Origin of the sequence: Mangrovimonas sp. DI 80 (genome assembly GCF_001975575.1) — a bacterium.
Lineage (GTDB): Bacteria > Bacteroidota > Bacteroidia > Flavobacteriales > Flavobacteriaceae > Mangrovimonas_A > Mangrovimonas_A xylaniphaga.
On the sequence record NZ_MSDT01000006.1, the window covers coordinates 403,699 to 459,402 of the forward strand.

Consider the following 55,704-nt stretch of genomic DNA (forward strand, 5'->3'; position numbering starts at 1 on the left):
TTGTTCATCATTACGGTGAGCACTATGTTGGTGATGAGTATCATTATTGCTTTTGGACCCTTCGGAAGAATCCGTTTGGGTGGTCCTAAGGCAGTCCCTGATTATTCCGATTTTTCTTGGTATTCCATGTTGTTTTCAGCAGGTATGGGCATCGGTTTGATTTTTTATGGAGTGGCCGAGCCCATTCAGCATTTGGTCAATCCTCCCATCCCAGTGGCAACAGAGGCCAAGGCTGCTGAGCAGGCCTTTAAATTTACCTTCCTGCACTATGGTTTCCATCCTTGGGCGGTCTATGCAATGGTGTCTTTAGGTTTTGCCTTTTTTACTTTCAACAGAAAATTACCGTTAAGTGTCCGTTCCTTGTTTTTTCCTGTTTTAAAACATCGCATCAATGGTTGGTTTGGACATGTTGTAGATGTACTGGCTGTTATTGCTTGTTTGTTTGGTTTGGCTACAACCTTAGGGTTCGGGGCTTCCCAAATTGGTTCTGGACTCAATTATTTATGGGGCATTCCCAATACAACATATACGCATGTGATATTCATTATTGTAGCTACTGTAATAGCATCATTTTCTATTGCTTCTGGTTTGGACAAAGGGGTAAAAGCTTTAAGTGTCTTCAATATTAGGCTTACCCTTGTTTTTATGGTAGTGATGCTCTTCATTGGGCCTTCGGTATTTATCATCGACTCCTTGATTGAAAATATTGGGAATTATTTACAGAATGCGATCCAATTAGGGACCTATACCGAGGTGTACAGTAATACCAAATGGCAAAATAATTGGACCATTTTCTATTGGGCCTGGTGGATTGCCTGGAGTCCTTTTGTGGGGATTTTTATTGCGCGTGTGTCTAAAGGAAGGACTATTAGAGAGTTTCTTACCGGAGTGATATTGATTCCCAGTGCTTTTTCATTTCTTTGGTTTACTGTTTTTGGGTCTTCAGCGGTGTATTTGGAACTAAACGGGTTGGCTCCTATAGGGGCTGAGGTCGATGCCAATATTTCAACGGCCTTGTTTGCCATGCTGGGGGCGTTCCCATTGTCAAAAATCATGAGCTTTGTAGGCGTGCTGCTATTGGTAAGTTTCTTTGTAACATCATCCGATAGTGGTTCTTTGGTTGTAGATTTTATTACGTCGGGAGGAAAAATGGATTCCCCTGTTTTGCAACGCCTGTTTTGGGCTGCCCTTTTGGGATTGTTGGCAGCGACACTTTTAATTGGAGGTGGTTTAGTTACGCTACAAACAGCTGTTATGCTGGCCGCGTTGCCGTTTTCATTGATCCTCTTGGCGATGTGCTATAATTTGGTAATTGCCCTAAATAGAGAACGGCTTAAAAATTTGAGGTTAAGTGTAAAACGTCGTCAAAAAATGCGAGCATCTTTAATTGAAAAGCATTTGGAAGACTTGGATATTTTAGAGGATGAAGACGATGATGAAGACGATGATGATTAACCTCGGACTAAAATCACGCTTAGTTTTGATTTAAATTGTTGACCCGTTGCAAGAGTGTAGGATGCGAATAGTGTACCCAAACATAGGCAGGGTGTGGCGTAAGATTGCTCAAACTGTTTTTGGAAAGCTTTTTTAGTCCACTCATCAATGGCGCTGCTTTATAGGTGTTTTTGGCATAGTCGTCTGCCTGATATTCAAAAGCACGTGAAAAATGGTTCATCACCAAACTAGTCAATTCCGAAATTGGTGCATATAGCAGCCCAAAAGCCACCAAGCCCACATGGAAACTCGGAACACTCACACCCAAGGCATGCGATAATAGTGGATTGGAAATAAAAATAGATAGAATAAACAAGGTGGCTCCAGTTAGTAATAGCGAGGCTATTAAATTAAAAATGATATGGTGTTTTTTGTAGTGTCCTACCTCATGGGCCAATACGGCTACAATTTCATCTTCTTCCAAATCTTTGATAAGCGTATCGTATAAAGTCACGCGTTTTTGACTTCCAAATCCAGAAAAATAAGCATTGGCTTTGGTGGAACGTTTGGAACCATCAATCACAAAAATATTGTCCAGTTGAAATCCAACCGATTGAGCGTATTCCGAAATTTTTTCACGCAAGGGACCATCTTCCAAAGGACTTTGTTTGTTGAACAGGGGCACAATAAGTTTGGAGTAAAACATATTCATAACGATGGAGAACAGTGCAATGACGCCCCATGCATATAGCCAAAAGCGCTCTTGGGTGAGTTGGTAGATCCAAATAATCAAGGCCAGCAAACCTCCTCCCACAATAGCGCCCATGAGTAGTCCTTTAAGCTTATCCAAAATAAAAGTACCTTTACTGGTTTTATTGAATCCAAAACGCTCTTCAATTACAAAAGTTCGGTAGTATGAAAACGGTAGACTCACTAACTGACTTGCCAACATGATAATTCCAAAGAATATCAAGGCAATCACAATAGGATGGTCGCTAAAATTTCGAGCCCATTGGTCTACATACTCAAAACCGCTAAAGATTAAAAAGGCAAGTGTAGTTAGTATTGAAAAACTGGAACTCCATAAACCAAATCGGTAATTGGTGGCTTTATAAGCCTGTGATTTTTTATAAGCTTCTTCATCATATACATCATGCAATTCTTGAGGAATAGGATCTTTAAAATGTTTGGCATTTAGGGCGTCCAACACTTTGTCGACGATAAAATCCAGAATAATAATCGCAATGATGATATAGAATAAGGTTTGGGAGTTCATAAGAGTTTAGAGGAAATAAATGGATTTTTGATTATAAAAACTGACGCTGTCTTTTGGCTTCAAATATCAAGATACCAGCAGCCACCGAAACATTCATGGAATCAATAGCGCCTTGCATAGGAATGATAATGTTTTGTGTTGAATTGGTACGCCATTCGTCACTAAGACCAGTGTCTTCAGTCCCCACTACCAAGGCCGTAGGACCTGTGTAGTCTTGGGTGTGATATCCCACCGAAGCCTGTAGCGCAGCACAATACATGGCAATGTTGTGCTCTTTTAAAAAGGTAATGATATCGGAAGTGCTGCCCACTGCAATCGTATTGGTAAAGACACATCCCACGCTAGAGCGAATGATATTAGGGTTGTATAAATCGGTTTTTGGGTTGGCGATAATCACGGCATCCACGTTGGCGGCATCGGCCGTGCGGAGCAAAGCGCCTATGTTTCCTGGTTTTTCAGGGGCTTCGGCAACCATGATTAATGGTGCCTTCGAGTTTAATTTTAGTTGACCTAATTCATGTTGTTTACATTTTGCTACAGCAATAATACCTTCCGTACTGTCTCTATGAGCTAATTTTTGGAACACATCTTTAGATATTTCAATAATTTCGGCTGATTTAGGAAGCAAATTGCGCAATGTTTCTTCACTGCAAAGTTCAGGAAGGAATAATACTTGCTCAATGGTATAACCACCATTAATGGCTAATGACAGTTCACGTTGCCCTTCAATAATAAATTCTCCTGATTTTTTCCTCGCTCTCGATTTGTCCTTCAACTGTTGAAGGTGTTTTATGAGAGGGTTTTGTATACTTATAATTACTTTGCCCATACTGTTCACAAAAGTAGGAATTAATTGGTTATCCTAAAGAGCGATTAAATATTGAATTAATGCTCTGGATTGGCCTCAAAATAATTAACCAATAGTGCCACCACATAGCTGTAACTTTCCATACCATCGGTTTGGTTATTGGCCTTTAAAAAATTGTCATAAGTAGTTTTGAATACCGGTTCCAATGGGTTTTGGTAGCGCATCCAAAAGTCACGGGATTCCTGGTAGTTTTTTAAAACCCCTTTATTCACTTTGGTTAGCATTGCATCGTATGTTTCGGGATTCCTGCGGTAGATTTCCAAAAGACAGTGGCGTAGGGCAAAAGCATATCCTGAATATTGAAAATACCTATCAGGATGGTGGATAGCGGCCATACAGCCAATAAAATTGGCTTCATTTTCTGCGGCATATCCCAATTGGTGCGCCACTTCATGACTGGCAGTTGTGGGGTACTTCCAAATAGGAATCATACCGTCTATTTGAGCTTCATTGGTAAACGGATTCAAATAGCCGCTAAATCCCATATAGGTGAGTGGCAAACTATAAATGGAACATTTGATACTTTTTGGAGTATATTCCAAATGGGGGTATTCTTTAGAAAGTACTTCATAGCCTTTTGGAACGGCTTGAAGTAATTCTTTTTGATCATAAGGCATCACTACTTCAAGCGTGTCGTTGCGGGTAATGGAAGTATGCAAGCTGTTGACCTTTTCAGTAAGGCGTTCAGCAGTTACTAAAAGGGCTTCGGTGGTATAATCCTTTTCCAAGCCTAAAGATTGGTGTAGTGGCAAACGGTAGTAATTAAAGGCCCATAATATATGAAAGGCCAAATAGCCCATCGACAAGGCCATAAGAACATCTATAGCCCAAGACTTAAAATTCTTGAACATACGTTTTCTATTGGTATAAAGCCATCTTAAAATGTAAATGCCTACTAGTGTATAGAAAATATCCCCAATCGAAAAAGGAAGCCATCCAAAGGCAAAGCGCATCGCTTTGGAAATCCAAACATACAGTCCATGACTGTACCAGCGTTCTACAAATTCAGGGAACTTCGCAATAAGCTTGATGAAGGCGATTTGGGGGAGAATGGAAAAGGCAATAAAAAGGCGGCCAAAGTTCTGCATACTTCAAATGTAATAAAAAGAAGCAGATCTGTGACTCTTAATTGTGGACTTCAATTTGTACCTTTGTGCAACTTTAAGCTAATACATATGAATTCAGAAATAAGACAGTTGGAACCAAAGGCGTTATGGAATAAATTCGCCGATTTGAATGCCGTTCCAAGACCGTCAAAAAAGGAAGAACGTGTCATTGCGTTCATGAAAGCATTTGGTGAAAACCTAGGATTGGAAACCATTGTGGACAAGGTTGGCAATGTCATCATTAAAAAGCCTGCAACCTCTGGAATGGAGGATAGGAAAACCATTGTGATGCAATCGCATTTGGATATGGTGCACCAAAAAAATAACGATACCAATTTCGATTTTGATACCCAGGGTATCGACATGTATGTGGAGGGTGATTGGGTACGTGCCAAAGGAACGACCCTTGGTGCCGATAACGGTTTGGGCGTGGCTACCATTATGGCCATTTTGGAAAGCAGCGATATTGAGCACCCAGCCATTGAGGCTTTGTTTACCATAGATGAAGAAACGGGAATGACCGGTGCCATGGGACTGGAAGGCGGTTTGTTGGAAGGTGAGATTTTATTGAATCTTGATACCGAAGAAGACGATGAAATCGGTGTTGGATGTGCTGGTGGAGTAGACGTTACGGCTACGCGCAGTTATGAAGAGGAAGAAACTCCTGAATTTAAAATGGGTTTCAGCATTGAGGTGAAAGGACTTCAAGGTGGACATTCCGGAATGCAGATCCACGAAGGTTTGGGCAATGCCAATAAAATCATGAACCGTATGTTGTTTGATGGGTTTGAAAACTTTGGTTTGCGAATCTCTGAAATCAACGGAGGTGGTTTGCGTAATGCTATTCCAAGGGAAAGCAAAGCCATTGTGGCCATAGATAGCATGCACGAAGAAGTGTTTATTGCTGAAACCAATGATTTGGCAGATGAAATCAAGGCTGAATTAAAAACCATGGAACCGGATTTGGAAATTATCGTGACCAAAACTGAAACTCCAGAGCGTATTATGGATCTTGGCGTTCAGGAAGGGTTTACAAGAGCCTTGTATGCGGCTTGGAATGGGGTGTATCGTATGAGTGCCGATATTCCTGGTTTGGTGGAAACGTCCAACAACATTGCCAATGTGGTAATCAAGGATGGTGAAATAAAAGTTGGATGTTTGACGCGTTCTTCTGTAGAAAGTTCTAAATGGGATTTGGCGAATACGCTAAGGGCAGCTTTTGAACTGACAGGTTGCGAAGTAGAGTTCAGTGGGGATTACCCGGGATGGACTCCAAATATGGATTCTGATATTTTAAAGGTGATGGTGCCTTTGTATAAAGAATTGAACCAAGGAGAAGAGCCGCACGTAGCCGCTTGCCATGCTGGTTTGGAATGTGGTATTTTAGGGACCAATTATCCTGAGATGGACATGATTAGTTTTGGGCCAAATATTAAGGGGGCACACTCTCCAGATGAACGTGCACAGATTTCTTCAACTCAAAAATATTGGAAGTTTGTATTGGAAATCCTTAAAGCGATTCCAAAGAAATAAGAACATATTTACCTAAAATAAAAAAAGCCGCTTAATAGCGGCTTTTTAAGTTATATCTGTTAAGAGAATTATTTAGTAATCTCAACCATTTCAATGATGAAAATCAAATCTGATTTTGCTGGAATTGGTCCCATAGCACGCTCTCCGTACGCCAAGTGGTATGGCAAGTAGAAATACGCACGGTCACCAACTTTTAAAGCAGCAACACCTTCTTTAAATCCAGGAATCATGTTGGCGTCTGGACTAACCTTCATTGGCATAGGCTCGTAACCACCTTGTTGGTCTCTCATTTCGTTGAACATTCCGTGTCTTTCAGAAACTTCCTTAACGTTACTGTCAAACAAACGACCATCTGCAAAGTAACCTTCATAGTTTACTTTTGCCATGTCTCCAGTGTTTGGTTTTTCACCGGTTCCTTCAGTAATCACATACATTTTCAATCCAGAAGGAAGGGTAGTGGCTTTAGTGTTGTATTCGTCTAAAGTCGCTTTAAAAGCAGTGCCAGCTTCAGCATTTTTAGCTTCTTTGGCCAAACGCTCTTCTTCAGCTTTTTTCTTAGCTTCTTCTCTTAAGGCTTTTTGCTTGTCCTTGATTTTAGGAAGTTCTTCCATATACACTTTAGGTGCATCGAACTTTTTAGCAGCCGATCCTTTTCTGATAATGTTCAATTCTTGAATTACAACGTCTTCTTTTGGCTTGTCTCCAGGCTTAGAAGTTTCCACATTGGAAATGCTGTCTTGAATTTCAAGACCTAAAACCAACTCACCAAAAACAGCGTGACGGTTGTTTAGGTTTGGCGTAGGAACTTCGGTAATGAAAAATTGGCTTCCGTTCGTAGCAGGACCAGAATTTGCCATAGATAAAATACCTGGCTTGTCATGCTTTAAGTCTGGGTTGAATTCATCTTCAAATTTATACCCTGGATCTCCAGTACCTGTAGCAGTTGGGTCTCCTCCTTGGATCATAAATTGATCGATAACACGGTGGAAAGTCGTTCCGTTGTAATATTTCTTTCCTTTATATTCTTCCTTTACCATTGGGTGGGTCCCTTCGGCAAGGGCAACAAAATTTGCAACGGTTACTGGAACTTTGTCGTAATATAGTTTAGCGACCATGGTTCCTTTGTTGGTAACAAATTCAGCATATAAACCATCCTCTAGGTCAGGATACTTGTCATTACATGCCGTGGTTGTCATTAAGGCAACAAGAAAAAATAATTGCAATACTTTGTTTTTCATGTTTCTCATATTAATCATTTTGGGTTTGGGTTATAGTATTAACTGTGACTTTACAAATAAGTGGGGTATTGGTGCCAATTCTGTTGGAATCGCCGTAATACCCGTAGGCTTTTTGGGACGGAAAGAAAAAGGTTACCGTTTCGCCCGGTTTCATTAATTTAAGACCTTCACGAAGGCCTGTGAACAACTCTTCCTTGTCCATGGCATAATCCATTGGGACAATTTCTTCTTCGGAATAGATCTGGTTGCCGCTTAAATCGGTGACACTATAATCGAAGTTGACAATGTCACCAAAATTAGCGGTGATGGTATCCTGTTCAACCTTGGTATTATAGTAGTACCAAAATCCGCTTTCTGAAGCTATGTAAGCGTTGCTGGTATCTTTTTTTATGATGCCTTCAATAAATTCGTGTTCCTTTTGGTTGAGCTTGATATTGCGCTCTACCGAGAGATTGATGAAGGACCCTTTGTTGACCGTAACCGGTTTACGGGCTTCGGGAGATTTACAGGCCATGGCACAACTTGCCAAGAGCCCTATTAGTATATATTTATTCATGACTTAGGACATGTTTATAGCTTGGTAATATACTAATAAATTTTTCAATAGTGGCCTCTAAAGACAAATCGCTTTTACCCCCAGCAGCATTGGTGTGGCCGCCACCTTCAAAATGGGCGCGGGATAATTCGTTCACCGAGAAATCTCCCTTGCTGCGCAATGAGATTTTTACAATGCCTTCCTGTTGGTTTTCAATAAAGATAACCGCCAGGACAACCCCTTCTACGGAAAGCCCGTAATTTACAAAACCTTCGGTATCTCCTTTTTTAAAGTTGAAGGTGTTCAGGTCTTCTTGAGTCAGGGAAATATAGGCTGTTTTATATTTTGGCAAAACCGTAAGATTGCTCAGAGCACGTCCCAACAACTGTAAACGTTCAAAGGAATTGGTGTCGTAAATATTGTTGTGGATCTGGGCGTTTTGCGCGCCTTGGTCTATTAAATGCGCAATTACCTTATGCGTGGTGCTCGTGGTGGAGGCAAAACGAAAGGATCCCGTATCGGTCATGATGCCTGTATAAAGACAGGTAGCAATATCTTGATCGATAACCTCCAAATCACCTAACTTATCAATGAAATGATAAATCATTTCGCAGGTAGAAGACATGCCCACTTCAGAATAGGTGTAAAGGGCATAATCGTCTGGCTGTTGATGGTGGTCGATCATGATTTTAATGGCTTCGGAAGTCTTAACAGGCGTTTCCATATCACCGATACGATTCAGGGCATTAAAATCTAATGTAAAAATCAAATCGGCATTTTTAAGAAGCTCATCACTTTCTTTACGACTGAACTCATATTTTAGGACAAGTTCATCGGCAGGCATCCATTTTAAAAAGTCAGGATAATCGTTGGGAGCAATGACCCTTACCTCGTGATCCAGTTTTTTAAGGTAGTGGTACAGGGCCAAAGAGGCGCCCATGGCATCGCCATCTGGATTCTTGTGAGGAATGATTACAATATGTTTTGGTCTGCTTAAAAGCGTTTGGATGTTCTTGATATCTTGCTTTGTCATAGAGGGCGAAGATACAATTTTTTAATAATGGTTTATGTGGTTTTTATGAAGAAATGCATTACTTTTGCACCCAAATTACGGGGAGCCTATAGGTTAGCGCCTAAACCCTTTACCGTGATGGGAACAAACGTAAAATCTGAATAATTTAATATAATAAAATGGCAACAAATAGAACATTTACAATGCTTAAGCCAGATTCTGTTGAAAAAGGGAATATTGGTGCGATTTTGGAGAAAATTACAGCTTCTGGATTTAGAATTGTAGCAATGAAATTAACTCAAATGACTGCTGCAGATGCTGAGGCTTTCTACGCAATCCACAAAGAAAGACCTTTCTTTGGAGAGTTGGTAGAATATATGACCCGTGGTCCTATTGTAGCGGCTATCTTGGAAAAAGAAAATGCTGTTGAGGATTTTAGAACTTTGATTGGGGCTACTAATCCTGCTGAAGCTGCTGAGGGAACTATCCGTCAAATGTATGCTGAGTCTATTGGAGAGAATGCTGTTCACGGAAGTGATAGCGATGAAAATGCTGCCATTGAAGGTGCATTCCACTTTGCAGGAAGAGAAATGTTTTAAGGTACATTTACCATAAACAGAAAAACGCAACGATACCGTTGCGTTTTTTGTTTTTATAGGGTTTTGCTTTTAACGAAGTACAAGGGTTTTGATGACTTCCTTGCCCAAGGATTCGTTGAGCATGCTGATAATTTTTTCCTTGCCGTAACTCAATTCTTCCCGAAGTACACTAGAGCTCAGTTGCACATACAAGGTGTCTCGCTCCAATTGAATGGCCGTGGTATAGTTGTTCACGCCATTTCCCATCATTTTTGCCCAGGCATCCCTTACATCTATTTTGTCCAGACCGCCTTGCAGATTATTGGTATCTACAAATTCCTTGAGTACCTCACTGATGCTTAAATATTCACTGTGCCGTTTTGCCATTAATCGATGCGTTCTAAAGGTTCATAACGACTGTAAAGGTACAAATCTTTCTGCGCATTGACGATTAAAAGTTTGTCCTCGGTAGCCTTTAGGACGGTTTCCTTCCAGTTGGAAAAAGGAGTGGTATACTCCAAAATCAAACTGTCATGCTGTATGATAGCCTTGATATTTTCAGCATCACCAGAAGTTTTAAATGTGCCTTCTAAAGTAGGTGTCAATTTTTTTCTGAACCCAACCAAACTATCATTAAGTTCTATAAAATCTATGGTATTGCTGAAGGTGTATTCCCGTTTGGAGCCATCGGCCAAAGTGACTTCCTTGATTTCCCAGTAACCATTAAGATATTGCAGGGATGTTTCTGGATTTTTTCCACAATGAAATAGTGTGAAACAAGCTAAAACTGTAAAGAAAAGTTTGAATTTCATCTGTTATAAACTTTGAATTCCAAAGGTCTGCCATCCTATGGGAAAATACAAGGATTGTCTTTTCTTTTTAAGGTGAAGGAAGATTTACAGTTTAAAAATCTTGTAAGATTGGTGAATTTGCTTGATGATGTTTTCGGTACGGTCGGCATGGGTATCGCTTAAAAACAATTGCCCAAAATGTTCGTGGTCCACCAAACTGATAATCTGGGCTACGCGATGTTCGTCCAGTTTGTCAAAAATGTCATCAAGAAGTAGGATGGGAGTAACGCCACTTTGCTGTTTTATAAAGTCGAATTGTGCCAATTTCAAGGCGATTAAAAAGGACTTTTGCTGACCTTGACTTCCAAATTTCTTGATGGGATAATCCTCTATTTCAAAGTTAAGGTCGTCCTTATGGATGCCTCTACTGGTGTATTGCAACGCCTTGTCCTTGTTCAGATTTTGGGCAAAAAGCTCTAATAGGTCGTGCTCGAAAAGGTCGCTTTTATAGCTGAGGTTTACGGTTTCCATGCTATTGCTTATGGCTTCATAGCGCGATTTAAAAATAGGGATGAAAGTTTTTAAAAATTCATCACGGGTTTTAAAAATAGCGGTGCCGTACTGGTGCAATTGTTCGTTGTACACTTCCAAGGTTTGGGCATTGAACGTGTTGTTCAGAGCAAAAAACTTCAATAGGGCATTTCGTTGCGAAAGCACCTTGTTGTAATTGATAAGGTTGTTTAAATATACCTTGTCACTTTGCGAAATGACGCTGTCTATGAACTTGCGTCGTGTTTCACTTCCTTCCAAAATCAAGTCCCTATCGGCGGGAGAAATGATCACCAATGGAATAAAGCCAATGTGGTCACTAAATTTATCGTAAACCTTGGCATTGCGTTTAATGACTTTTTTCTGGCCTTTTTTAAGGGATACAATGATTTTTTCGGAGCGCTCTTCACGATCAAAAACACCATCTATTACAAAAAAGTCTTCACCATGTTTAATGTTCTGTGATGCAATAGGGTTGAAGTAGCTTTTTCCAAAGGATAAATGGTAAATAGCATCCAATACATTGGTTTTTCCAATGCCATTGGCCCCAACAAAACAATTGATTTTGGTATCAAACGTAAAGGATTGGCTTTCAAAATTCTTGTAGTTGATTAATGAAAGAGACTTTAAAATCATAAAATGAGAATGTAAGATGTGTTTTTGCTCCAGTTCTGCAAAAGGCGGTGCAAATTATTAAAAATAACAAAAAAATTGCCTTTTATTTATCAATAAAAATTTTATTTTTGCGGCGCATTAATACAGAATATATGGCAACTTACAAGAAAAGAGGATATAAACCAAAGACTAAAGTAGAACCACAGGAAGAAGAGATTGTAGACGAGCACTCAACTACAGCAGAGGTGTTTAACACCTTGGATGAGTCCGCATCAAAAACTGAAGAATGGGCCGAAAAGAACCAAAAGACCATTTTGGTTGCCGTAGGAGCCGTAGCGGTTTTTATTTTGGGATATTTGGGGTATAACAAATTTATTGCCGAGCCAAAAGCTGAAGAGGCTATGAACGACATGTTCACTGCGCAACAGTATTTTGATCAAGCGGTAAACGGTACTGAAAAAGATTCTCTTTACACCTTGGCCTTGGAAGGTTCTGGAGGAAAGTTTGGAATGGTGGATATCGCAGACAAGTACAGCGGGACTCCAGCAGGAAACTTAGCCAATTATTATGCAGGTATGGCGTATTTAAATCTTAAGGATTACAAAAATGCCATTGAATATCTACAAAACTTTTCAAGTAGTGATATCATGTTGGCTCCTTTGGCAAAAGGAGGTATTGGAGATGCCTTTGTACAATTGGATCAATTGGATGATGCTCTAGGGTACTATGAGCAGGCTATTAATGCTTCAGCCAACGAATTTACTACACCATTGTATTTGTTTAAGGCGGCAACTCTTGCTAACAAGTTGGGAGATGCCAACAAAGCCTTGACTTACTTTAAACGTATCAAAAATGAATTTCCAGACTCTACGGAAGCTACAAATATTGATGTTTTCATAGGTAGAGCGGAAGCAGCTCTATAATATGGCAACAACAAATTTATCTCAATACGATAAAAACACAATCCCAAACGCGAAGAACTTTCGGTTTGGGATTGTTGTTTCAGAATGGAATGATAACATCACCGAAGGTCTGGCCCAAGGGGCTTATGACACTTTGGTAGAACACGGGACACTTCCCGAAAATATACTGCAATGGCATGTGCCGGGAAGCTACGAGCTTATCTACGGCAGCAAAAAAATGCAGGAACAACAAGTAGATGCCGTAATTGCTATAGGTAGTGTGATCCAAGGAGAAACCAAGCATTTTGATTTTGTATGCGAAGCCGTTTCCCAAGGCATCAAGGATTTGAATGTGCAGCATGATATCCCAGTGATCTTTTGTGTGTTGACAGACAATACCATGCAGCAGGCCATAGACCGTTCCGGTGGGAAACATGGTAACAAGGGGGTAGAAGCAGCGGTAGCGGCCATAAAAATGGCGGTATTGCGCCAAAACGCTTAATACCAATCCAATTCCAACGTCCATTTTTTTAAGTTGGGTGTGTTAACATTTTTTAGCACACCAAGCGTGATATTTCCTTGTATTTTAAGTACATTTGAGGTGTAATAGTGACGAAATTTTATAGTGAATTTATTTGGCCAACGTAAAAATAAGCGGTACAGCTATACTCCCAAACATTTAAAAAACGAGGAGAAGGAAGCCAGAGACACTATGGAGTCGCAATGGAAGGAAGTTAGGAATGCCAACCACCGAAAAAAATCTTTTTTGATCTCGCTTCCTTTTTTGGTCTTATTTTTGATTACTGTTCTAGTACTACTATACATTTTAAGTCGTTACGAATAACAGATACATTATGGGAATATTTAGCTTAAAAAAGAACAAAAAATTCGGGTATACACCACGGTATTATAAAGGTGAAGGAAGTCCTTATGAGCTGAAGCATAAATTTGATGACTACAGACAGACCGTAGGCAACAACAGAGGTCTGAAAACCAAGGTCAACAATGCTTTGGAAGATTATAAGAACAATCCAGATACCATGGGCGCCAACAAGCGTGTCCTGATTATTGTGGGAATCTTGATTCTGATATTCCTAATTATCATCGATTTCGATTTATCTATATTCTTTTCAAAACCCTAATGGCAGACATCATTCAACTCTTACCTGATCACGTTGCCAATCAAATAGCTGCCGGTGAAGTGGTGCAAAGGCCTGCTTCCGTGGTAAAGGAACTCATGGAAAATGCTATTGATGCCGACGCCAATCAGGTAAAACTTATTATAAAAGAAGCGGGAAAAACGCTCATTCAGGTTATCGACAACGGGAAGGGGATGAGCCCTACCGATGCACGGTTGAGCTTTGAGCGCCATGCCACCTCCAAAATCAGGGCTGCTGAAGATTTGTTCAGTTTGCATACCAAAGGTTTTAGGGGAGAGGCTTTGGCCAGTATTGCAGCCATTGCCCATGTAGAGCTTAAAACCCGTCAACGCGAAGAGGAATTAGGGACTCAAATTACCATTGAAGGCAGTGAGATCACGGCTCAGGAAGTGGTGGTAACTCCTGAGGGAACTTCGGTAGCTGTGAAGCATTTGTTTTTTAATATTCCGGCACGACGTAACTTTTTAAAGTCCAATACGGTTGAGCTTCGTCATATCATCGATGAGTTTCAACGTGTAGCTTTGGCGCATCCGGATATCGCCTTTATGATGTATCATAACGGTAGCGAAACCTTTAATTTACCTGCTAGTAATTATAGGCAGCGTGTGGTGAATATTTTTGGGGGCAAGACCAACGAAAAATTGGTGCCCGTAAATGAAGTTACCGAAGTTCTAAAGATTTCGGGCTTTGTTGGAAAACCTGAATTTGCCAAGAAGAACCGTAACGAACAGTTCTTTTTTGTGAACGATCGTTTTATCAAGAGTGCCTATCTCAACCATGCCATCAATTCAGCCTTTGAAGGCTTGATAAAAGATGGGGCGCATCCAAGTTATTTCTTGAATTTGGAGGTAGACCCAAAAACCATCGATATCAATATTCATCCAACCAAAACCGAAATTAAATTTGATGACGAGCATACTTTGTATGCCATTATCCGTTCTTCGGTAAAGCACAGTTTGGGGCAGTTCAATATTGCTCCGGTTTTGGATTTCGATTTGGATACTAATTTGGATACGCCTTATGATTATAAAGATAAGAAGGCATCCACACCAACGATAGAAGTGGATAGAAACTTTAATCCGTTTGCGGAGGAGATGAGTACTTCGCGTCAATCTTCTTCTTCTTCTTCTTCTTCTTCTTCTTCTTCTTTTGGAGGAGGAAGCTTTGCAACTTCAACGTATAAAAAAGATACAGGAGCTAGTTGGGAGAGTCTTTATGTTGGTTTGGAATCCAAAGGGACTAGGGATGAAGAGGATTTTAGTGAAGTAGAATTTGAAAGTGAGGAAACCACCGAACCATTGTTCCAAGATCATGAAGTAGGGGCGACACAAAATACGTATCAGGTTCATAACAAATACATCGTAAGCACGATTAAGTCGGGGATGTTGGTAATTGACCAGCACCGTGCCCACCAACGTATTCTTTATGAAAACTTGCTAAAAAGTATGACCGTAAGGGAAGCAGTAAGCCAACAGCTACTTTTTCCTTTGGAATTACACTTTTCATCAAATGAAATTCCTATTTTAGAGAGTCTTAAGGAAGATTTGGAATTTACAGGCTTTGTGTTTTCCCAATTCAGTGAGGATCTTGTTGAGATTACTGGTGTTCCCGTAAATGTGCCCGAGAGTGAAGTGTCCATTATTTTGGAGCAGCTCATCAGCGATGTGGAACAGGAAGTGCCTGATAGTAGCTTTAGTGCCACCGACCTATTGGCCAAATCCATTGCCAAAAGTTTGGCCATCAAAACAGGACAATCGCTTACTAAGTTAGAACAAGAACATATGGTTAACAGTCTGTTTGCTTGTAAAGAACCTTCTGTGTCACCAACCAATAGACCAACCTTCATTACGATGAGTGTGGACGATTTGGATAAAAAATTTATGTAGACTATGATTAGGATTACCGATACCGTAAAACATCTAATTATTATTAATGTGATCATGTTTATTGGTACAATTGCAATAGGTCATGGCGAATTGTTTTACAAATGGTTCGCTTTGTATTTCCCAAAGAATGACTTGTTCCAGCCTTGGCAGATCATCACCCATATGTTTATGCATGGCAATGTGGCCCATATTGCGTTCAATATGTTAGCATTATGGATGTTTGGAAGTGCCGTGGAGCAGCAGTTGGGAAGTCAAAAGTTTTTGTTTATTTATATTTCGGCAGGTCTAGGTGCGGTGTTTTTTCAGTTGGCATTTTATTATTTTCACTATTTTTCATTACAATCTTCTTTGGTGGAATCGGGGATAGGCGTGTCTGAGCTACAGGAAATTTTGACGACTAATAAAAGTGCACGACAGTTTTCTGCTGAACAAATGAAAAATGTCCAGGGATTGTTTGATGTATATTACGCCTCTATGGTAGGTGCCTCTGGCTGTATTATGGGGATTTTGGCGGCCTTTGGAATGATGAATCCCGAAGCAAAACTTATGTTGATCTTTCTGCCAATTCCTATAAAAGCTAAATATTTTATTCCTGGAATCATCCTTTTGGATATTATTTCGGCGCTTACGGGACAATCGTTCTTTAGTCCAAGCAATACGGCCTATATGGCTCACGTTGGGGGAGCTTTAACGGGCTTTATTATCATGTGGTATTGGAAGAAAACCCAGTTCAATAAAAACAGATGGTATTGATATGACTTCCTTGAGTCAGGACATACAGTATAAGCTCAAGCGATTGAATGCCTTTGAAAAAATCATTGGTATTAATATCGTGGTATTTCTTGCAGGCTTTCTGCTTTTTAAGGCCTACGGAACAAGCTTGCATTGGTTTGAATTGCCTAAGCGCTTTGAGGATTTTATCCATCAGCCTTGGTCTTTGTTTACTTATGGTTTTGTGCACTATGGGTTTTGGCATGTGGCACTCAACATGCTTATTCTGTACTTTATTTCCCAAATGATGCTCAATTTGTTCCGTACCAAAACGGCTTTGAACATCTACTTTTTGGGGATTGTTTCCGGTGGATTGGCCTTTTTGTTGATCTATAATCTGTTTCCTCAATCCCAGTTAAAAAATGTAGGAACCCTTGTTGGAGCATCTGCAGGAGTGCGTGCCTTGATTATATTTTTAAGTGCCTATATGCCGCACAAAGAAGCCCGTTTAATGACTTTTAATATCAAGCTTTGGTATATTGGTGTGGCTATGGTAGTGATCGATGTTTTGGGATTGTTCAGTTTGAATCAAGGAGGCTATGTGGCGCATTTGGGAGGCAGTCTATTGGGGTATATTTATGCGCAACAGCTCACAAAAGGCAAAGATATTGGCAAGTGGTTTGAAAATTTTATGGGATGGATTGAGAGTTTCTTTAAGCCTAAGTCGCCTTTAAAAACAGTGCATAGAAGTAAAGCCAAATCTTTTGTGGGCCATAACAAAGAAGAATTCAACGCATTCACTAAACAAAAGCGTATCGATCTTATTTTGGATAAAATTGGCAAAAGTGGCTATGAAAGTTTGACGCAGGAAGAAAAATCATTTTTGTTTAAAGCAGGAAAGGATTAAGACTGTATGAAGCGACCAAAAATCATTGAAAAATTAGTATTCTTCATTAACTCCATTGTAGCAACTATGTTGTTGCTGTCTTATATTTTACCTCACGTATCGCCTGGTAAATTTGCTTTTTTATCGGTGCTTAGTTTAGCGGTTCCGGTACTCATCCTCCTCAATATTCTGTTTGTCATTTATTGGTTGCTCAAAGTCAAGAAGCAACTATTGTTGTCGCTGTTGGTCCTAAGTATTGGTTATACCTATCTGTTTTCACTTTATAAATTTTCGTCTTCCAAAGATGTCGAAGATGAGGCCAACCTTTCGGTGATTACTTATAATGTACGTTTGTTCAATTTGTTTGAATGGATCAAAGACAAAGACGTTAAGAAAGAAATGTTGGGCTTTATCAAAGCCCAGGAACCAGATATTATAAGTCTTCAGGAATACCGTCCAGATGAAAGTATTCAACTCAAAAATTATCATAAGTTTGAAAAGGTGTCGGGAAATAAGGTAAAGAGTGGGCAGGCCATTTTTTCGAAATACCCTATTGTGAATTCCGGTTCTATTGAGTTTCCAAATTCTTCCAACAATGCCATTTTTGTAGATATTGTAAAATTGAAAGATACCATCAGAATCTACAATGTACATTTACAATCGCTGAGGATTGATCCTAATGTGGAAAAGTTGGCCGAGGAATCCTCTGAGAACCTGTTTAAGCGTGTTGGAGGCACTTTTAAGATGCAACAAAGTCAGACAGAACTCTTTTTACGAAACAAGGCGAAATGTCCCTATAAAATGATTATTTGTGGCGATTTCAACAATACGGCCTATTCCTATGTGTACAAGGAAATCAAAGGAGAACTTCAGGATACTTTTGTAGAGGCTGGAAATGGTTTTGGACGAACGTTTAACTTCAAGTTTTTCCCAGTAAGGATTGATTTTATTTTAGCGGATAAGGATTTTGAGGTGAACAGTTTTAAAACCTTCGATACCGAACTTTCCGATCATTATCCCATCATGACCAAATTAAAGCTGCATCAATAGGCAGTCTACCGAGTCTGCCAAAATGTGAATGAGCAGGCCTATTCCCAAAATTCTACTAGGTTTCCAAAATGAAAGTGCGGCATAAACTGCAATGGCATAATAGGAGTGAAGTGGGTGGAAATTGATGCTACAGCGTGTGGGATCAAACATAGGGGTTGCCAGTAAGTGATCTAAATCGATGGCAAAACAGGCCCACATGATGAGCGTTGCCCATAGCCATTTTGGTTTGAAAAAAATAATTGCAACCAACACGGGAAGCACAAAGTGAATCCCGTAATGTATAAAGGTTTGTAGCATTACTTTTGTAGTTTCTGAGCTTCCAGATAGGTAATGGCATTAGGGCCTTCGCAAAATAACAAATCCAAGATGCTCAGGTTGGAAATAAAACCATGTTTGTCGCCAAACACTTGTGTGTAGGCTTCAAATTCTCTTTGGGGTTCTCCTTTGCTATTCACCAAGCTTCTAAAATCTTCTAGCGGAGTCGGGTCTTTGTGATACTCGTTAGTGGTTTCAAAGTTGATGTCCAATTGCAGACATTCACAAATAGTTTCAAAACATTTCAAATTGAAGTCTAAAAGATATTCAAAAGGTGTTTTGAACAGAGGCTCCAAATCGGCTTCGTAAAACTCAAAATATGGGGAGGTACGATAGGCCGATTCCAAAGATTTCCAATGCAGCAACTGCCAATCGGTGTCGTTGGCAATTTTTACATCCTTGTAAAGCTGTCGGTTTTTTTGGGTATGCTTGATAGGAATATTCAAAAGCAACTTACCATTGGCCGCATATATATAGGCGCGGTTACGGTAGGTCTGTTTTTGGTAGTTGTCACACATTTCCAAGGTGACAGTTTTTGCCTGCAATAGTGCTGCAAAATGTGCCACATTGGGAAAATAGGTAGGGTGTATGACAATATCCATAACTACTAAAAATCTATTAAAAACTAGAGAATGTTTATTCTGCTTTTCGTTTTCTCCATTTGCTGAAGCCAAACCAACCTGCCAATAACACCAAGAACGGAATTAAGTAGGAAGTAGGCTTGCCACTACCTTCAACAGTGGTGAACCAACGCTCCCAACGCGGTTTGCCATTGCCCCAGCTCATCCAGATAAATACAGGTTTCCCAACCACGTGATCAAACGGTACAAAGCCCCAAACACGTGAATCTTGTGAATTATGACGGTTGTCTCCCATCATCCAGTAATAATCCTTTACAAAGGTGTAACTAGTAGTAGGTTGTCCATCTACAAGAATTTGGTTTCCATTTACAGACAATTTATGCCCTTCGTAATGGGTAATTAAGTGTTTGTAAAGTGGTAATGTTTCAAGATTCAAATCGATAGTTGCACCTTCTTTAGGGATATACAATGGGCCAAAATTATCGTTGTTCCAGTTGTAGGCTACATTACTTGGGAAAATTCCAGAAGATCTTTCTCCTTTAGGACTTTTTAAAGAAACGATGTCTGCCACATCTGGGTGGTTTTTTAAACGAGCAATGGCTTCATCAGAAGCAGCAGGAATTAAATAAGACCCTTGACTTCTTCCATAAGCCAAACCGTCTGTAATGTCGTAACGATTCAACATCGCTACAATTTCTTGTGGATGGATATTTCTTTTAAAAGAGATTTCATAAGAGAATTGCAACTTGGCACGATCTGGAAGGTCATTTTGCTCTCCGTTGATGTAAACATAGCCATCTCTTAATTCCAAAGAATCCCCTGGAATACCCACACACCGCTTTACATAGTTGGTTTTTTTGTCGATAGGTTTGTAGTAATACTTGTCTGTGTGATACATGTCCAACATGGTATCAACAGGCCAATTGAACACCACAATGTCATTGCGCTCGATATCTTCAAAACCAGGGAGTCTTAAATAAGGCAATTCAAATTTTGGGATATACGATTTTATTTTGGCACCGGGAATGGTATCGTGTACCATAGGCGCGGCAATAGTTGTCATTGGGATTCTGGCTCCATAGTTAACCTTACTTACAAACAGGAAATCCCCTACTAAAAGGGTCTTTTCCAAAGAGGAGGTAGGAATGGTAAACGGTTGAATAAAATAGGTGTGCACAATGGTTGCGGCCACAATGGCGAACAGAATCGAACTCACCCAATCCCCAAAAGCAGTACGGGGATGTAAATCACGATTTTCAACATATTCAACATCCGCTACATAGTTTAGATAACAATTGTAAAATCCTAAAGTAGCAACTGCCAAAAGGGTATCAGTGGTAGAATTCTTTTTAAAACTTCTTGCTGTCTCCACCCAAACCACCGGAAACATGATTAGGTTCACAATAGGAACAAATAACAAAATGGTCCACCACCAAGGTCTGTTAATGATTTTCATGAGGATGACCGCATTGTAAACGGGAACAAATGCTTCCCATGCCTGACGTCCTGCTTTAACATAAAGTTTCCAGGTTCCCAAGCCGTGGATTACTTGTACGGCAAGGAAAAAGATAAACCATTGTGATAATGTCATGTTTTAGAGTTTAGTGGGTTGAAATGTATTGAAAATGGTAAGAAGAAAGCGCTCCTTAACCAATGTTTAACACATTTTTCATCGAAAATACACCTTTTTTCCCAACAATCCATTCCGCAGCAATCACGGCACCCAAAGCAAACCCTTGACGGTTGTGTGCGGTGTGCGAAATTTGAATGGAATCAATTTCAGAATCGTAGTTGATAATGTGGGTTCCTGGAACGTCAGCAATACGTTTTGCTTCAATTTGGATTTGGTCCTCTTGAGGCGCTTCCAAAGTCCAATTGTTGTAGGTGGCATTGTTGTCGATAATTCCTTCGGCTAGTGTAATGGCCGTTCCGCTAGGGGCATCCAATTTTTGAGTGTGGTGGATTTCCTCCATGCTCACTTGGTATTGCGGTTGTCCTTTCATCAAGTTGGCCAACACACGGTTCAACTCAAAAAAGAGGTTGACACCAAGACTGAAATTAGACGCATAAATAAAGGCACCTTCATTCGCATTACAAAGTTCAACAGCCTTATCGTAATCCTGCAACCATCCAGTGGTTCCTGAAATGACAGGCACCCCGTTGCTAAGGCATTTGGAAATATTTTTAAATGCCGAAGAGGGCACACTAAAATCTATGGCTACATCAGCTTCGGTAATGTCATAATCATCGGTATCGGCATTGGCTTTAATTACAATAGAGTGTCCACGGTCGATGGCAATGGCTTCGATGGCCTTTCCCATTTTTCCGTATCCCAATAAGGCTATTTTCATAATCTAAAATTTAAAATTGAGGGTAAGTCCCAAATCGGAACTATTATCTTGTTCGTTATATTTAAAGTGAGGTTTCAATGCCAAGTTCTCGTCGATGTTGTATTGCAGTAAATGCGCGTCGACATTGGCATCTATAATGTTAAGGGCATATAGTCCTAAGGTCACCAAGAGTGACACTTCTTTGTTGCTTCGCAAGGTTTTTTGGGCTCTGATCAAACCATCCCTGGAAAGGCGCGGATTCTCCAAAGGATTTCCTTCAGAATCTTCACCCCAAAACTCATCATCCTTAAAACCTGCCAAACGGCGTTTGTAGGCATCACGGTAGCGGTCGTACTGCTTACTATTGTCTACATAAAAGTAAATACCGGTTCCCAATGCTGCATAAACAATCGGGATTTTCCAGTATTTCTTGTTGTAGGCCTGTCCCAAACCAGGTAACACAGCAGAATAGAAAGCAGCCTTTGAAGGAGCCAATATATTCAATGGACGACGTTTTACGCTGTCTTGTACCACCATTAGGTCGGTGTTTACAGCTGTGCTGTCCGTTTGAGTTTGAGCGTTACCTGAAAGATGACATAGGATGAAAAAAAGCGTACTATAAAAAAGCTTATTTGACACCTTTAACTAATTTTTGCATACGGTTAAAATCTTCTTCGGAATGGAAGGGAATGGAAATGGTTCCTTTACCATTCTTGGAAACTTTAACCTTAATTTTGTGTCCAAAGTATTCCGAGAACTCCTTAATTCCATCTTTGATGAACACAGGTAGTTCTTGTTCGCCTGATTTGCTTTTCGGTACTTTAACTGTCTTTTCTTCTTGGTAGGTTTTTACCAAGGCTTCGGTATCACGTACGGATAATTTATTGGAAATGATTTTTTCGTAAATCTCCAATTGGGCGTTTTGATCCTCAATATTGATAATCGCACGACCATGCCCCATGGAAATAAAGCCATCACGCATGCCTGTTTGGATGATTGGATCCAATTTTAACAAACGGAGGTAGTTGGCAATGGTAGAGCGCTTTTTTCCCACACGATCGCTCATTTGTTCCTGAGTAAGGTTGATTTCATCAATCAAACGTTGGTAGGACAAAGCGATTTCTATAGGATCCAGATCTTGACGTTGGATGTTCTCCACCAAGGCCATTTCCAAAGACTCTTGGTCGTTGGCAATACGGATGTAGGCCGGAATGGTTTCCAAGCCCAATAATTTGGAGGCTCTAAAACGACGCTCTCCAGATACCAATTGGTATTTGTTGAAATCTAATTTTCTAACCGTAATAGGTTGGATGACCCCAAGTTCCTTAATGGAAGTGGCCAATTCACGAAGGGCTTCTTCGTTAAAATTGGTACGGGGCTGGAATGGATTGATTTCAATGGAAGTGATATCCAAATCGACAATATTTCCAATAACCTTATCGGCATTTTTATCTTGAACAGAACTTATATCATTAGTTGGGTCCTTAAGAAGTGCGGAAAGTCCTCTTCCTAAGGCCTGCTTTTTTACTACCTTCGCCATTACTCATTCTTTTTAATGATTTCTTTCGCCAAATTTAAATAATTTACGGCGCCTTTACTGGTCACGTCATAGTTGATGATGCTTTCACCATAACTAGGCGCTTCCCCCAAACGTACATTACGTTGGATGATGGTTTCAAACACCATATCGCTAAAGTGTTTTTGAACCTCCTCAACCACTTGGTTGGACAAGCGTAAACGGGCGTCGTACATGGTTAACAACATGCCCTCGATATCCAAATCCTGGTTGTGGATTTTTTGAACACTCTTGATGGTGTTCAACAGTTTGCCCAATCCTTCCAAAGCAAAATATTCACACTGGATAGGAATTACTACGGAGTCCGAAGCGGTTAGGGCGTTCAAGGTCAAAAGGCCCAAAGATGGGGCACAGTCGATCAAGATATAGTCATAAGTTGACTTTAAGTGGCCTATGGCCTTTTTCATCATGTATTCACGTTGGTCCTTATCAACCAATTCAATTTCGATAGCCACCAAGTCGATGTGCGCAGGAATGATGTCTACGTTAGGGGACTCGGTTGGCATAATGCATTCCTCTACGGGCAATGTATGCTCCAATAATTGATAGGTTCCAATTTCAATGCTTTCAACATCAATACCAAGGCCTGAGGTTGCATTGGCCTGAGGATCGGCATCGATAAGCAATACTTTTTTTTCTAAAGCACCTAAAGAAGCGGCTAAGTTTACCGAGGTCGTTGTCTTTCCAACGCCTCCTTTTTGATTTGCAATTGCAATGATTTTACCCATTAATTGATTTGGTTTTTGTCTTGGTAAAAATACGATTATTTGCGAGTTTAAAAAACGTTAATTGTTAACAAACGTTAAACGTTTATTTTCAAAGCAGTCTTGGTCTCGCAAGGGTTTATTGGGGCTATATGTGGTGGTGATACTCTTTATTCGTCAATCAAAATTTCTAAAATTTGAATGGCTGCATCGCTAATCTTGGTTCCAGGACCAAATACAGCTACTGCGCCGGCATCAAATAAATATTGGTAATCCTGTTTTGGGATTACCCCGCCAACAATTACTAAAATGTCTTCACGGCCATAGGCTTTGAGGGCTTCTACTACCTGTGGTACCAGGGTTTTATGACCGGCGGCCAAAGAGGATACTCCCAACACGTGGACGTCGTTTTCAACAGCCTGTTTGGCAGCTTCCTGAGGGGTCTGGAACAATGGACCAATATCCACGTCAAAACCGATGTCGGCATATCCTGTGGCGACCACTTTGGCGCCACGATCGTGACCGTCCTGGCCCATTTTGGCAATCATGATACGCGGTCTGCGACCATCTTGATTGGCGAATGTATCGGCTAATTCCCTTGCTTTTTTAAAGGAATCGTCTTCTTTTATTTCTTTACTGTACACACCTGAAACTGATTTTATTTGCGCTTTGTAACGTCCGAAGACTGTTTCCAAAGCATCACTGATTTCTCCTAAAGTAGCACGTTCGCGGGCCGCTTCTACGGCTAGGGCCAATAAATTTTCGGCACTGCTGTGGGCGGCTTCGGTTAATTTTGAAAGGGCCTGTTGTACGGCTTCGTTGTTACGCTTGGCCTTTAGGCTATTTAAGCGTTCTATCTGTTGGTTTCGTACGGTTTGGTTGTCTACTTCCAAGGTTTGGATGGGCGCTTCGTGCTCCAATCTGTAGTTATTCACCCCAACAATGATATCCTGTCCAGAATCGATGCGGGCCTGTTTACGGGCCGCCGCTTCCTCGATTCTCATTTTTGGGATACCGGCCTCGATAGCTTTGGTCATTCCTCCATGTGCTTCTACTTCTTCAATGAGCGCCCAAGCCTTTTCTGCAATGTCATGGGTAAGTTTTTCTACGTAATAACTGCCTCCCCAAGGATCCACAGTTTTGGTAATCTGGGTTTCTTCCTGAAGGTAGATTTGTGTATTTCTTGCAATACGTGCCGAAAAATCCGTTGGGAGTGCAATGGCCTCATCCAAGGCATTGGTATGCAAGGATTGGGTGCCTCCAAACGCTGCTGCAGCAGCTTCTATACAGGTTCGAGCCACATTGTTGAAGGGATCTTGTTCCGTCAAGCTCCATCCCGAAGTTTGACAGTGGGTACGCAATGCCAGTGATTTTTCATTTTTAGGATTGAATTGCTTCAGGAGTTTTGCCCAGAGCATTCTGGCCGCCCTCATTTTGGCAATTTCCATAAAGTGGTTCATCCCAATGGCCCAAAAGAAGGATAGGCGAGGCGCAAAAGTGTCGATGTCCATACCTGCATCCAATCCTTTACGGATGTATTCCAATCCGTCGGCCAAGGTGTATGCCAATTCAATATCGCAGGTAGCGCCGGCTTCCTGCATATGGTAGCCCGAAATACTGATACTGTTGAATTTTGGCATGTGTTGGCTGGTGTATTCAAAAATATCCGAAATGATCTTCATAGAAGGTGTAGGCGGGTAGATGTAGGTATTACGCACCATAAATTCCTTTAGAATATCATTTTGAATGGTTCCAGAGAGCTGTTCTGGTTTTACGTCTTGTTCTTCGGCTGCTACAATGTAAAAGGCCATGATGGGCAATACGGCACCGTTCATGGTCATGGAAACGCTCATTTTGTCTAATGGAATTTGGTCGAAAAGCACTTTCATGTCCTCAACGGAGTCTATGGCTACTCCTGCTTTTCCAACGTCTCCCACCACACGGTCGTGGTCGGAGTCATAGCCTCTGTGGGTTGCCAAATCGAAGGCTACGGATAGTCCTTTTTGACCAGCTGCCAAATTTCTTCTGTAAAAGGCATTACTTTCCTGCGCTGTGGAAAAACCGGCATATTGCCTGATGGTCCAAGGGCGCCTTACGTACATGGTACTGTAAGGCCCACGTAAATTGGGCGCGATCCCTGCCACGAAATTAAGGTGGTCCACTTCCTCCAAATCGGCTTTGGAATAGGTGTTTTTTACCGGAATGTCCTCGGCCGTTTGAAAGGTTTCCTGAACGCTCTTTTCGGGAGCTTCCAAGGTCCTTTTGAGGGTGATATGTTGAAGGTTCTTTCTTTGCATTAGAGTATCATTTTTTGAAGGTAGGGATCAAAATCCACTTCAAACGGAGTGGTTAGATTTATCATTACCGTTTTTTTGTTCCCAGACAGTATATAACTGGCGCTGTAGGCCGTAATTTGTGTCTCCTTATTATCAACGCGATAGACCGCTTTGAATATTTGGGTGCCCGCATTGGAACTGTATTTTGCTGTTATTTTATTGAATTCCAAATCGGAGCCTGTGGTTGTTTGTTCGTAGTTTAGCCTGATGAGCCCCAATAGTTGTTGGGCGTCCCTCTTGATTATAGGGGTAAACGGCATGGTGTTTATACTGTAAGTAGCGCCATTTCCCTTATCGAAAAATAGATAATGATTGCCTTCCATTTCCCTTAAATGCCTAAGCCTTCTAGTTTCAAATTCATAGGCTTCTTTGGTAAGCATAGAATCCAACATCTGTTGGTATTCCACCGCCGAATATTTTACAAATGAGTCCGGCAGAAATATTTTTATGGCGTCGTCATCCAATTGGAAATAGTCGCCATATATTTCACTTCCTTCTATAGGTTCCGCCCAATTGTTGACTTGCTGTGCCACCTGCATACAAGAGGTTAGTGTTAGGAACAAGAGGGATATGGAAAGCAGTTTTTTATACATGATTAGTGGTTGTGTCCTTCGTGGTTGTCTTCCTGTTTAGGAGGTGTCTGGTTGAAATCAACATTAGAGGCTGCTTCCACTTTTGAAAAGTCGATGTTGAGCATTTTTGCATAATACATGTCCAAAGCCACAAAAAGCGCCAAATATTTGTCTTTGTTTAGCACGGTAGTCTGTTTTCTAATGGCTTCTCCATACATTCTGTAGCTCATGCTGTTTGTATCCAATAAGGCTTTAAAAGTGGTTTTGAAACCAGACTCGGTCATGTTGGTGCTCACACACTCTACAATTGGGTTGTTGTAGTTTAGGTGGTATTCGGTGCCATCGGTAACCCAAAGCCCTTGTTGGGTTTTTAAGGCTCCCAAAACTTCCTTGGTATGGTCTGAAGCCATGGTTGTATAATCAATTCTTTTGGTTCTCACCGCATTGAAAAACTGGGTGTAGGCTCTATTGCTGTTTTTCTTTTCGTCTCCATAGGTATCCAAAAGATCGGTTTCAAAAGATTGCAGGGCTTCGTTCAATAGTAAGGAGTCCTTACTGTTGCAGAGCTTAATCTCGTTGCGGTTGGCATATATTAAAGGAATGTCCGGCGTGCTGGATTCCTGTTTGCAGTTGAACAAGGTAAAACTTAAGATTACTGATAATGTCACTAATTTAAATTTCATAATTTTAAATGATTTGGTTATTCTGATTTGATTCGTTGTTGTTCCAAAGCTTCGGCCAAGCGTCTCTCTACGATTGGCGGCAGAAGTGTCTTTACCGGATTGGTTTTGACAAAGGGGTAAAGCTCCAACTCGTCTTTCATTCTATCCTTTGGGTTGGGGTGTTTGTTGGTTCCTAAAAGGACCAATTCACCTTTGTTAAAGGCTTCCTGCTCCTTGGAGGCGCTTTCTTTTATTTTACGTTGAATAGTGCCTTCCTTTAACTGTTTCAACAGGCCGCCCTGTTGCTCAATGTCCTTGAACAATTCCAGAGCTTTGTCCGCCAACTGGTCTGTGACCTGTTCAATATAATAGGCGCCATCGGCAGGATTGTTCACCTTGTTGAAATAACTTTCATGTTTCAGTACCAAGAGTTGGTTACGGGCAATACGCGCACCAAATTCGTTGTCTTTGTGGTAAATGGCGTCATAGGCCAAATTGCCCACAGTGTCGGCCCCTCCCAAAATGGCCGCCATGCACTCGGTCGTAGTGCGTAGCATGTTGGTATTATAATCGTATAAGGTTTTGTTGCGCTTGGTAGGGGTGGCAATGATATGGCAGGTTTCGTCTACATTATATTCTGAAGCTAGTGAGGCCCAAAGCAAACGTAAGGCTCTAAGCTTGGCAATTTCAAAAAAGTAATTGCTGCCCACAGACACTTGGAAGGTGGCTTTAATACTAGGGTTGCTATCCAAGTGGGTTAGGTATTCGTTGGCGTGGGCTAGGGCATAGGCCAGTTCCTGTATATGGTTGGCTCCCGCATTTTGGTATAGCCCCATATTGATGGTAATGCCGTTGGTTTCGGCGACGATGGCTTTGTAAGCTTCGATATCGCTATTTAGATTGCGGTACCAGTTTCCTGTTTTTGCCAAATTTCCAATAATGTCAATATGTATCGCGAAAGGCGTGTTGCCCAAAAGTGCCTTTAATTCCTTTACAAACTCATCTGAGCAAAACTGCAGGGTGAAATGAAAGGTGGTTTTAGAGTTCAGCAGGCCTTCCATTAGGGCGTTTAAGTCAACTCCGGAAGAAGGAATGACAAAGGTGATGCTTTCCGCACCACGGTTAAGAACCTTTTTGGCTTTGGCATTGGATTTTGCTTCATCGGCTACAAAAATGGTCTGGTTGATGGTCCATTGAGAAGCTTGAGTACTTGGATTTGGAAAGGGCAATTCCATTTCATCCAAATGGTAAAAAGGCCTTACATCGATGCCTTCGTTGGTATTCCAAATAAGGGTGTCGTTATAATCGGCTCCTTTAAGGTCGACCTGTATTTTCTGCTTCCATTGTTTGGAAGAGACCTCTTGAAATTCGTTGAATGCCAATTTAGTCATGGTTCGATTGTGTTTTTAAGCTGTCTTCGTATTCGATAATGTATATCTCCTCGTTCGCTTTTTTCATATAATATTTTTCTCGGGCCAATTTTTCAAGGCCTTCTTCTGTACTCAGGGCTTTGATGGCTTTCTTGTCTTTTGCAATCTCTTTTTTGTAGTACTCTTTTTCATCTTCCAATTCTTCAATATCGGTATTGAGTTCATGGTGGATGAGCCAGGAGTTGGCATCAAAAAACAGCATCCAAACGGCAAAGCCCAACAAGATGAGCACGAATGGATTTTTAAGGGGCTTAAGGTATTTTATTTTAAAGGTCAACGCGTTTATAAACTTTGGTTGATAATGGATTTTACGATGTCTATGGCCACCGTGTTGTATCTGTTGTTAGGAATGATGATGTCGGCATATTCCTTTGTTGGTTCAATGAACTGTTCGTGCATGGGCTTGAGGGTGTCCTGATAGCGTGACAGGACTTCGTCCAGATCTCTTCCACGTTCTGAGATATCCCTTTTCAAACGGCGAATCAAGCGCTCGTCACTATCGGCATGCACGTAGATTTTTATGTCGAACAATTTGCGCAGTTCGGGGTGGGTAAGGATCAAAATGCCTTCTACAATCATTACTTTGGTAGGAGCAGTTTTTACGGTTTCGCCCGTGCGGTTGTGCTTTACGAAGGAATAGATAGGTTGCTCTATGGTATTGCCCTCTTTCAGTTCTTTGAGATGCGCCTCCATGAGCTCAAAATCGATGGATCTTGGATGGTCGAAATTGATGGCCGTACGTTCCTCGTAAGTAAGGTGTGAGGTGTCCCTGTAGTAAGAATCCTGCGATATTATACCAATCTCACCATCAGGCGATTGTTCGAGTATCTGGTTCACTACCGTTGTCTTGCCACAGCCGGTTCCTCCTGCAATCCCTATAATTAGCATAATTCTTCTTTTATTAATGAAGCAAATTTAAATATTTACAAGAATAATCAAGGGCGAATTTCCGAAACTTCTTTTTCCGTAACCATTTTATCAGACTCATTGCCCCATGAATTGGTGATGTAATTCATGACATCGGCTACCTGTTTATCGGACAATCCCAATGGGGCCATAGAGCCCTTGAAGGTGTTGCCATTGACCACGATGGTTCCGGAAAGTCCATATTTGATAGCTTTGATGCTCTCTGCTCTTTTGTTCATGAGGTAATCGGCTTTAGCCAAGGGAGGAAATGCTTTTGGGAGGCCTTCTCCGTTGGCCATATGGCAGGTCATGCAAAAGCTTTCATACACCACTTTGCCTTTTTTGATGCTGTCTTGTAACGATGACTTTTGTACCGGTGTATAGTAGTTTGTCCCAGCTCCAAAGGAGAGGTAAAGCGAAATAAAGAGTGTGTATAGATTCATTATGTTGAGCGTAATAGTTTGATAATTTATGAGCATATCCAATCTCTAAACCAAAGAGTTCGATGTTCTTCCAAAGCTACTTTGCTAAGGAGGAAATAAGCGTTGTCAAGGTACTGAAATTTTAAAGTTTGGCCAATAAATTTCCTTTACAAATGGGATGTTAATGTTAAGGAAAAAAGGCATGCATTGGGTGTAGGTTAGATTTATGGGAGCAAAACGCATCTTGAACAATTTTTTTGGTTTTAATTTTTTTTGTTGTGATGACAAAAGAGCGATTGGAAGCCTATTCATGGTTGTTAGGGAAGTTTATAGTGGCTTTATTTATCTTCAATGTTTGGGTAGTCAATGGTTTGTGGATGTTTAATACAGTAAGGCAAAAGAGGATATTTGTCCTAATTTAACTGCTGAAATTTTGACTACTATTAGGGAATTTTATAAGGTTTTTAAATTTCTGAAGAAATGTTGTTGGTTTTTCAATAAAAGCTATATATTTGCACACCCAATTTAAGAGCATTTCAATGTTCTTAATGGATTAGATAACCACTCGGGGTGTAGCCTCTCGACAAGCTCGAGATAAACTACGCAACGAGATCACACTTACGGGGTGTAGCGTAGCCCGGTTATCGCGCCTGCTTTGGGAGCAGGAGGTCGCAGGTTCGAATCCTGCCACCCCGACAAAAAGCCGAACAGCAATGTTCGGCTTTTTTTGTGGATTGAATTCAGCAGAGAGTATTTAGATATTGGTATTTTGTAGTGAGCCCTTCGAAAAGCTCAGGGTGACGGCGTATTGACTTCTCGATATGATGTTTCCTGCGGTAACTTCACTTGAAGTGACGGAACAGTTTAAATATAGGTGTCTTTTACGATTCGACTATAGCATTGATAATGTGTGCAATCGCAAAGCAATGAGGAGGGAGCAATTATTAAAGATGTCTTCTAAGTGGGGCTTTGTAACAATTTTTTATTGTTCTGTATCGTCTGTAAAATGATTTTCAATTGTAGTTTTATTTTCTAACAAGTCTCTTACAATTTAATTGTTAGCAATAATCTCAGTGAATTTTTTCTGTGCTTTTGTGAATTCTTTTATTAATTGTATTGGATTAGGGAAACAGATTAGAACATCTTCTTTTTTGTTCAACTTTTTAAATAATTCTTTATTCTTCTTATCACCGGCATAAAATACGTTTACGAAGTTAGAATCAATGGTGGGATTTGTTCTTTTTATTATCTCATCAATTAATTCTTCGCTATCAATTTCTATCCTAACTTTTCTTCCTTCGTAGGTCCAGCTAGGATGATGAACTAGCATAAAGGATTTAGGGTGTTTTAGAAAATTAGCCCATCTTTTTACATCCTGAAAAACTCTAAAGTGTTTACTCTTGTAAGATTCTTGTAATTGTATTATGTCAAAGTACTCGTATATAGATTCCACTTGCAGATATAACAAAAGAATAAAATTTGTAAAGGTCAAATGTATATCATTGAAATTTCGATATTGAATTAAAAAGTTTTCAATTCGTAGATTACTTTCATTCAAATTACAAGCAACGCAATTATGACCTTTATGAAAATTATTGTGAATGTTACAAAATAGAGTATTATACTCTTCATCATAATGTTCAGTTATGAATAGGTCAAATACGTCTTCAAAAATTGATTTTAAATTATCTGATTCTTCATCGAAACCAGAGTTATAATATTGTTGGATAAAATCTCGTGTTATTTTGTTCATATCAAAATTGTTCGCAACAAAGTACTGAAGCTTATATATGCGCTTTTGGTTTTTATTACCTATAAAGTTAGGTGTTTTTCTAATCAGAATGTAAGAAAATACTATGAGTTATTAAAAGTTATCAATAGGAGTAGTGCCTTCTCGATACGCTGTTTCCTGCGTTAACAGCACTCGAAGTGACGAGGGAGTAAGTAGTGAGTAGTGAACCCTTTGGCTATAACTTGAGGAACGGGTATAAACAAAATCCGAGAGGTTTTTAAAGGAATAGTTAAGAGCTGGTAATGGATTGTATCCAATGTTGTTTATAGTTTTCCCCAGTTTCTAAAATCGGTATATAAAAGTCCATATCAGATAAGATTTGCTTATGAAATTCTGTATTTCTTTTTTTGTCTATAAATGTCAAGTTGATATGAACTACACAATTATGTTTTCTTAAATTTGTCTTTAAAGAGCGTTCCATTTGTCCATTTTTATCTAAAATTTCATAGTAGCCCACTGGTTTAATAAACTCTATTGCATCGAAACAATAAGTTAGGTGAATTACAAAATTTTCGAAATCAAATTCCCAGTAGTTCCCAGCAGAAACATCTTTAGTTAAAATCGAATTGCATATTTTGATGTCAACTTCAGAAACTTGAGTGGAGTCTGATGCAGATTCAATTTTTATATTTTGTACAAAGCAAATATCATCATCATTAATATTCCATTCTTTAATTCCTGAATAGCTTCTTTGGGCACTGAATACTGTGTTATTGATCCAGTCAGAAATTTCTTTTTCCTCTAAATTGCTAAATTCAATATTTTTACTTTTTGCATAGTTTAATATAGCTAATGAAACATCATTTTCTTTTAGTTCTTTGAATTTTACTATGGCATCAGTTGGACTCTGGCAGTTAACTTGTTTTATTCCTATAATAGTCTTCGCTTTATCTGCATTACATCCAAAAAGCAGAATAGCAAAAACTAATGTTCTTAAAATAATTTTATTCATAATCAAGCTAATTTATAGACAACATAGGGCTAAACATAATGTTTTTAATATCCATTACAGCGGTCATGACTTTTAGTTAGGATAAAGGTTATTGTTGATTCAGAAAAGACGATAGACTGTTATTAAACACCCAATTTTTTAAGTAGACTTGTTAATTCCGCTTCCTTTTGTGTGCCTATCAGGAATTTTTTACCATTTAAAAGCTCAATAGCCAAGCCTTTGTTGCCTTTCATATTGTAGACGGTACCATATTTGGTCCAAAGACGGATGCCCCAACCTCCAACAAACCCATAATTGATTACTTGGGCCGTTTTGATGTCGCTCCATTTGGTGGTCTTTTTTACAAAGGGAAAGAAACTCATTTCAATGCCGCTTTTGTTGATTCTGGTTGTCAATTTCATGACAAAAAAAAGTGCAACCAAAGCAAAGATGAAACAAGCGAAGCCCATAAGTCCGAGGTCTGATATGGGTTTGTCTCCAAAAGGTTATTTCAGAATGAACTGTTTGTAAATGCCCACAAGTGGCATAATGCCAATGGGAATTAAGATAAGCCAAAGCCACCATTGGGTGAATTTTTGTTGTTCGGTAAACTCAGGTTTCATGTATGGGTTGGTTAAGGATTACTCGCAAATACCTTTAATAAAAAGGTTAGAATAAATTTAAGAAAATTCCTTCTATAATAACTGAGATTTATTTGGTTTCTTTCATTTAAAAATAACCGAGCTGTATTTGAAACTTATGATCATTTCATCAAATTGTTTGATAAAGTCTTGACCAAGATTGCCATAGAAATGATCGGCGTCTGCTTCTATATCGTTTTTATGAAGTTGTATGCTGCTTAAAGAGGTTTTGGAATTACCAATGGTTAAGGGGATGCTATCCATAATATAACCTTCAAATTCAATAATGCCACCCGCACTGCCAGAGGTAAAGGTTTGGGAGGTATAGCGCTGTTCAATCTCCTTTTTATATTTTCTAAAAAATGGGGCATATAATGAGGTGCTTTTGGCGCCCGTATCAAATCCAAAGCTTAATGTGTCATTTTGGTATTCTATAGCGATTATAGGTGTGAGGCCGTCCAAAGCAAAGTTGTTTTGCTTATAGTCAATTGGTGTTTTTGGAGTGGAGATAGTATTGTCTTTGGAAATGCGTACTTCCTCCATGGCTTCAATAACTGGGAAGCCAATAATTCCGTTGATAAAATATTCTATCTGAGGAAAGGAAATGTCCTCATCGTTCAAAACCAAAAACACCACATTTTTAAAGGTGAGATTTCCTATGCTGAGTTCCTTAGCGATAGCCAGATCGCTATCTACCTTTTCACCCGTGAAGGCCGTGACATAAAAGTCAGATTCGATGTAGGTGAGGCCTAGTTCTTCTACAAGGGATCGTTTTATTACCGAAATATTGGCACCCGTATCAAAAATGTAATTGTAGGTTTTATTGTTAATCGAGGCATCGATATTAAAAAGTCCAACCTTGTCTTTGGTCATGGGGATTGTGGCGTCCTCATTTTTGATGATTTCTTGAGGAGGTATGGATGATAGAGATGTCCAAATCTTCCATTCGTTTTCTAAATTTTCAATTTTAGAGGAGTCATTGACAAGACGATAGTTTTTTAAGATATGCTCACTGGCTTCAGCTGCTTCCTTATATTGGTACAGATTGACATGGTTTAACAGTCTGGTATTGTACAGGGTATTGAACATGGTATCATTTAGATGTAATGTTTCCATATTGAGCAGTTTAGCAATTTTCGAATTGGATGCTTCCAAGTCGTTAAACCGATTTAGAATGATAGCCTCATAGTAGAGGCTATTTTCTTTGCTCAAATTATTTTTTTGAGAGCGATACTGCTTTTTTAATTTAAAGAAGTCCTGTACTTCAATTAAACTATCCAATTCTTGGGTTAGTTTGGTATCATCAATTAGTTTTTTGGTGGATTGGGCACAGGACAGCGTTATTGCTATAATGGAAAGCATCAAGTATCTCATAAATGACTATATTGTTTAGGTTGGTTTTGAACTCTTTTAGTTGACATTAGTCACTTCTCCGGATCCTGTAATTTGGGCGGAGATAACGGGATTACCAAGATAATAAATATTACCGCTACCTTCAATGTTTACGTCCAACTGATTGCTGCAATTGATTTCGCAATCGCCGCTGCCTTCAATTTTTATGTCGCCGTGGTCTATAAAGAAATCAAACCCGTGAAAGTCCCCGGTTCCTTCGTTCGTAAAGGTTAGACCTTCGGATATCCCGTATATAGAAATGTCTCCGGTTCCAGAATTATCGATTTTAAAATTGCCTGCTAGATCGACATCCATCACGGTAATGTCTCCGGTACCAGAATTTTTAATACTGGTAATATTTTCTACCTGAATTGTGGCTTTTACCGTGATGTCTCTGTAGTTTTTATCCTCGTCCAAGTATAACTTTAGGGTGTTGTTGCTCACCTCTGTTTTAACCAAATGAATGATGTTATTGTCGGCTGTGATCTCCACCAATTGGTCGCTGCTCTGGATGATATTGACTTCAAAAACACCTTCACTTTCAATTTTAGTGAAGGTTGGCAACTCTCTGGATTGGGTGGTTTCAATACCTGATCCTTCGATGGTGTCAACGGAACAGGCGCACAATAGGAATAGGGCAAAGGCTAGTGAAATTACAGATTGTTTTGTCATGATTTTACGTTTTTATGATTGATGAAACAAAACTATGATGCTGAAAATATCTTTACATTGATTTAAATCAATATTTTACAGCTTTTAATCTGGCTCTTATCCGCGACAATGTTTCTGGGGTCATGTCTAAATAAGATGCAATGATATGGTGGGGAATACGGTTAAAAAGCGAGCTGTTCAGGGCATTGAATTCCAAGAGCCTTTGTGTGACATTTTGAGTAAGACCAGCGAGTTCTTTTTTGTGTTTTTCAATAATGAACTCCTTTAGTTTGGCACTTTCAAAAGCGAGAAAATCTGGTTGGGATGTACTTAGGCTGTCAAGTTCTTCTTTTGTCCAGTATAACAGTTTGGCATTTAATAGGGCCTGACAGTTTATATACGAGGATTCCCCTGTCCAAAAACTGATGTTGGAGGAATAGAAAAAATCATTCTCTTTGGAAAGTCTTATGGTTTTTTCATTCCCCTTTAAATCAATAACAAAATGCCTTACCACACCTTCTTTGACAAAGTAGGCTCTTTTCGAAATGTCTCCCTGACGTAAGATGTAGTCGTTTTTGAAATATTCAATGTCGTGACCGGATTTTAAGAATTGTTCTATTGAAAATGCCATCTTATAAGTTTCTATGGTTATAAGACGACAAATAATTGAATTTGTAACAGTTACTGTGTTGTTTGGAATTGTTCAAGGGCAATTCACATACATAAAACAGGGGAAAGTTTCAAAGCAGCACATTAAACAGGAATCCCGATAATATGATGAAGAGGGTTACCACACTAAAATAGATGGCGATGAGTTTAGTGGTCATTACTTTTTTGAGTAGGGTAGCCTCAGGGAAGGAGAGTCCCACGGTAGCCATCATAAAGGCAATTGCGGTGCCAAGTGGGATGCCTTTGGCCACAAATACTTGGATGACGGGAACAATCCCAGCGGCATTGGCATACATGGGAACGGCGAGTATGACGGCTAAGGGTACTGTCCACCATTGTGAACCGCTCAAATAGTGTTCAAAAAAGTTTTCAGGGACATAGCCATGCATGGCTGCTCCAATGGCAAGGCCCAAAATAACATATGGGGTCACGCTTTTTACAATTTGCCAAGCATCTCTGACTATACCAGGCAAACGTTGCATAAAACTTGAAGTTTCCTCTTCATATAGTGACTCTTGTTGGTTTTTGGTTAGTAGTTTTTTTACCCAATCTGTGAGCAAGGGGTCTAGGTTGAATTTCCTTAATACCCAACCGCCAGCAGAACCCAATAGGATTCCTGATACAACATAAATGAGAGTGGTTTTTAGTCCAAACAAGCCTAAAAACATTGCTATGGCAACTTCATTTACCAAAGGAGAGGTGATGAGAAAGGCCAAAGTAACACTTAAGGGAATCCCTCCCCGTACAAACCCTATGAACAATGGTACAGAGGAGCAGGAACAAAATGGGGTGATGGCTCCAAAAAAGGAGGCAAAGATATATTCCAAGCCAAATAGCTCTTTTTTGGAGAGGTAATTTTTAAGGCGCTCCACAGGGAAGTAGGTATTCACCATTCCCATTAGGAGCACCATAAAAAAAAGCAGTAACCCTATTTTTAAACTGTCGTAGACAAAGAAATTGAGCGCTTTTCCCAAATGGGTTTCTGGAGCCAAGCCAAAAACGCTATAAATAAGCCAATCCGCAAACTGTAGTATCCAATTGAACATAATTCATGTTTTGGAGTCTTCGTCATCTAGACGGAGGCCAAAGGTTCTCTTTTTTCCAATAGTAAAAGGATTAGTTTTTTAAAAGCTCTATAATTTCACTGGTAAGCGGGACCCTGCCCTTGATTTTTATTTCATCATCAATCACCAGCGCAGGTGTGGACATGATATTGTATTTCAACATTTCTTCGATGTCTTCTACTTTTTCTACCTGAGCTTCTTTATGGGTTTGCTTAAGAGCCTCCAGAACATTGTTGTAGGTGGTTTTGCATTTGGCACAACCGGGACCTAAGACTTTTATCCGTGTCATTTTTTGAAGGTATGATTCTATTCGTAAAGATACGAACATATATCAAAAGTTCGTAATAATACGAACAGTATTTTTAAAAAAAACTTTAGCCAAAGACTTTGCTAAGAAGGGATTTGGCTAGGGCAAAATTTTCTTTGTGAATACAGTACTTCGTCGTAGGAGGGGTAATGTCTCCTTGGATAAGGCCTGCCTCTTTGAGTTCCTTTAAATGTTGTGACAGGGTGGATTTTGCAATAGGAAGTTCCTCTGCCATATCTCCGTGATAGCAACAGGCTTGAGAATGTAACAATTCCAAAATGGCAATCCGTACGGGGTGTGCCAATGCCTTGGCAAATCTTGCCGTGAGTTCTTGTTCTTTTGTGAAATACTCATTTTTAGGAATGTTAGACATGTCTTTTTTAGTTTTTATTTGCTAAGATATAGAACAATAAGTAGAATTTATTGGATAATTTAAAAACCCCACGAAGAATATCATGGGGTTAAATATACAATGTTTAAAATACTCAATTTCTATCCATTCATGGAGATCAGGAACTCTTCGTTGTTTCTGGTTTGTTTAAAGCGATCGTTGATAAACTCCATAGCCTCTACAGGGTTCATATCGGCAAGGTATTTTCTCATTACCCACATTCTTTGAATGGTGTTGTCGTCCAGTAACAAATCGTCTCTACGGGTACTTGAAGACGTAAGATCGATAGCAGGGAAGATTCTACGGTTGGAGATTTTTCTGTCCAATTGCAGTTCCATGTTACCTGTTCCTTTAAATTCTTCAAAGATTACCTCGTCCATTTTAGAACCTGTTTCGGTTAATGCTGTTGCGATAATGGTCAAAGAACCTCCATTTTCAATATTACGCGCAGCTCCAAAGAAACGTTTTGGTTTGTGAAGCGCATTGGCATCAACACCACCACTTAATATTTTACCAGAAGCAGGCTGTACAGTATTGTACGCTCTGGCCAATCTTGTAATGGAATCTAAAAGGATTACCACATCGTGACCACATTCAACCAAACGTTTGGCTTTTTCCAATACAATATTGGCAATTTTTACGTGTTCGTGAGCTTCTTTATCAAACGTCGAAGCAATTACTTCACCACGCACGTTTCGTTGCATGTCTGTAACCTCCTCTGGACGTTCGTCAATCAACAAAATCATTTGGTATACTTCAGGGTGGTTTGCCGCAATGGCGTTTGCCACATCCTTAAGAAGCATAGTTTTACCAGTTTTTGGCTGAGCAACGATCATTCCACGTTGTCCCTTTCCGATAGGAGAGAACAAATCCATAATTCTTGTAGAAATAGTGGCTTGTTTTTCAGCGATATTGAATTTCTCCTGAGGGAACAAAGGTGTTAAGTGCTCAAAAGAAACACGGTCTCTAACCACTTCAGGTTTTTGACCATTAATCTTACTTACTTTAATTAAAGGGAAATACTTTTCACCTTCCTTTGGCGGGCGCACATGTCCTAAAACGGTATCTCCAGTTTTTAACCCAAACAATCTAATTTGTGATTGCGATACATAAATATCGTCAGGTGAAGACAAATAATTATAATCTGAAGAGCGAAGGAAACCGTAGCCGTCTTGCATGATGTCCAAAACGCCTTCACTTTTTATAATTGCATCAAATTCGTAATCAGGTTCACGGTAGCGGTTTCTGGTGTCCTTGTTACCGTTGTTTCCTTGATGTTCGTTTTTGTTATCTCTTTGATTTTGCTTGTTGTCGTTGCGTTGCTTTTTGTCAGACTCTTTAGGACGCTGTTTGATGTTCTTGTCGTTGGTTTTCTTTTGTTCGGCAACGGCAGGGGCAGCTGTTTCGGCTGCTTTAGGTTCTTTAGGGGCAGGAGCGGCCTCTTTTTTGGCTTCAGCAAATTCCATTTGCTGTTGTTCTTTTTGTTGGGTGGCTGGTTTTTTTATACGCTCTCTTTTCTTTCTAGGGGCTCTTTCGGGCTGAGTGGTTTCTTTTTTCTCAGGTTGCGATTTATTCGTGCTAGCCGGAGCGGTTTCTTTTTTCTCAGGTTGCGCTTCATTAGTGCTGGCCTGAGCGATGATTTCTTTTTTGAAGGCTTCCGGATTGGCTGCCTGATGATCTAGGATTTGGTATACCAAATCCAATTTTTTAAGGGTGCGGAACTTAGGTACGTCTAATTGCTTAGCGATTTCCTGTAGCTCGGAAAGCTTCTTTTCCTTTAATTGCGAAATTTCAAACATGTATATTAATAAAAAATAATGTAATATTTACTGAATTGATTTGATTCGAAGTTTTCTGAAATTGAAATAAATGGGAAAAACTAGAAAAAAATCTGAAGATTTAATAGGCTGTAAACCTTTTGGGTAGCAGCTTACTTATGCAATAATACAATTTTATTTTATAATTTAATACATCTTTTAAAAAGAAACTCTTAGTTTTGTGGCTAAATTTTTAAAAATAGATGCTACAGCGTATTCAAACTGTTTATTTATTGATTGCTACTGGTATTTCGGCCGGTTTGAGTTTTGTATTCCATTTATGGACTACCTCTGAGGGGGCACCTTTTTTTGCCAAAGACAATATATTGTATTTAGGTTTGTTTTTATTGTCAGCAATATTATCTTTGGTGTCTGTATTTAGATATAACAATAGGAAGTCACAATTTGTATTGGGACGACTTAACATCATATTGAACTTTATTTTATTAGGATTATTTGTATATCAATCTCTAAATTTATCTGGAGAAGCAGATGTTTCTGAGAAAGGTATTGGGATTCTTCTTCCTATCTTTTCTATCGTATTTTTGGTTTTAGCCAATAAAGCCATCAAAAGGGATGAAGATCTTGTAAAATCTGTAGATCGATTACGATAAAACCTTATATCTTAATTATTTTAGTGCGTAAAAAACCCAGAGCGAAAGTTCTGGGTTTTTTTATGGGGTATTTGAAATAGGGTTTAGCGTTTGAATTCTATCACTTCCAAATTGTCAATTTTGGGGCCATCTATGGTAAAACGCAGCATGGTTCTTACTTTGTGAAACCCATGTGTGCCAACAGCTCCAGGATTCATGTGGAGTAGGTTCAATTTCTTATCGGGCATAACCTTTAGTATATGCGAGTGCCCACAGATAAATAGCCTCGGGGGATTTTCATAAATCTCAGGTTTTACCCTAGGGTTGTAACGTGGAGGATAGCCTCCAATATGGGTAATCCATACATCTACATCTTCGCACATAAAACGGTTATTTTCGGGGAATTCGGTTCTAACTTTGGTATCATCAATATTCCCATAAACAGCTCTTAAAGGTTTTAAGGCTTTAATGGCGTCTGTTACTTTTAAGTCACCAATATCTCCTGCATGCCACACTTCATCAGCCTGTTTTACATATTTAAGGATGTCGTCATCTATATAGCTGTGGGTATCTGAGAGTAAAAGTATCCGTTTCATCTTTAGGAATGGAAAATCGTTTTTCCTTTTTTTAAATATTAGATTCCTGCCTTAGCGGGAATAACTTTATCTTTGTGGGTTCATAAGCAAAATTAAGATTTTCGATTGAGATATTTTATTGAATTGTCATACAACGGCAAGGCCTACCATGGTTGGCAAAACCAGCCCAATGCCATTTCGGTGCAGGAAGTTTTGGAAAAGGCATTGTCCATGTTGTTGCAGGAGGACATAGCGATTGTAGGAGCGGGAAGAACGGATACTGGGGTGCATGCTTCGCAGATGTTTGCCCATTTTGATACCGATAAAGAGGTGGAAGACCTTAACTTGGTATTCAGACTAAATTCGTTTCTGCCAAAGGATGTCGCTATTCATGATATTTTCAGGGTGAAGGAAGATGCCCATGCACGTTTTGATGCTACTGGAAGGACTTATCATTATAAAATTTCCAATCGTAAAAATGTGTTTTCTTTTGATTATGCTTATTTAATGACCGCTTCTTTAGATGTGGAAAAGATGAATGAAGCCTGTGAAATATTGAAACAGTATAAGGACTTTCAGTGTTTTTCTAAGACCAACACAGATGTAAAAACATATATATGTGATATCAAGGAAGCCATGTGGGAGGAGGCTAATGGCGAACTTACTTTTATCATTACCGCCGATAGGTTTTTACGAAACATGGTAAGAGCCATTGTGGGCACTATGGTGAACATAGGTTTAGGCAAAACTTCTTTGGAAGATCTACATCAAATTATCGCATCCAAGAGTAGAAGTGAAGCTGGTTTTTCGGTACCGGCACACGGATTATATTTAACGGAGGTGGTCTATCCCGAATCAATAAAACTATAAAGTAAGTTATGTCCAAGAAAGGAAATGTTTTTGATGTCACCTTGTTCAAGCGCTTAATGCACTATACGCGCCCTTACAAAAAAGTGTTTTGGTGGACCATGGCTTTTGTAGTGGGGCTTGCTGTATTTGGAGCGATACGTCCCAAAATTTTACAGCTGGCCATAGATACAAAAATGGCAACCCACGAGTATGATGGCTTCTTGAACTATATCCTATTAATGGTATTGGTATTGGTGTTGGAGGTAGTTTGCCAATTGCTGTTCATTTATTATGCTTCCTGGTTGGGACAATCGGTAGTAAAGGATATTCGGGTGAAACTTTTCAAGCATATGCTAAGTTTCAAAATGAAGTATTTTGATAACTCTTCCGTAGGAATTTTGATTACACGAGCCGTAACCGATATGGAACGTATTGCCGATATTTTTGGTGAAGGCCTTTTTATGATTTTTAGTGATGTTCTTAAAATGCTTGCTGTGGGAGCAATGATGTTTTATATGAATTGGGAATTGTCATTAATTGTCTTTACTACTTTACCCTTGGTGTTATTTGCTACTAGAATTTTCCAAAAGTACATGAAGTTGGCTTTCCAGGATGTAAGGACGGAAGTGTCCAACTTAAATAGTTTTGTTCAGGAGCGTGTGACGGGAATGAAGATTTTGCAGTTGTTTACCCGAGAAGATATTGAGTACAAGAACTTCATGGCCATTAACGAGCGCCATAAAAAAGGGTGGTTGAAAACGGTATGGTATAACTCCATTTTCTTTCCAGTAGCGGAATTTCTATCTTCCATTACCATTGGGTTAGTGGTGTGGTATGGTGGACTACAAGTCATAAACGACAGCACAGCTTCGGTGGGTGAATTGACAGCTTTTATCATGATGATCCCTATGTTGTTCAGACCTTTGAACCAAATAGCCAATAAGTTCAATACCTTGCAAATGGGTATGGTGGCGGCCGATAGGGTGTTTAAGGTGTTGGATACAACCTCTCAAATAGACGATACCGGTTCTTTGGAAGCCGAACATTTTAAAGGGGATATTTCCTTTAGGGATGTGCGTTTTTCGTATGTGGAAAATGAAGAAGTGCTGAAAGGAGTGTCGTTTGAGGTGAAAGCAGGACAAACGGTGGCCATTGTTGGTGCTACCGGTGCTGGAAAATCTACCATTATCAATTTGTTGAACCGTTTTTATGACATTCAGAGTGGACATATCTTAATCGATGGGATTGACATCAAGGATATGACGCTTAAATCATTAAGGGCTCAGATTGCTGTGGTGTTACAAAACGTCTTTTTGTTTGCTGATACTATTTTCAACAATATCACTTTAAACGATCCGAATATTACACAGGAGGAGGTGGAGACTGCAGCTAAGAATATTGGGATTCATGATTTTATCATGAGTTTGCCTAACGGCTACCAATATAATGTGAAGGAACGCGGTGTAATGTTGTCTTCTGGGCAACGTCAACTGATTTCCTTTTTAAGAGCCTATGTTACCAATCCTAGTGTGTTGGTATTGGATGAAGCCACATCTTCAGTCGATTCCCATTCCGAACAATTGATTCAGGATGCTACCGATAAAATCACAAAAGGCCGAACTTCTATTGTTATTGCCCATAGATTGGCCACCATCAAAAAGGCTGATATGATTTTGGTGATGGATGCAGGGAAAATAGTGGAGCAGGGGACTCATAAGGAATTGCTCAAGAAAACAGATGGCTACTACAAAAATCTGTATGAAGTGCAGTTTATGAAAGAGGAAGTGGCTTCTTAATCCTTTTTTTTATGGTATCTATTTAATCCTCGAAGAGGTAATGCATATCTCCATTTAGATATAGAATTCCTATGTACAATAGGGTGTAGATTATAAAGAAGATTCCCCCAACAGCAAGGAATATTAGAAATCGAAACAGGAATTGTTTGAAATTCAGTTTGAACAGTCTGATGAGGCAATAGGATATGTAGATGGTTTGCAAGGGGAGAATTACAGACAGTGAAATGTCATTGTAGTGAATGCCAAAAGCAGCTAAAAATACCATTATAATAGCACCATAAATAGACGATTGGGAAATTAGGTATAAAAATATAACCAGGTGCTCAGTATAGTTAAAGGTCTTGACATTGTAAAACACGATGCGGGATATCAAGGCGTGAACAGGAATGTAGAGCATAAAGAAAAGGGATTGGTACTCCATCATAAAGTCGAAATTCTTCTTTTGAAGTTCTTCTGAGCCTCTATGAAGCAAAGTCCCCATTTCAAAGGCTTTAGGGAATATATGGGATAAAATATAATATTGAATTCCTAATACGGTCAGGGCAATGGCAAAATAGCTAATAACATCTACATACTTTTTTCGAACGCCATTGATGTAGCCAATAATGACATCTTCTGGAACTTTAAAAAGGGCTATAAAGGTTTGAAGAAACTGATTGTCGTAGTTTAGGAAAGTCTCCGTAAAATATTCTAATAGATTTTTTAAAGTCAGGCGGTTTTTTATGACCTTTCCACCACACTGGTTGCAATATAAACTAACCTCAGAAAGCTGTGTATGGCAGTTTTTGCATTCCATGTTTTAGGCCAAGTCTCGTTTGAGCATTCCCACTAAATCTTCAGGATCCTTAAACATCACAAACTCTCCATTTTTAATATAGGAAATCTGCCCAGTTTCCTCACTCACCACCAAAGCCAAAGCATCGGTTTTTTCTGTGATTCCTATAGCCGCCCTATGGCGTAAACCAAAACGCTGCGGGATGTTTTTTTCATTGTTTACAGGCAAAATAACGCGAGTAGCCTTTACTACATTGTTTTCAATGATGATGGCGCCATCGTGCAGCGGACTATTCTTAAAAAAGATACTTTCAATAATGGGTTGGGTTACGCCAATACTCATGGCATCGCCGGTTCCCGTTAAAAAGTCCAGATTATTATTTCGTTCCAAAACGATAAGGGCTCCTGTTTGTGTGGTTCCCATTTTTGTACAGGCGTTAACAATAGCTGAAATATCCGTATTGGTTTCCACTTCATTTTTGAGGAATTTCATTTTACTGAAAATCTTCCGCTTGCCTCCTAAATTAGTAGAACCCACCATCAACAAAAACTTCCTGATTTCTGGTTGGAAGACAACTATCAAGGCAATAATTCCTACCTTCATAAAGCCATCGAAAATGTTGTGGAGCATTTTCATATTGAGCAAATCCGTTATCTTCCAAACGGAGTAAATAATCATGATCCCAATGAAAATGTTGATGGCTACGGTGCCTTTTACGAGCTTGTAAACATAGTAAAGAAGGATGGCTACCAGAAAGACGTCTATAAAGTCTACAATACTAAAATCCCAAAATTTTAAGTTCTCCAAGGCGTAGGTGTTTTTGTAAATGTAACAAAATAAGATTAATAAATAAATTCTCTGTTGTCTATTGTAGCGGGGCTTATTTCAGCGTTTGAAAGTATAGATTTTAAAGAGATGTAGTCCTGAAAAACATTGTGCTTCTCAATGGCCAAGGTAAGGATTCTTGGGGTGTTTTGTAGTGACAAAGAATCTTCCAGAGTTCCTATAAGCTCTTCCAAAGTGGTATTTAAAACATTTATATCGGAACTCAGGATTTCGATATGTTCTGGGTTGTGGAATTTCAGCAAAGACATCTTTTGTGTTACAGTGCTATCAGGTATTGTTGGGGCAATGGTATCGTAAATAACTTCGGTGAATTCCAAAAAGCCCAAGTTTTGGATGCTGGTATCATTACAGGTGAAATAGTTCTTGGCATTTTCATTTTTGTGAAGCTCGGCATTACGTTTTTTGTCCTGTAAAAGCATGATTTTAGGAATGGCCTGTTCCAGAGTCAATCGCTTGTCTACATTGATCAGCCAATTGGTGGTGCTGATCAAATTTTTACGATTCAGTTCGATACTGTCGGGCAAAGCTTCATCATAAAATAGGTAGGCGGCAGATACATCATGGATTTTAGTGATCCCGGCATGTTCAATTTCCGGTAACATAACCAGTTTGTCATTGCCACAAGACAAGCATAGCAAAACGATAAGCAAGCTGAAATATTTCATTTTGAGATTAAGAGTTTAGTTGATTAAAAAGTTGTACACATTCCATAGCTTCCTTGACATCATGTACACGCAAAATGGAAGCGCCTTTTTGTAGGGCAATGGTGTTTAAAACCGTTGTGCCGTTTAAAGCATGTTCTGGACTGGTGTCCAAAACTTTGTAAATCATCGATTTTCTGGAAATACCTACCAAAAACGGAATGTCCAAATTTTTGAAGAGTTCGATGTGTTGTAGCAGCTCGTAATTTTGAGCTAAGGTTTTGGAAAACCCAAAGCCAGGATCGGCAATAATGTCGTGGATGCCCAAAGCTCTTGCGGCAGCCATACGCTCCGCAAAATAGAACAAAATATCCTTGGTTAGGTTTTCATATTGGGTGTGCTGTTGCATGGTTTGCGGCGTCCCTCTCATATGCATCATGATGTATGGCACATGAAGTTTAGCAACTGTAGGCAACATATTCTCATCCAACAAACCCGCTGAAATATCATTGACCAAAGCGGCACCTGCTTCAATACAGGCTTTGGCCACTTCACTTCTGAAGGTATCTATGGAAATTAAGGTCTTGGGAAATTCCTTTAAAATCAATTCCACAATAGGAACGCTGCGTTGCAGTTCTTCGGCTTCGGAAACATGCTCGGCATTGGGGCGTGAACTGTATGCCCCTAAGTCGATAAATGTGGCGCCATCCTTGAGCATGGAGGCTACTTTATCCAAAATATCCTTTTCATTTTTGTAGCTGCCACCATCGTAAAAAGAGTCGGGGGTAGCGTTTAAAATCCCCATTACTTTTGGGGTTGAAAGCTCTACAAGTTGTCCTTTGCAATTTATGGTCATGGTTTTTAAGGAAGAATGAAGTGTCAAAATTAAGGCGCTTATTTGAGAAAAAAGCAAATCCCAATACATTTTTGGACATCGCCCAAACTTTAAACCCTAAACTTTGATGTTTAAAGTTTTTTATGCGAAATTTACGGAAAATTAAATGTATTCAATGCAAGAAACTTCAAAACAATACGATGAAGTCATTGCCACCTGTAGAGCCCTTTTTATCAATAAAATGAAAGATTATGGGAGTGCGTGGCGCATTTTAAGACTTCCTTCCCTAACAGACCAAATTTTTATAAAAGCCCAACGCATTCGCGGATTACAGGAAAACGACGTAAGAAAGATTGACGAAGATGAAACCAGTGAATTCATTGGAATTATCAACTATTGCACCATGGCTCTGATTCAATTGGAGAAGGGTGTAGTTGAAAAACCAGATATGTCTGTTGAGGAAGCCACTAAATTGTATGATGAAAAGATTGCTTTGACCAAACAACTCATGATGGACAAAAACCATGATTATGGTGAGGCTTGGAGGGACATGCGTGTGAGCAGCCTTACGGATTTGATTCTTCAAAAATTACTTCGCGTAAAAGAGATTGAAAACAACAAGGGCAAAACACTGGTGAGTGAGGGGATTGATGCCAATTATCAGGATATGATCAACTACTCGGTATTTGCCATGATTCATTTAACCCAATAAGCTTTTTATGAAATTTATAGTAAACATTTGCCGTCTCTTGGTAGGGGCACTTTTTATTTTTTCAGGATTTATAAAATTGAACGACCCACTAGGGTTTTCCTATAAGCTTCAAGAATACTTTAGCTACGACGTGTTGAACATCCCTTCCTTGGAGCCTTATGCCTTGGGGATTTCGGTGTTCGTTGTAATTTTTGAGGTGGTTTTGGGAGTGTTCCTTTTGGTGGGCTACAAACCTAAATTCACCGTATGGAGTTTGTTGGGCATGATTGTGTTCTTCACATTCCTGACCTTCTATTCAGCGTATTTTGACAAGGTGAAAGACTGTGGTTGTTTTGGAGATGCCATTAAACTAACCCCATGGGAATCCTTTACAAAAGACGTGATTTTGTTGGTGCTGATATTGGTGCTATTCTTTAACGTTAGGTACATCAAGCCAATCTTCAGTAAGTTGGGGGTGACCATGGTATCGCTATTGAGCTTTATTGTGTGTATGTGGTTTGCCTACCATGTGTTGATGCATTTGCCTGCTATCGATTTTAGAGCCTACAGCATAGGAAGCAATATTCAGGAAAAAATGAGTATTCCAGAAGGGGCCAAAGAGCCTGTTATGGAGTGGAAATGGTTGTTTAAGGTGAATGGTGAAGAAAAAGAGTTTGTGACTAACGGAAGCTACCCAAGTGTAGACGGGGAATACATCAGTGTGGAAACAACGGTGATTGAACCTGGTTACGAGCCAACTATTTTGGATTTCTCCATAGAGTCTGAAGATGATGACTTCACGGCACATTTTCTTGAAGAAGACCATTTGGTAATGGTGGTAAGCTATAGCTTGGAAAATGCCGAAAAGCAAGGTTTAGACGTTTTGAAAGCGGTTACAGATAAGGCCATTGAAAACGGTTATACCGTCATTGGTTTATCGGCTTCGGGAGCTCCTGTAAAGGAAAAGATAAAAGCTGACTATAAATTAGATTTCAATTTTTATTTATGTGATGAAAAGGTGTTGAAAACCATCGTACGTTCCAATCCGGGAGTGTTGGTATTGGAGAAAGGTACCATCATGCAGAAAGTACATTGGAACGATGTTGATGATTTAGACCTTCCTAAAGTGGCCCGTAAACCAGAACCTAAGGTTGAAAAAGTAGAGGAGCGCATTGTGTATTTTATCAATGATGATCGTGCTACCAAAGAGGCTGTAGAGGCTTTGGATTCTACTATGATCCAACAAATGGAAGTTATCAAGGACAGCACTTTGTTAAAAGAACTTGAGTTGGAAGCTGATGAGCAAGCCACAGGAGCTATAAAAGTGACCCTTAAAGACAACTAGCTGCTTGGTCAATTATCTGTTAAATAAAATATGGTATGCGCTGCTCACTTTGTTTGGAGTGGTGACCGTTATTTTCTTTTTATTTAATGTATTGCCAGGCGATCCTGCCCAAATGATGTTGGGGCAAAATGAAGATAGTAAGCAATTGGCGGCCGTTAAGGCAAAATATGGTTTTGATAAGCCAATTTCCACCCAATATGCTTACTATTTGAACGATTTGTCTCCGGTGTCTTTCCATTCTACAAACCCTGAGGATTATACTTTTTTAAGGCCTGGGAAATACTCTGCGATGACACTTTTTGAAGTCGGGAAGACCAATGTTGTTTTAAAACAACCTTATTTACGGGAGTCCTTTACCAAACAAGGAAAAGAGGTCAGTCAAGTGATTGCCGAGACGCTTCCCAATACGTTTGTATTGGCTATTTCATCCATCATCATCGCCATTGGCGTGGGAATATTTTTAGGAATAGTTTCAGCACTTTGCAAAGACCAATGGCTGGACAAAATCATTCAGGTGTTGAGTACTTTAGGAATGAGTGTGCCTTCTTTTTTCAGTGCCATTTTGTTCGCTTGGTTTTTTGGGTTTGTATTGCACAAATACACCTATTTGGAAATGACCGGAAGTCTATATGAAATGGACGATTATGGGGAAGGTATCCATATAAAATGGAAAAACTTGATATTGCCTTCCATTGTGTTGGGGATTCGTCCGTTGGCAGTGGTTATTCAATTGATGCGAAATTCTTTGTTGGAAGTATTTAATCAAGATTATATCAGAACCGCAAGAGCTAAGGGGTTGAGCGAATTTCAAATTATAAAAAAACATGCCCTCAAGAATGCCATGAATCCTGTGGTAACGGCTATTTCCGGTTGGTTTGCCTCCATGTTGGCAGGCGCTGTTTTTGTGGAATACATCTTCGGTTGGAACGGTTTGGGGAAGGAAATCGTGAATGCCCTAAACACTTTGGACCTTCCCGTCATTATGGGTTCGGTGCTGATTATTGCCACCCTCTTCGTAATTATTAATATTTTTGTAGATATTATTTATGCTTGGCTCGATCCCAAGATAAAATTGGAATAGGGTCTAGGCAAGAAAACAGGGGTGTTATGAAATCAATAAAAATTTTAGTCCTTCTTCTTTTCGTTTGCATTGGCTGTAAAGCCCAGGAAGTCCCTACTACATTCTCCCAAGCCGCTCTTGAGGATACTTTTACAACGCTTGACGGACAGGAAATCTCCTTTCAGCAGATACTCACAAAATACCAAGGCAAAACCATTTTGATAGATGTTTGGGCCTCTTGGTGCAAGGATTGTTTACAAGGCTTGCCCAAGGTGAAAAGTTTGCAGGAACAGGAAAAAAATGTGGTTTACTTATTTTTATCATTGGATAGGTCTATCGAATCCTGGAAATTTGCACTAGAAAAATATGGGATAGCTGGAGAGCATTATTATATGCAATCCGGAAGAAAGGGGGATTTTGGCAGTTTTGCCAATCTGGATTGGATCCCTAGATATATGGTGGTGTCGCCAGAAGGGGCTATTAGCCTGTTTCGTGCAGTAAAAGCTGACGACCCCATGATTATAGAAGCATTGAAGTAAAAACAAAAGTTTAATTAATAAAAGTCCTTCAGCAGAAGGTGAGCATTAAAATGAGAAAACATATTGTAGCAGGAAACTGGAAAATGAACAATGATTTGTCCATGACAGAAACATTGATTTCTGAACTGAAAAAACAAACGATTACATCGGATGCTGAAGTGATGATTGCTCCAGTATTTACCAACCTTTGGCCTGCTTACCAAGCCTTGAAGGACAGCGATATTGAAGTGATTGCCCAAAACATGCATTTTGCGGAAAGTGGTGCCTACACAGGAGAGGTAAGTGCGAGTATGTTAAAAAGTGTAGGGGTAAAAACGGTGATTTTAGGTCATAGCGAGCGTAGAGAATACTTTAACGAAACAGATGAGCTATTAGCGAAAAAGGTTGATGCAGCCTTGGCAAACGATATGCGTGTTATTTTCTGTTTTGGTGAAGAATTGGCAGAAAGAAAGGCTGGTAAAGAGCAAGAGGTTGTAGGGTCTCAAATTGCCAATGCATTGTTCCATTTGGATGCTTCGGCTTTTAAACATATTGTTTTGGCTTATGAGCCTGTTTGGGCCATTGGTACAGGAGAAACCGCTTCTCCGGAGCAAGCACAGGATATGCATGCGTTTATCAGAAAGACTTTGGCCGACAAATATGGTGCTGAGGTTGCCGATGTAGTTTCTATTTTATACGGAGGAAGTGTAAAACCTGCGAATGCCCAGGAAATTTTCTCTAAACCAGACGTTGATGGTGGATTGATTGGAGGCGCTTCGTTAAACGCCGATGATTTCTTTGCCATCGTAAATGCGTTTTAAGCCCTAGGCTTTCAAACATAAAATAACAATCCCATAGTCGAAATTTTGACTGTGGGATTTTTTTATGAAAACGTTAAAAAGTGTGGTGGCTATTCTAGGTTTCCTAAATTTGCAAAAATTTTAACTATGTCTGAAATATACATTGGGTATGAATTCAAGGTAGAACCGTTAAACCCGGGTACCGAAATTTTAATTGCTGAACTGGGCTATGCCGGTTTTGAAAGTTTTGTGGAAACCGACGAAGGGGTGACCGCCTATATCCAAAAGGAAGAATGGAATGAAAACATCCTTGAGGATATCCAGATTTTGGATTCAGAAGAATTTCAGATTAGTTATACGTTTGAAGAAATAGAGCAGACCAACTGGAACCAGGAATGGGAAAAGAACTTCAGTCCTATTGTAGTAGACGATCGTTGTGCGGTAAGAGCGCCTTTCCACGACAAATTCAATACGGAATACGATATCGTCATTGAACCTAAAATGAGTTTTGGTACTGGGCATCATGAAACCACGCACATGATGATTCAGCATCTTTTAAAGAATGATGTGAAGGACAAATCGGTGTTGGATATGGGCTGCGGTACTGGAGTTTTGGCTATTTTGGCCGAAATGAAAGGCGCACATCCTATTGATGCCATCGATATCGACAATTGGTGTTACCTAAACAGTTTGGAGAATGTAGAGCGTAATAATTGCGAACACATTACCGTTTACGAAGGCGACGCCCAATTGTTGGAAGGCAAACATTATGATGTGATTATTGCCAACATCAACCGCAATATCCTGCTGAACGACCTAAAATATTACAGCAAATGTTTGAACCAAGGAGGGAGCTTATTTTTGAGTGGTTTTTATAAAGATGACATTGAAGCCATTGAAAAAGAGTGTGCTGCCCATGGTTTGAAGTGCGTGGATATTTTGGAAAAAAACCATTGGGTTGCTTTAAAATTCTTAAATTAGAGACAATTTAGTCTTATTATCAATATATTACGTTTTTTGAGATTATGAGTGTAAGAGAAAAAACATCGGAAGATTTACTGTATGCAGAAGAAGTCCTAAAACAAAATGAGATAGTATTGTACAATGACGATGTCAATACCTTCGACCACGTTATTGAGACGCTTATTTATGCCTGCGACCACACTGCAGAACAAGCCGAACAATGTTCCATTATTGTACATTACAATGGAAAATGCACCGTAAAGACTGGTGATTACGATGATTTATTGCCGCGTTGTTCCAAGATGTTGGAGGCAGGCCTAAGCGCAGAAATTGTATAAGCCTCTTTAGTGAGGCAGTTTGTCTTTAAACTTCCCATAGACATAGGTGCCTAAGATGGCGGCCAAAATCACTATGAGCATTTGAAAAACGCCTGTTCCTACCAAGATATACATTGGTCCAGGACAGGCTCCTGATAAAGCCCAGCCCAATCCAAAAATGGAGCCCCCGATGATATAGCGCATCAAGCCCTTTTCTTTTTTAGGAACATCCAGCAGTTGGCCTGTAATGTTTTTCAGTTTCATTTTTTTGGATACCAAAAGGATCAATACCCCAGTGGTCACAGCGCTTCCTATGATGCCGTACATATGGAAAGATTCAAAACGGAACATTTCATAAATACGGTACCAGGATACTGCTTCCGATTTTACCAAAACAATTCCAAACAGGATACCAACCAATAAAAACTTAATATATTTCATCATAATGTGTGTCTAAAAGATTAATGGGAACAATAGGTGGACCATGATAAGTCCTCCAATAAAAAAGCCTATTACAGCAATTAATGAAGGCAACTGTAAACTGCTTAATCCGGTAATGGCATGCCCAGAAGTACATCCTCCTGCATAACGGGTACCAAAGCCAACTAGAAAACCTCCAATAATTAAAATGGCCAATCCTTTTATAGAAAATACGGCATCCCAACTAAAAAGCTCCTGAGGCAATAATGATTTGCCAACGTTGTCAAATCCTAGCTCATTTAATTTGGCAACGGTATCAGGATTCAAATCTATATTGGTAGGGGCAGAAAGTAAAAAGTGAGCGATGAAGCCACCAATGACAGTTCCTATAACCACCACCAAGTTCCATTTTTGCTCTCTCCAGTTAAAATTGAAGAAAGGTACTTTTTTACCCGCACCACCAATGGCACAAAGGGTTCTTAAATTGGATGACATTCCAAATGTTTTACCAAAATACAGTAAAAGGAACATCACGATTGCTATTAAAGGGCCGCTTACATACCAGGGCCAAGGTTGAAGAATATAGTCCATAGAAATTTTTAAAAAAGTTGCAAAAATAAGCTGTTTTTACTTTTTGCAATGTAATATAAGTTACAAAAAGGTTTCGAACTTTATGCTATAACAGCAGGGGTTGAAAAAAAGTATTTAAAATTATTGAAATAAATTTTGGAAGTTTCTGAATAAATGTTTTATATTTGCACCCACAAAAAAACGGCCTCGTGGCGCAACTGAATAGCGCATCTGATTACGGCTCAGAAGGTTACAGGTTTGAATCCTGTCGAGGTCACTTTTGAAATGGAAATTAGTTCAAGAACCACTTAAGTCTCAAGATTTAGGTGGTTTTCCTTTTTTATTGGGTTTTAATCCTGAATCTTCATTTTAAAAACCTCTTCCCAAAACTGCTTGTCTGTTTTGTCAAAAGGTGCTTCAAAGTAATCCTGGTAATATTTCATAAAGCCCACAGGGGCTCCAATATCCATAAAGTCAATGATTTTTTTTAGGGATTTACCCAGGATTTGCATATCGATGGGGTCGTCTGGGATGGTCTCGTCGTTAAAAGTAAAGTTTGGAGTTAGGTCTGGATATAAATAGCCGTATTCTATAGCAAAATCATATTCCTCCGTGAAGTTATCCAAATTGATTTTGATATCCTGTTTTGAAAAGTGCCTATACAGAGACGTATTGATCAAAACATTGTCATGTCTTGAGTGGTCCCTGATGACGTTGACGTGTTTAATGAAACGTAAAAATAGTTTTGATGGTTTTCTTGGCTTGTCCAAAACAGGAGGTCTTTAAAGATTAAACACTAAAGGTACTAAATTAAAGATGGACGATGTGTTAAGGAAAGTATATCTCTTGTCGATACTGAGATTTTTAGATTATAAAGGTTTGATGGCTCTTGTTGCTATAAAAGCAGGGAAAAAATCATCCATCTTGTTTTCTCCACCCCAATTGTCTTCGTACATATGGGTTATACAAAAGCCGGCTTCCAATTGCCCGGCAATTTGGTCCGTCAAACTATGTCCAAATACCAAAGGATCGTTGTTTTTTGTCAATGTTTCCAATTTATCGTCAGGTAAGGAGTCTATGTCTGAATAGGGTTGTTTGTAAATTAGTTGCAAGTGTTCTTCGTCCAACTGAAATGAAATAGGATTGATGAGCCCTGTCATTAAAACACCATTTGGTTTTAAAACCCGGAAGCATTCCTTCCAAACGGGCAACACGTTTTCTACAAAAAGTATGGAACATGGATTGAAGATCAAGTCGAATGAATTGTCTTCAAAAACGGAAAGATCTTTCATATCGCCTTGAACTGTTTTTATACCAAGGTTAAATTTATCGCTTAAGGTTTTGTCTTGTAGCAATTGCTTTTCCGAGTTGTCAAAAATTGTAACATTGGCGCCCAAAGCAGCCAGAATAGGGCCTTGTTGCCCGCCACCGGAGGCCAATCCTAAAATTTTTAAATTGTTCAGGTTGGGAAACCAATTGTGCGGAACAGATTTTGTAGGCGTCAACACAACATGCCAGTTGCCGTTTTTGGCAGCCTCCAATGCTTGTTCAGATACGGGAATGGTCCATCGGTCCTTTTTGTCAACATAAGTGTCCCAGGCCGCTTTATTATAGTTTACAATATCCATCTGTTATGCTAATTAGTGTTGTGGTTTTAATAGGTAGTTCCAAAAAGGAGCGCAGATTCTTAGATCTTATAACGTTCACAAATCCACCAAAACAACTATTGCCTAATCCTATTGTTGGCGCTAGTTAAGCTTTCATCAAGCAATTTTTGTTTCTCCAAATTACTCTGATACCCATTGATTTGTTGGTTTAGCAACACTTCATAACCTAAAACAATATTTTCAAAATGTGGGTCTTTAATAAAGTCGGGGTTTATCGATCCAAAATCCCTAAAACGGACATTTTCGAAAAAAAATGGCGTAACATAGTCGTTGATATAGTCTGCTATCAAAGCTTCAAGTTTTGTGGTTGTTTTATATGAGTTATAGGTGCTTATGATATCTTTTCTCAGGTCAAGATCCTTTATCATATCAAACTCTCCTGAGGCTGTTATATTTTCCATGGTGGTTGTTGAAGGATTAAAATCAGTCAATGCCAGCATGCTAGCACTTAACGATTTGATCCTGTTATCTGAGTAGTTGCCAGATAGTAACATATTTTTTAGGCTGTCTATATCCTTTCTTTTTGTATTCGCAAAATCTATGGCAGCAACCAGATTTTCATAATTAGCTTTATTTTCTTCATAAAAACTCTCAATATATCCTTTTGCTTCCAATTCCGTTTTAAAGGAATCATTCCAATTGTTCAATTTAAAAGCTATGGTTATGCCAATAATTACAATCAATAAATCGATAATCTTTGATTTCCAATCAATTTTAAGTTTTGCCATAGCGTTTTCTTTGTTTTAAATATCCATTCGATTATTTAAATTCTAACAACGGTTTTTAATCACTTCCTGGAAGGAGGCTGATTGCTTAAAGATAGC

At 39.5% G+C, this 55,704-nt stretch carries 63 protein-coding genes and 2 tRNA genes (1 of these 65 only partly in view); 22 read left to right on the forward strand and 43 right to left on the reverse strand.

Features of this window, described 5'->3' with window-relative positions; genetic code table 11:
- A protein-coding gene (locus BKM32_RS13765) for a BCCT family transporter (RefSeq protein WP_076664478.1) crosses the window boundary here: on the forward strand, positions 1-1,455 show its 3' portion. The gene continues 168 nt to the left of window position 1, outside the view; 1,455 of the gene's 1,623 nt are visible here — the last part of the coding sequence; the start codon falls outside the window, past its left edge; the stop codon is at positions 1,453-1,455.
- A 19-nt stretch (positions 1,456-1,474) separates the two neighbouring features.
- Here the strand turns inward: BKM32_RS13765 and BKM32_RS13770 are convergent, their stop codons facing one another.
- From BKM32_RS13770 to BKM32_RS13780, 3 genes are read right to left on the reverse strand one after another with little or no spacing between them, the layout of a single operon-like run.
- Positions 1,475-2,710 carry a M48 family metallopeptidase gene (locus tag BKM32_RS13770; protein WP_076664352.1) on the reverse strand — a complete coding sequence of 412 codons (1,236 nt, stop codon included), beginning with the start codon at positions 2,708-2,710 and terminating at the stop codon, positions 1,475-1,477.
- 31 nt (positions 2,711-2,741) lie between these two features.
- Positions 2,742-3,539 (reverse strand): RNA methyltransferase, encoded by a 798-nt coding sequence (locus BKM32_RS13775; protein ID WP_076664354.1) that lies wholly within the window; start codon positions 3,537-3,539, stop codon positions 2,742-2,744.
- A gap of 56 nt (positions 3,540-3,595) precedes the next feature.
- Positions 3,596-4,666 carry a DUF3810 domain-containing protein gene (locus tag BKM32_RS13780; protein ID WP_076664356.1) on the reverse strand — a complete coding sequence of 357 codons (1,071 nt, stop codon included), beginning with the start codon at positions 4,664-4,666 and terminating at the stop codon, positions 3,596-3,598.
- 87 nt (positions 4,667-4,753) lie between these two features.
- On the opposite strand from BKM32_RS13780, the gene BKM32_RS13785 reads away from it, so the two are divergent.
- Complete coding sequence (locus BKM32_RS13785) at positions 4,754-6,217, forward strand: aminoacyl-histidine dipeptidase (RefSeq protein ID WP_076664358.1); 1,464 nt, start codon at positions 4,754-4,756, stop codon at positions 6,215-6,217.
- A 68-nt stretch (positions 6,218-6,285) separates the two neighbouring features.
- On the opposite strand, the gene BKM32_RS13790 is transcribed toward BKM32_RS13785, so the two are convergent.
- From BKM32_RS13790 to BKM32_RS13800, 3 genes are read right to left on the reverse strand one after another with little or no spacing between them, the layout of a single operon-like run.
- Positions 6,286-7,455: a peptidylprolyl isomerase gene (locus BKM32_RS13790; protein ID WP_076664480.1), complete on the reverse strand. Its 1,170-nt coding sequence runs from the start codon at positions 7,453-7,455 to the stop codon at positions 6,286-6,288.
- 10 nt (positions 7,456-7,465) lie between these two features.
- On the reverse strand, positions 7,466-8,011 hold the full coding sequence (gene gldI, locus BKM32_RS13795) for a gliding motility-associated peptidyl-prolyl isomerase GldI (RefSeq protein ID WP_076664360.1): 546 nt from the start codon (positions 8,009-8,011) through the stop codon (positions 7,466-7,468).
- Positions 8,004-9,023 carry a bifunctional oligoribonuclease/PAP phosphatase NrnA gene (locus BKM32_RS13800; protein ID WP_076664362.1) on the reverse strand — a complete coding sequence of 340 codons (1,020 nt, stop codon included), beginning with the start codon at positions 9,021-9,023 and terminating at the stop codon, positions 8,004-8,006. Before BKM32_RS13800 ends, gldI begins: the two co-directional genes overlap by 8 nt.
- 158 nt (positions 9,024-9,181) lie before the next feature.
- Between BKM32_RS13800 and BKM32_RS13805 the strand changes: the two genes are divergently transcribed.
- Positions 9,182-9,601, forward strand: a complete 420-nt coding sequence (locus BKM32_RS13805; protein WP_053975561.1) for a nucleoside-diphosphate kinase — start codon at positions 9,182-9,184, stop codon at positions 9,599-9,601.
- Between the two features lie 69 nt (positions 9,602-9,670).
- Here BKM32_RS13805 and BKM32_RS13810 read toward each other — a convergent pair whose 3' ends face one another.
- The 3 genes from BKM32_RS13810 to BKM32_RS13820 all read right to left on the reverse strand — a co-directional run bounded on the left by BKM32_RS13810 (position 9,671) and on the right by BKM32_RS13820 (position 11,556).
- Positions 9,671-9,967 (reverse strand): DUF721 domain-containing protein, encoded by a 297-nt coding sequence (locus BKM32_RS13810; protein WP_053975560.1) that lies wholly within the window; start codon positions 9,965-9,967, stop codon positions 9,671-9,673.
- Complete coding sequence (locus tag BKM32_RS13815; protein ID WP_076664364.1) at positions 9,967-10,392, reverse strand: lipocalin family protein; 426 nt, start codon at positions 10,390-10,392, stop codon at positions 9,967-9,969. The genes BKM32_RS13810 and BKM32_RS13815 overlap by 1 nt, the downstream gene beginning before the upstream one ends.
- 84 nt (positions 10,393-10,476) lie before the next feature.
- Positions 10,477-11,556 (reverse strand): DNA replication/repair protein RecF, encoded by a 1,080-nt coding sequence (locus tag BKM32_RS13820; RefSeq protein WP_076664366.1) that lies wholly within the window; start codon positions 11,554-11,556, stop codon positions 10,477-10,479.
- A 131-nt stretch (positions 11,557-11,687) separates the two neighbouring features.
- On the opposite strand from BKM32_RS13820, the gene BKM32_RS13825 reads away from it, so the two are divergent.
- The 7 genes from BKM32_RS13825 (at position 11,688) to BKM32_RS13860 (ending at position 18,130) form a co-directional block, all read left to right on the forward strand.
- Complete coding sequence (locus BKM32_RS13825) at positions 11,688-12,458, forward strand: tetratricopeptide repeat protein (RefSeq protein ID WP_053977015.1); 771 nt, start codon at positions 11,688-11,690, stop codon at positions 12,456-12,458.
- 1 nt (position 12,459) lies between these two features.
- Positions 12,460-12,939, forward strand: a complete 480-nt coding sequence (gene ribH / locus BKM32_RS13830; protein ID WP_076664368.1) for a 6,7-dimethyl-8-ribityllumazine synthase — start codon at positions 12,460-12,462, stop codon at positions 12,937-12,939.
- 352 nt (positions 12,940-13,291) lie between these two features.
- On the forward strand, positions 13,292-13,579 hold the full coding sequence (locus tag BKM32_RS13840) for a riboflavin synthase subunit beta (protein WP_076664372.1): 288 nt from the start codon (positions 13,292-13,294) through the stop codon (positions 13,577-13,579).
- A complete protein-coding gene (mutL, locus tag BKM32_RS13845; RefSeq protein ID WP_076664374.1) occupies positions 13,579-15,483 on the forward strand; it encodes a DNA mismatch repair endonuclease MutL in 1,905 nt (634 codons plus the stop codon). The genes BKM32_RS13840 and mutL overlap by 1 nt, the downstream gene beginning before the upstream one ends.
- A 3-nt stretch (positions 15,484-15,486) precedes the next feature.
- Positions 15,487-16,236 carry a rhomboid family intramembrane serine protease gene (locus tag BKM32_RS13850; RefSeq protein WP_076664376.1) on the forward strand — a complete coding sequence of 250 codons (750 nt, stop codon included), beginning with the start codon at positions 15,487-15,489 and terminating at the stop codon, positions 16,234-16,236.
- 1 nt (position 16,237) lies between these two features.
- Entirely contained in the window at positions 16,238-17,101 is an 864-nt protein-coding gene (locus BKM32_RS13855) for a rhomboid family intramembrane serine protease (protein ID WP_076664378.1), read from the forward strand.
- A gap of 6 nt (positions 17,102-17,107) precedes the next feature.
- Positions 17,108-18,130, forward strand: coding sequence for an endonuclease/exonuclease/phosphatase family protein (locus BKM32_RS13860; RefSeq protein WP_076664380.1), 1,023 nt, complete (start codon positions 17,108-17,110; stop codon positions 18,128-18,130).
- Here the strand turns inward: BKM32_RS13860 and BKM32_RS13865 are convergent.
- The 14 genes from BKM32_RS13865 to BKM32_RS13930 form a co-directional block, all read right to left on the reverse strand.
- Positions 18,113-18,427: a DUF6122 family protein gene (locus tag BKM32_RS13865; RefSeq protein WP_076664382.1), complete on the reverse strand. Its 315-nt coding sequence runs from the start codon at positions 18,425-18,427 to the stop codon at positions 18,113-18,115. The genes BKM32_RS13860 and BKM32_RS13865 overlap by 18 nt on opposite strands.
- Positions 18,427-19,047, reverse strand: coding sequence for a WbqC family protein (locus BKM32_RS13870; RefSeq protein WP_076664384.1), 621 nt, complete (start codon positions 19,045-19,047; stop codon positions 18,427-18,429). Before BKM32_RS13870 ends, BKM32_RS13865 begins: the two co-directional genes overlap by 1 nt.
- A gap of 34 nt (positions 19,048-19,081) precedes the next feature.
- Complete coding sequence (lepB, locus tag BKM32_RS13875; RefSeq protein ID WP_076664386.1) at positions 19,082-20,617, reverse strand: signal peptidase I; 1,536 nt, start codon at positions 20,615-20,617, stop codon at positions 19,082-19,084.
- Between the two features lie 55 nt (positions 20,618-20,672).
- On the reverse strand, positions 20,673-21,377 hold the full coding sequence (gene dapB, locus BKM32_RS13880; protein ID WP_053975548.1) for a 4-hydroxy-tetrahydrodipicolinate reductase: 705 nt from the start codon (positions 21,375-21,377) through the stop codon (positions 20,673-20,675).
- Between the two features lie 3 nt (positions 21,378-21,380).
- Complete coding sequence (locus tag BKM32_RS13885; protein ID WP_076664388.1) at positions 21,381-21,995, reverse strand: DUF5683 domain-containing protein; 615 nt, start codon at positions 21,993-21,995, stop codon at positions 21,381-21,383.
- Complete coding sequence (locus tag BKM32_RS13890; RefSeq protein WP_076664390.1) at positions 21,985-22,896, reverse strand: ParB/RepB/Spo0J family partition protein; 912 nt, start codon at positions 22,894-22,896, stop codon at positions 21,985-21,987. The genes BKM32_RS13885 and BKM32_RS13890 overlap by 11 nt, the downstream gene beginning before the upstream one ends.
- The gene (locus tag BKM32_RS13895; protein WP_053975545.1) at positions 22,896-23,660 is read right to left on the reverse strand and encodes a ParA family protein; all 765 of its coding nucleotides are present in this window, start codon (positions 23,658-23,660) and stop codon (positions 22,896-22,898) included. Before BKM32_RS13895 ends, BKM32_RS13890 begins: the two co-directional genes overlap by 1 nt.
- A 146-nt stretch (positions 23,661-23,806) precedes the next feature.
- Positions 23,807-25,933 (reverse strand): methylmalonyl-CoA mutase, encoded by a 2,127-nt coding sequence (gene scpA / locus BKM32_RS13900; protein WP_076664392.1) that lies wholly within the window; start codon positions 25,931-25,933, stop codon positions 23,807-23,809.
- Positions 25,933-26,565 carry a hypothetical protein gene (locus BKM32_RS13905; RefSeq protein WP_123812124.1) on the reverse strand — a complete coding sequence of 211 codons (633 nt, stop codon included), beginning with the start codon at positions 26,563-26,565 and terminating at the stop codon, positions 25,933-25,935. Before BKM32_RS13905 ends, scpA begins: the two co-directional genes overlap by 1 nt.
- Before the next feature lie 2 nt (positions 26,566-26,567).
- Complete coding sequence (locus tag BKM32_RS13910) at positions 26,568-27,227, reverse strand: hypothetical protein (RefSeq protein ID WP_076664396.1); 660 nt, start codon at positions 27,225-27,227, stop codon at positions 26,568-26,570.
- Between the two features lie 17 nt (positions 27,228-27,244).
- Positions 27,245-28,597, reverse strand: a complete 1,353-nt coding sequence (locus BKM32_RS13915) for a methylmalonyl-CoA mutase subunit beta (RefSeq protein ID WP_076664398.1) — start codon at positions 28,595-28,597, stop codon at positions 27,245-27,247.
- Positions 28,590-28,913, reverse strand: a complete 324-nt coding sequence (locus BKM32_RS13920; protein ID WP_076664400.1) for a septum formation initiator family protein — start codon at positions 28,911-28,913, stop codon at positions 28,590-28,592. Before BKM32_RS13920 ends, BKM32_RS13915 begins: the two co-directional genes overlap by 8 nt.
- 5 nt (positions 28,914-28,918) lie before the next feature.
- The gene (gene udk, locus BKM32_RS13925) at positions 28,919-29,524 is read right to left on the reverse strand and encodes a uridine kinase (RefSeq protein WP_076664402.1); all 606 of its coding nucleotides are present in this window, start codon (positions 29,522-29,524) and stop codon (positions 28,919-28,921) included.
- Between the two features lie 47 nt (positions 29,525-29,571).
- Entirely contained in the window at positions 29,572-29,985 is a 414-nt protein-coding gene (locus BKM32_RS13930) for a cytochrome c (RefSeq protein WP_083702197.1), read from the reverse strand.
- Positions 29,986-30,585: 600 nt separating this feature from the next.
- Between BKM32_RS13930 and BKM32_RS13935 the strand changes: the two genes are divergently transcribed.
- Positions 30,586-30,660, forward strand: a tRNA-Pro gene (locus BKM32_RS13935).
- A 355-nt stretch (positions 30,661-31,015) separates the two neighbouring features.
- Here BKM32_RS13935 and BKM32_RS13940 read toward each other — a convergent pair.
- The 10 genes from BKM32_RS13940 to rho all read right to left on the reverse strand — a co-directional run bounded on the left by BKM32_RS13940 (position 31,016) and on the right by rho (position 39,601).
- Complete coding sequence (locus tag BKM32_RS13940) at positions 31,016-31,717, reverse strand: hypothetical protein (RefSeq protein WP_076664404.1); 702 nt, start codon at positions 31,715-31,717, stop codon at positions 31,016-31,018.
- A 268-nt stretch (positions 31,718-31,985) separates the two neighbouring features.
- Positions 31,986-32,708 carry a hypothetical protein gene (locus tag BKM32_RS13945; RefSeq protein WP_076664406.1) on the reverse strand — a complete coding sequence of 241 codons (723 nt, stop codon included), beginning with the start codon at positions 32,706-32,708 and terminating at the stop codon, positions 31,986-31,988.
- Positions 32,709-32,830: 122 nt separating this feature from the next.
- The gene (locus BKM32_RS16585; RefSeq protein ID WP_253187464.1) at positions 32,831-33,109 is read right to left on the reverse strand and encodes a hypothetical protein; all 279 of its coding nucleotides are present in this window, start codon (positions 33,107-33,109) and stop codon (positions 32,831-32,833) included.
- A 303-nt stretch (positions 33,110-33,412) separates the two neighbouring features.
- Entirely contained in the window at positions 33,413-34,702 is a 1,290-nt protein-coding gene (locus tag BKM32_RS13955) for a retropepsin-like aspartic protease (RefSeq protein ID WP_083702193.1), read from the reverse strand.
- 36 nt (positions 34,703-34,738) lie between these two features.
- On the reverse strand, positions 34,739-35,392 hold the full coding sequence (locus BKM32_RS13960; RefSeq protein ID WP_076664410.1) for a head GIN domain-containing protein: 654 nt from the start codon (positions 35,390-35,392) through the stop codon (positions 34,739-34,741).
- A 67-nt stretch (positions 35,393-35,459) separates the two neighbouring features.
- Positions 35,460-36,002, reverse strand: coding sequence for a Crp/Fnr family transcriptional regulator (locus BKM32_RS13965; RefSeq protein WP_076664412.1), 543 nt, complete (start codon positions 36,000-36,002; stop codon positions 35,460-35,462).
- Positions 36,003-36,111: 109 nt separating this feature from the next.
- Positions 36,112-37,086, reverse strand: a complete 975-nt coding sequence (locus BKM32_RS13970; RefSeq protein WP_076664414.1) for a permease — start codon at positions 37,084-37,086, stop codon at positions 36,112-36,114.
- Positions 37,087-37,156: 70 nt separating this feature from the next.
- The gene (locus tag BKM32_RS13975) at positions 37,157-37,393 is read right to left on the reverse strand and encodes a thioredoxin family protein (protein ID WP_076664416.1); all 237 of its coding nucleotides are present in this window, start codon (positions 37,391-37,393) and stop codon (positions 37,157-37,159) included.
- Between the two features lie 85 nt (positions 37,394-37,478).
- The gene (locus BKM32_RS13980) at positions 37,479-37,784 is read right to left on the reverse strand and encodes a helix-turn-helix transcriptional regulator (RefSeq protein ID WP_123812126.1); all 306 of its coding nucleotides are present in this window, start codon (positions 37,782-37,784) and stop codon (positions 37,479-37,481) included.
- 119 nt (positions 37,785-37,903) lie between these two features.
- Complete coding sequence (gene rho / locus BKM32_RS13985; protein ID WP_053975520.1) at positions 37,904-39,601, reverse strand: transcription termination factor Rho; 1,698 nt, start codon at positions 39,599-39,601, stop codon at positions 37,904-37,906.
- A gap of 221 nt (positions 39,602-39,822) precedes the next feature.
- Between rho and BKM32_RS13990 the strand changes: the two genes are divergently transcribed.
- Positions 39,823-40,233, forward strand: coding sequence for a DUF4293 domain-containing protein (locus tag BKM32_RS13990; protein WP_076664418.1), 411 nt, complete (start codon positions 39,823-39,825; stop codon positions 40,231-40,233).
- 83 nt (positions 40,234-40,316) lie between these two features.
- Here the strand turns inward: BKM32_RS13990 and BKM32_RS13995 are convergent, their stop codons facing one another.
- Positions 40,317-40,808, reverse strand: coding sequence for a metallophosphoesterase (locus tag BKM32_RS13995; RefSeq protein ID WP_076664420.1), 492 nt, complete (start codon positions 40,806-40,808; stop codon positions 40,317-40,319).
- 105 nt (positions 40,809-40,913) lie between these two features.
- Here BKM32_RS13995 and truA point away from each other — a divergent pair, with 105 nt between their 5' ends.
- Both truA and BKM32_RS14005 read left to right on the forward strand, forming a co-directional pair.
- Entirely contained in the window at positions 40,914-41,657 is a 744-nt protein-coding gene (truA, locus tag BKM32_RS14000) for a tRNA pseudouridine(38-40) synthase TruA (protein WP_076664422.1), read from the forward strand.
- An 8-nt stretch (positions 41,658-41,665) separates the two neighbouring features.
- Positions 41,666-43,432, forward strand: coding sequence for an ABC transporter ATP-binding protein (locus BKM32_RS14005; RefSeq protein ID WP_053975516.1), 1,767 nt, complete (start codon positions 41,666-41,668; stop codon positions 43,430-43,432).
- Positions 43,433-43,454: 22 nt separating this feature from the next.
- Here BKM32_RS14005 and BKM32_RS14010 read toward each other — a convergent pair whose 3' ends face one another.
- Genes BKM32_RS14010 through folP form a run of 4 tightly spaced genes read right to left on the reverse strand, consistent with a single transcriptional unit; the run spans position 43,455 to position 46,550 of the window.
- Positions 43,455-44,228: a DUF3667 domain-containing protein gene (locus tag BKM32_RS14010; RefSeq protein ID WP_076664424.1), complete on the reverse strand. Its 774-nt coding sequence runs from the start codon at positions 44,226-44,228 to the stop codon at positions 43,455-43,457.
- A gap of 3 nt (positions 44,229-44,231) precedes the next feature.
- Positions 44,232-45,014: a diadenylate cyclase CdaA gene (gene cdaA / locus BKM32_RS14015; RefSeq protein ID WP_076664426.1), complete on the reverse strand. Its 783-nt coding sequence runs from the start codon at positions 45,012-45,014 to the stop codon at positions 44,232-44,234.
- A 35-nt stretch (positions 45,015-45,049) separates the two neighbouring features.
- Entirely contained in the window at positions 45,050-45,718 is a 669-nt protein-coding gene (locus BKM32_RS14020; protein ID WP_076664428.1) for a hypothetical protein, read from the reverse strand.
- A gap of 7 nt (positions 45,719-45,725) precedes the next feature.
- On the reverse strand, positions 45,726-46,550 hold the full coding sequence (folP, locus tag BKM32_RS14025; protein WP_076664484.1) for a dihydropteroate synthase: 825 nt from the start codon (positions 46,548-46,550) through the stop codon (positions 45,726-45,728).
- Positions 46,551-46,704: 154 nt separating this feature from the next.
- Here folP and BKM32_RS14030 point away from each other — a divergent pair, with 154 nt between their 5' ends.
- From BKM32_RS14030 to BKM32_RS14060, 7 genes are all read left to right on the forward strand, one after another.
- The gene (locus tag BKM32_RS14030) at positions 46,705-47,241 is read left to right on the forward strand and encodes a DUF1599 domain-containing protein (RefSeq protein WP_053975512.1); all 537 of its coding nucleotides are present in this window, start codon (positions 46,705-46,707) and stop codon (positions 47,239-47,241) included.
- 7 nt (positions 47,242-47,248) lie between these two features.
- A complete protein-coding gene (locus BKM32_RS14035) occupies positions 47,249-48,565 on the forward strand; it encodes a BT_3928 family protein (protein ID WP_076664430.1) in 1,317 nt (438 codons plus the stop codon).
- A 4-nt stretch (positions 48,566-48,569) separates the two neighbouring features.
- A complete protein-coding gene (locus BKM32_RS14040; RefSeq protein WP_076664432.1) occupies positions 48,570-49,646 on the forward strand; it encodes an ABC transporter permease in 1,077 nt (358 codons plus the stop codon).
- Positions 49,647-49,672: 26 nt separating this feature from the next.
- The gene (locus BKM32_RS14045; RefSeq protein ID WP_076664486.1) at positions 49,673-50,164 is read left to right on the forward strand and encodes a TlpA disulfide reductase family protein; all 492 of its coding nucleotides are present in this window, start codon (positions 49,673-49,675) and stop codon (positions 50,162-50,164) included.
- A gap of 50 nt (positions 50,165-50,214) precedes the next feature.
- The gene (tpiA, locus tag BKM32_RS14050; protein WP_076664434.1) at positions 50,215-50,964 is read left to right on the forward strand and encodes a triose-phosphate isomerase; all 750 of its coding nucleotides are present in this window, start codon (positions 50,215-50,217) and stop codon (positions 50,962-50,964) included.
- A 126-nt stretch (positions 50,965-51,090) separates the two neighbouring features.
- Entirely contained in the window at positions 51,091-51,924 is an 834-nt protein-coding gene (gene prmA / locus BKM32_RS14055; protein ID WP_076664488.1) for a 50S ribosomal protein L11 methyltransferase, read from the forward strand.
- Between the two features lie 44 nt (positions 51,925-51,968).
- Positions 51,969-52,244: an ATP-dependent Clp protease adaptor ClpS gene (locus tag BKM32_RS14060; RefSeq protein WP_053975508.1), complete on the forward strand. Its 276-nt coding sequence runs from the start codon at positions 51,969-51,971 to the stop codon at positions 52,242-52,244.
- Positions 52,245-52,250: 6 nt separating this feature from the next.
- On the opposite strand, the gene BKM32_RS14065 is transcribed toward BKM32_RS14060, so the two are convergent.
- On the reverse strand, positions 52,251-52,664 hold the full coding sequence (locus BKM32_RS14065; protein ID WP_053975507.1) for a DUF6691 family protein: 414 nt from the start codon (positions 52,662-52,664) through the stop codon (positions 52,251-52,253).
- 12 nt (positions 52,665-52,676) lie between these two features.
- Entirely contained in the window at positions 52,677-53,234 is a 558-nt protein-coding gene (locus tag BKM32_RS14070; protein ID WP_076664436.1) for a YeeE/YedE family protein, read from the reverse strand.
- A gap of 182 nt (positions 53,235-53,416) precedes the next feature.
- Between BKM32_RS14070 and BKM32_RS14075 the strand changes: the two genes are divergently transcribed.
- Positions 53,417-53,490 (forward strand) — tRNA-Arg (locus BKM32_RS14075).
- Between the two features lie 73 nt (positions 53,491-53,563).
- On the opposite strand, the gene BKM32_RS14080 is transcribed toward BKM32_RS14075, so the two are convergent.
- From BKM32_RS14080 to BKM32_RS14090, 3 genes are all read right to left on the reverse strand, one after another.
- Positions 53,564-53,983: a hypothetical protein gene (locus tag BKM32_RS14080; RefSeq protein ID WP_076664438.1), complete on the reverse strand. Its 420-nt coding sequence runs from the start codon at positions 53,981-53,983 to the stop codon at positions 53,564-53,566.
- Positions 53,984-54,082: 99 nt separating this feature from the next.
- Positions 54,083-54,841: a class I SAM-dependent methyltransferase gene (locus BKM32_RS14085; RefSeq protein ID WP_076664440.1), complete on the reverse strand. Its 759-nt coding sequence runs from the start codon at positions 54,839-54,841 to the stop codon at positions 54,083-54,085.
- Positions 54,842-54,936: 95 nt separating this feature from the next.
- A complete protein-coding gene (locus tag BKM32_RS14090) occupies positions 54,937-55,608 on the reverse strand; it encodes a DUF6090 family protein (protein ID WP_076664442.1) in 672 nt (223 codons plus the stop codon).
- Between the last annotated feature and the right edge of the window lie 96 nt (positions 55,609-55,704).

Excerpts from the sequence above, each read along its gene's own strand:
- BKM32_RS13770 (WP_076664352.1), bottom strand. The coding sequence starts at position 2,710 with ATGAACTCCCAAACCTTATTCTATATCATCATTGCGATTATTATTCTG.
- BKM32_RS13775 (WP_076664354.1), bottom strand. The coding sequence starts at position 3,539 with ATGGGCAAAGTAATTATAAGTATACAAAACCCTCTCATAAAACACCTT.
- BKM32_RS13780 (WP_076664356.1), bottom strand. The coding sequence starts at position 4,666 with ATGCAGAACTTTGGCCGCCTTTTTATTGCCTTTTCCATTCTCCCCCAA.
- BKM32_RS13785 (WP_076664358.1), top strand. The coding sequence starts at position 4,754 with ATGAATTCAGAAATAAGACAGTTGGAACCAAAGGCGTTATGGAATAAA.
- BKM32_RS13790 (WP_076664480.1), bottom strand. The coding sequence starts at position 7,455 with ATGAAAAACAAAGTATTGCAATTATTTTTTCTTGTTGCCTTAATGACA.
- gldI (WP_076664360.1), bottom strand. The coding sequence starts at position 8,011 with ATGAATAAATATATACTAATAGGGCTCTTGGCAAGTTGTGCCATGGCC.
- BKM32_RS13800 (WP_076664362.1), bottom strand. The coding sequence starts at position 9,023 with ATGACAAAGCAAGATATCAAGAACATCCAAACGCTTTTAAGCAGACCA.
- BKM32_RS13805 (WP_053975561.1), top strand. The coding sequence starts at position 9,182 with ATGGCAACAAATAGAACATTTACAATGCTTAAGCCAGATTCTGTTGAA.
- BKM32_RS13810 (WP_053975560.1), bottom strand. The coding sequence starts at position 9,967 with ATGGCAAAACGGCACAGTGAATATTTAAGCATCAGTGAGGTACTCAAG.
- BKM32_RS13815 (WP_076664364.1), bottom strand. The coding sequence starts at position 10,392 with ATGAAATTCAAACTTTTCTTTACAGTTTTAGCTTGTTTCACACTATTT.
- BKM32_RS13820 (WP_076664366.1), bottom strand. The coding sequence starts at position 11,556 with ATGATTTTAAAGTCTCTTTCATTAATCAACTACAAGAATTTTGAAAGC.
- BKM32_RS13825 (WP_053977015.1), top strand. The coding sequence starts at position 11,688 with ATGGCAACTTACAAGAAAAGAGGATATAAACCAAAGACTAAAGTAGAA.
- ribH (WP_076664368.1), top strand. The coding sequence starts at position 12,460 with ATGGCAACAACAAATTTATCTCAATACGATAAAAACACAATCCCAAAC.
- BKM32_RS13840 (WP_076664372.1), top strand. The coding sequence starts at position 13,292 with ATGGGAATATTTAGCTTAAAAAAGAACAAAAAATTCGGGTATACACCA.
- mutL (WP_076664374.1), top strand. The coding sequence starts at position 13,579 with ATGGCAGACATCATTCAACTCTTACCTGATCACGTTGCCAATCAAATA.
- BKM32_RS13850 (WP_076664376.1), top strand. The coding sequence starts at position 15,487 with ATGATTAGGATTACCGATACCGTAAAACATCTAATTATTATTAATGTG.
- BKM32_RS13855 (WP_076664378.1), top strand. The coding sequence starts at position 16,238 with ATGACTTCCTTGAGTCAGGACATACAGTATAAGCTCAAGCGATTGAAT.
- BKM32_RS13860 (WP_076664380.1), top strand. The coding sequence starts at position 17,108 with ATGAAGCGACCAAAAATCATTGAAAAATTAGTATTCTTCATTAACTCC.
- BKM32_RS13865 (WP_076664382.1), bottom strand. The coding sequence starts at position 18,427 with ATGCTACAAACCTTTATACATTACGGGATTCACTTTGTGCTTCCCGTG.
- BKM32_RS13870 (WP_076664384.1), bottom strand. The coding sequence starts at position 19,047 with ATGGATATTGTCATACACCCTACCTATTTTCCCAATGTGGCACATTTT.
- lepB (WP_076664386.1), bottom strand. The coding sequence starts at position 20,617 with ATGACATTATCACAATGGTTTATCTTTTTCCTTGCCGTACAAGTAATC.
- dapB (WP_053975548.1), bottom strand. The coding sequence starts at position 21,377 with ATGAAAATAGCCTTATTGGGATACGGAAAAATGGGAAAGGCCATCGAA.
- BKM32_RS13890 (WP_076664390.1), bottom strand. The coding sequence starts at position 22,896 with ATGGCGAAGGTAGTAAAAAAGCAGGCCTTAGGAAGAGGACTTTCCGCA.
- BKM32_RS13895 (WP_053975545.1), bottom strand. The coding sequence starts at position 23,660 with ATGGGTAAAATCATTGCAATTGCAAATCAAAAAGGAGGCGTTGGAAAG.
- scpA (WP_076664392.1), bottom strand. The coding sequence starts at position 25,933 with ATGCAAAGAAAGAACCTTCAACATATCACCCTCAAAAGGACCTTGGAA.
- BKM32_RS13905 (WP_123812124.1), bottom strand. The coding sequence starts at position 26,565 with ATGTATAAAAAACTGCTTTCCATATCCCTCTTGTTCCTAACACTAACC.
- BKM32_RS13910 (WP_076664396.1), bottom strand. The coding sequence starts at position 27,227 with ATGAAATTTAAATTAGTGACATTATCAGTAATCTTAAGTTTTACCTTG.
- BKM32_RS13915 (WP_076664398.1), bottom strand. The coding sequence starts at position 28,597 with ATGACTAAATTGGCATTCAACGAATTTCAAGAGGTCTCTTCCAAACAA.
- udk (WP_076664402.1), bottom strand. The coding sequence starts at position 29,524 with ATGCTAATTATAGGGATTGCAGGAGGAACCGGCTGTGGCAAGACAACG.
- BKM32_RS13930 (WP_083702197.1), bottom strand. The coding sequence starts at position 29,985 with ATGAATCTATACACACTCTTTATTTCGCTTTACCTCTCCTTTGGAGCT.
- BKM32_RS13940 (WP_076664404.1), bottom strand. The coding sequence starts at position 31,717 with ATGAACAAAATAACACGAGATTTTATCCAACAATATTATAACTCTGGT.
- BKM32_RS13945 (WP_076664406.1), bottom strand. The coding sequence starts at position 32,708 with ATGAATAAAATTATTTTAAGAACATTAGTTTTTGCTATTCTGCTTTTT.
- BKM32_RS16585 (WP_253187464.1), bottom strand. The coding sequence starts at position 33,109 with ATGAAATTGACAACCAGAATCAACAAAAGCGGCATTGAAATGAGTTTC.
- BKM32_RS13955 (WP_083702193.1), bottom strand. The coding sequence starts at position 34,702 with ATGAGATACTTGATGCTTTCCATTATAGCAATAACGCTGTCCTGTGCC.
- BKM32_RS13960 (WP_076664410.1), bottom strand. The coding sequence starts at position 35,392 with ATGACAAAACAATCTGTAATTTCACTAGCCTTTGCCCTATTCCTATTG.
- BKM32_RS13965 (WP_076664412.1), bottom strand. The coding sequence starts at position 36,002 with ATGGCATTTTCAATAGAACAATTCTTAAAATCCGGTCACGACATTGAA.
- BKM32_RS13970 (WP_076664414.1), bottom strand. The coding sequence starts at position 37,086 with ATGTTCAATTGGATACTACAGTTTGCGGATTGGCTTATTTATAGCGTT.
- BKM32_RS13975 (WP_076664416.1), bottom strand. The coding sequence starts at position 37,393 with ATGACACGGATAAAAGTCTTAGGTCCCGGTTGTGCCAAATGCAAAACC.
- BKM32_RS13980 (WP_123812126.1), bottom strand. The coding sequence starts at position 37,784 with ATGTCTAACATTCCTAAAAATGAGTATTTCACAAAAGAACAAGAACTC.
- rho (WP_053975520.1), bottom strand. The coding sequence starts at position 39,601 with ATGTTTGAAATTTCGCAATTAAAGGAAAAGAAGCTTTCCGAGCTACAG.
- BKM32_RS13990 (WP_076664418.1), top strand. The coding sequence starts at position 39,823 with ATGCTACAGCGTATTCAAACTGTTTATTTATTGATTGCTACTGGTATT.
- BKM32_RS13995 (WP_076664420.1), bottom strand. The coding sequence starts at position 40,808 with ATGAAACGGATACTTTTACTCTCAGATACCCACAGCTATATAGATGAC.
- BKM32_RS14005 (WP_053975516.1), top strand. The coding sequence starts at position 41,666 with ATGTCCAAGAAAGGAAATGTTTTTGATGTCACCTTGTTCAAGCGCTTA.
- BKM32_RS14010 (WP_076664424.1), bottom strand. The coding sequence starts at position 44,228 with ATGGAATGCAAAAACTGCCATACACAGCTTTCTGAGGTTAGTTTATAT.
- BKM32_RS14020 (WP_076664428.1), bottom strand. The coding sequence starts at position 45,718 with ATGAAATATTTCAGCTTGCTTATCGTTTTGCTATGCTTGTCTTGTGGC.
- folP (WP_076664484.1), bottom strand. The coding sequence starts at position 46,550 with ATGACCATAAATTGCAAAGGACAACTTGTAGAGCTTTCAACCCCAAAA.
- BKM32_RS14030 (WP_053975512.1), top strand. The coding sequence starts at position 46,705 with ATGCAAGAAACTTCAAAACAATACGATGAAGTCATTGCCACCTGTAGA.
- BKM32_RS14035 (WP_076664430.1), top strand. The coding sequence starts at position 47,249 with ATGAAATTTATAGTAAACATTTGCCGTCTCTTGGTAGGGGCACTTTTT.
- BKM32_RS14045 (WP_076664486.1), top strand. The coding sequence starts at position 49,673 with ATGAAATCAATAAAAATTTTAGTCCTTCTTCTTTTCGTTTGCATTGGC.
- tpiA (WP_076664434.1), top strand. The coding sequence starts at position 50,215 with ATGAGAAAACATATTGTAGCAGGAAACTGGAAAATGAACAATGATTTG.
- prmA (WP_076664488.1), top strand. The coding sequence starts at position 51,091 with ATGTCTGAAATATACATTGGGTATGAATTCAAGGTAGAACCGTTAAAC.
- BKM32_RS14060 (WP_053975508.1), top strand. The coding sequence starts at position 51,969 with ATGAGTGTAAGAGAAAAAACATCGGAAGATTTACTGTATGCAGAAGAA.
- BKM32_RS14065 (WP_053975507.1), bottom strand. The coding sequence starts at position 52,664 with ATGAAATATATTAAGTTTTTATTGGTTGGTATCCTGTTTGGAATTGTT.
- BKM32_RS14070 (WP_076664436.1), bottom strand. The coding sequence starts at position 53,234 with ATGGACTATATTCTTCAACCTTGGCCCTGGTATGTAAGCGGCCCTTTA.
- BKM32_RS14085 (WP_076664440.1), bottom strand. The coding sequence starts at position 54,841 with ATGGATATTGTAAACTATAATAAAGCGGCCTGGGACACTTATGTTGAC.
- BKM32_RS14090 (WP_076664442.1), bottom strand. The coding sequence starts at position 55,608 with ATGGCAAAACTTAAAATTGATTGGAAATCAAAGATTATCGATTTATTG.